Below are 42,177 nucleotides of genomic sequence, written 5' to 3' on the forward strand. Positions count from 1 at the left end.
GTCCTTAACACGACCAATCCCAGCAAGGATCCGGCTAATCCGACATGGGTCGGCCACAACTACGCCTATATGATTGCCGCCAGCCAATATGTTAAAAGCGGTCAGGCAACGGGTGACCTCAACATTTCGGCGGACGTCGAAGACACCATCCATTGGCGAATGCTTTCCCAGTCGGGCAACACCACCTATTCCGCCAACCTGATGAACATAACCTATCTCAACGGTACCAAGGTTACCGCTGACATCGAGGGAAAGCTCGCTCAGCCGCAGACCCCTGTTCCCGGAACAACGCTCGGCAGTATCCCTCTGCCGCCATCAGGCACCAATGCCTATGTCGTAACGCCTCAATATGACTTCTACGTCGCGGCTGACATCGTTTCCGCAGGCACGGAAAACTACAGCGTGCTGTTTGAAGTCCTTTATTACCACGCCGGTGCCCTGACCGTGCTTGGCTACTTCGCCTGGGATCCAACGATCACCGCATCCTGATTGTCACGTCCTGTTTGACGCCAATCGCGTTTCGCCTGCCGTTTGCGAGAACAGCATGTTCAAATGGACATGGCTCGCGACGGCAGGCGTTTCAGCCTGAAGCGCGCAGTCCGAGAGATCTTGCAATAGTAACAAGTGTCGAAAGTGACCTAGCGACAGCGGAGATGGACTACGGTCCATGAGCCCGTTGGGTCAATTGGCCCTTGTTCTCAGAAAAGCTGACCAATCTGCCGGGAGCCGGGGAGGGTGGAAGGCGGCGCTGATTACAAACTCAGGCCCCAGAAACGCAAAAGCGCCTCTCCATGGGAAAGGCGCTGCAAAGCGTCGGGCTTTAAAAAGCCGGTCAAGGCATGGCCTTGAGGCATTTCAATCAGCGTTCGCGGAAATCCGCAAAAACTGCCGAGGGCCGTGTGGTGCGAACCTGCTGTGTGGACGCGCGAGCGGTCAGCTGTTCGTTCGTAACACCAAAACGGTGGTAACCCTGGCTGGAGCGCGGGCCGAGGCCTGCAAGCCGGAGTGTTTCGAAGCCGGAATGTACCGGACGGAAGCGAGTGGTCATTGCCTTGGTTCCTTAAACCTTTTCCTCCCAAGACGAGATGACTTATTGCAGTGCAGCAGGGATTCGGCAAGAAAGGCAAATGCGCCGCTGTTATGCGCCATTTGCATGGCTATTTTCATAAATCATTTACATTGATCAAAAAGGAAGCATTCACAGTTGCCGAATACGGCTCTGGAATGCTAATAAATCCTGCCATGCCAACGACTTACTGGCCGGAGCGTTCAAAAGCTCCTGCGGGTGCAAGGTGGCAATTGCGGGCACGGTTTCGTTGCCAGATGCGACATCACGCCACTGTCCGCGCAGCGTATGTATGGTGCCGGTGCCGCCAAAGAAAAAACGCGCAGTGAAGTTGCCCAAAAGCAACAGTGCTTTCGGCTCTGCTAAAGCGACCTGTCTTTCGATAAAAGGGCGGCAGATTTCCATTTCCGGGGTGGATGGCGGGCGGTTGCCGGGCGGGCGCCATGGCACGACATTCGTGAGCAGCAGGTTGGCGCGGTCAAGACCGATGGCCGCCAGCATACGGTCCAGCAGCAGTCCGGTCTTGCCGACGAAGGGAGAGCCTTCGCGGTCGTCATCGGCATCTGGCATCGGACCGATGACCATGATGCCGGAAGAGGGGTCGCCTTCGGCAAAGATGGTATGGCGCGCACTGTTCTTCAGATTGCAGCCATTGAAGCTTTCCAGTGCAGTCTTGAGTTCGCCAAGCGAGCGGGCAGTTTCTGCGGCAAAGCGGGCAGCGGCAATGGCCTGCTCGTCCGGCATGGCCACATTTGCCTGTACGGGTGCGGGCATGGATGCGGCGGCGCGTGAAGCAGCCGACTGCTGGGCAGGCTGCGAAGGACGCGAGACGCCGCCTTGAGCATTCGCTGCAGCAGAGGACTGGTTTTCCCTTTGCTGCGCCGGGCGAGCGTCCCTTGCTGCCGGGCTTGCTGTGCGCGAGGCTGCAAATTCCGCAAAGCGATCAATGGCCGTGTCTTCCAGCAGCCAGTCGACGCCCGCATCCGCATGAAAATGCAGAAGCGCCGCCAGTTCTGCCGGGGAAAGGTCTTGGGCCGAGATCATGGGCTGAAAACTACCTCAACTGCCGGTCCCGCGAAACCCCTGATATCACGCTGTCCAGCGCTCAATATCGCCGCTTTCGCCAATCATGGCCAAGCCGTGGGCAATCGACAGCAACTCGCCGCCGCTCTCGATCCTGTCCGCATCGAACCGCCGGGTGAAAAGCTCACGCACGGCAGGCACGAAAGAGGTGCCGCCCGTCAGGAACACCTTGTCGATGGCGTCGGGTGCGGTCTGGGTCTTTTCCAGCACTTCATCGAGCGCGCCTTCGATCTTGGCGAGATCGTCGCTGATCCAGCTGTTGAAATCGCTGCGCTTGACGGTCTTTTTGCCAGCCTTGCCGAGCGGAGAGAAGTTGAACTCCGCTTCCTCCTGTGAGGACAGAGCCATCTTGGTTGCCGAAATGGCCTGATAGAGCGGATAGCCTTCGTCATGCTCGACAAGTTCGACAAACATTTCCAGCTTTTCCGGCTCAAGCGCTGAGCGCACCAGCGATTTCAGATCCGAGAACTCCTTGGTGGTCTTGAAGATGGAGAGCTGGTTCCAGCGCCCGAAATTGACGTAGTAGCCTGCGGGTACGTCCAGCACCTTGTCGAAGCTTTTGAACTTGCTGCCCTTGCCGATTTCCGGCGACACGAGGTTGTCGATCATGCGGAAGTCGAAATGGTCGCCCGCAACGCCCACACCCGAATGGCCGATGGGGGTGGCGGTCAGCTTTCCGGCGTGGCTTTCGAAGCGGATCAGCGAGTAGTCGGTGGTGCCGCCGCCGAAATCGGCGACCAGAACATTGGCGTCCTTTTTCAGGCTCTGGGCAAAGTAATAGGCGGCAGCGACCGGCTCATACACATAATGAATTTCAGGAAAGCCCGCACGGGTGAGGGCCTCGTTGTAACGGGCAAGCGCCAGCGCCTCGTCCGGGTTGCCGCCGGCAAAGCGTACGGGACGACCGGCAATGACGGTGGAAATCTCATCGCGCCACTCATCGCCGGCATAGGATTTCAGCTTGCGCAGGAAGACTTCCATCAGGTCCTCGAAGCTCTGACGCTTGGCAAAGACCAGCGTGCCCTGAAACAGCGGCGATGCGGCAAATGTCTTGATGGACTGCAGGAAGCGACAGTCGCCGGGATTATCGATGAACTGCTGGATGGCGGCGTGGCCCGCCTCAACATGAAGGGCGGCGGCACCAAGGCTGCTGTCTTTCATGAAGGAGAGCGCCGTGCGCATACTGTCTGCGGTTCCGGCGCTGCTGGTAAAGCGCATGGAGTGGCTGTCGGTCCCGCTGTCGGAGAGTGCCATGACCGTATTGGTCGTGCCGAAATCGAGGCCGAGTGTCCGTGACATTGCAATGGTCCTTGGTTCCTGGGCAGGTGGAATCGCGCCCGGGGCGCGCTCTGCCCTTCAGTCTGGATGCCTGTGGCATCGGTTATTTTTGAAGAGCGCGGGTCATTGCATGATGACCGGTCCATGGCAAGCCGGGTGGCTCAGTTTTTTGTCGCTTGCCCGGCCCGCATCTGCGCCGCTTCTTCCTGCAGCCACTGCGAAAACGTCGCCATTGCCGGGGTTACCGTCCGGGATTTGAGACGGGTCAGCCAGTAGCACCCTTTGGACACATAGACTGGAAAGGGCTGCTCCAACGCGCCGGACGAAAGCTGGCGGCTGAACATCAGCGGTGGCGCGAGCGCAATGCCTGCCCCCTGCAAGGCGGCCTCAGTCATCAGCACGGAGGAATCGAAGACGATGCCCTTGATCTTGGGAGGCGTCACACCGGCAGCCTCGAACCATTCCTGCCACTCATCCATACGGTAGGAGCGCAGAAGCGGCCGTGCCGCCACGTCCTGCGGGGAATGAAGCTGGCTGGCAATCGCAGGCACGCAGAGCGCCGAATGCGGAGCCTCGAACAATTCTTCCGCTTCCGTATCGTGCCAGGCGCCGTTGCCGAAACGTATGGCGTAATCCAGACCTTCGGCGGCAATATCGACCCTGTTGTTGTTCGTGGAAAGCCGCACCTCGATGAAGGGATATCGCTCCTGAAAGGCGCTGAGACGCGGCAGCAGCCAGCCCACCGCAAAGGTGCCGACGGAGCCGAGGGTCAGAACATCACGCACATGCCCGTCCTCGAAACGCTGCAACATATCGGCCATGCGGTCGAAGGAGTCCTGCAGGGTGGGCAACAGCGCTAGGCCGTCTTCCGTAATCATCAGGCCGCGCGGCAGGCGACGGAAAAGCTCGACGCCAAGCCGCTGCTCCAGCAGTTTGACCTGATGGCTGATCGCAGTCTGCGTGACGCACAGCTCAATCGCGGCGCGGGTGAAGCTCAGATGGCGTGCAGCCGCTTCAAAAGCGCGCAGGGCGTTGAGCGGGAGATGTGGGCGGACCATGCTATGACCAAGTTTAATTCATGTCAGCAGCCAGATATCATCATTTGTACCCGTGTAACAGCGCGGACTAGAAGTAAGCCATCACAATCGGATGGAGACATGTCCATGGCAAACAAGCGGCGTATTGGTGTCGTTCTTTTATCATTCATTACAACGGCTTGTGTCGGAGGCTTGCAGGCAGTTGCCGCGCAGACGGTGCAATGCACGGTCGTTCTCGATGTCAAGAGCGGTGACGTCCTGCATCGGCAGGGCAGCTGCGACAAGGCCTTTGCGCCCCAGTCCACCTTCAAGCTGCCTTTGGCCATCATCGGTTATGATGCGGGTATTCTTACCAACGAGACCACGCCGCGCTGGGACTACAGGCCCGAGTGGAAAAGACCGAAACGCGAGCAGATGTCTGTCGATCCGACGATTTGGGAAAAGGAATCTATCGTCTGGTATTCGCAGGAAATTACCCGAAGGCTGGGCAAGGAAAAGTTTGCCGATTATGTGCGCCGGTTCGATTATGGCAACGCCGATGTGCGCGGCATAAAAGGGCGCTCGGACGGGCTGACGGAATCCTGGCTGATGTCGTCATTGAAGATTTCCGGCGATCAACAGGTCGCGTTTCTGCGCCGTTTCCTCACCGGCAAACTTCCCGTCTCCCAGTCCGCCTCTGATAAAACCATGGCGATCATGCCGAAGTTCACCGCAGCCGAGGGCTGGCAGGTGCAGGGCAAGACCGGGTCCGGGCGTATGCGGACCAAGGATGGAAAATATGACGGCGACGTCTGGCTTGGCTGGTTTTTCGGTTGGGCGCAGAAGGGCGATCGTCAGGTGGTTTTCGCCAAGCTGAACATCAACGACTGGAAGAGCGAAGAGCCGATCAGCTTTGCCACGCGCGATGCGTTGATTGCCGAACTGCCGCAGCTGGTAAAATAGCCTAGCGAATGAGGCGTCGGCCGGCAAAGATCATGGCAAGCCCGACGAGCGCGACGAAGGCTCCTCGGATGATCCATGGGCTTTGGTCGATCATGAAACTGGACGCGGGGTAGGGGAAATATCCGCTTCCCTGACCCATCCACAACAGGCCGACAAGGGCCAGAAGTGCGCCGAAGAAGGTAAGCAACAGACGAACTATCCGCATGATAAGCCTCAATGGAGAACCGATGCGTCACTCTACGCCTTGGCGCGGGAAGTGAAAGCACTTTCGGATGCTCGTCTGTTTTACCGGTGCAGAAGCACGCCTGCGCAGCTGTGGGCGTGCTCATTGACGTTCTGGCGCCTTTACGATGCCAGATGTGCGATCAGATCGACTTCGATGCTCCGCCATCCACCCGCAGCATGGTGCCGGTGATGTAGCTGGCGGGTTGCGAGCACAGGAATGCGCCAGCGGCCGCAAACTCTTCCACCGTGCCAAGGCGTCCGGCCGGAATGTTTTTCAGCGATGCATCGCGGATTTCCTCGACGCTCTTGCCCAGCCTTTTGGCATTTGCACCATCCAGCTCATCGATACGGTCGGTGTGGATGCGCCCGGGCAGAAGAAGGTTGGCGGTGACGCCATTGCTGGCAACTTCTGCGGCAAGGGTCTTGTTCCAGCCCACAAGTGCGCCCCGCAGCGTGTTGGAAAGCGCAAGGTTCGTAATGGGCTCGAATACGCCTGAAGACGCGACGGTCAGAATGCGCCCCCAACCCTGTTCCTTCATCTGCGGCAGAAAAGCGCCCGTCAATGTAATGACGCGCAGCACCATGGACTGAAAGAAGGTTTCGAGCGTCTCGGCGGTGATATCCTGCGCGCTGCCGGGCGTAGGCCCGCCCGTGTTATTGACGAGAATGTCGATGCCGCCGAGCTTTTCCTTCACGGCCTCAACCATCTTCGGCACGAAATCATTCTGTGCGAGATCGGCCTCGACCCAGTCGGCCTTGCCTTTTCCAAGCGCGTTGATGGCTTGCGCATTGGCAGCCAGCCTATCGGCGGTGCGACCAACCAGAAGCACGTTTGCGCCTTCTTTGGCCAGCGCCGTTGCAATGCCGAGACCAAGGCCGCGCGACGATGCCAGAACAAGGGCGCGTTTGCCGGAAATGCCGAAATCCATAAGTGCTGTCCTCCTGAAACATGTTGCCGAGGTTATAGGGGTGGTCTTGCCGATTTTGAAGGCGTCTGCGGTTTATTTCGTTTGAGTGCCGTTGTTGTCACGGGACGTGTGGGAGCGCTTGACCCTAAGGGCCATTCCGCATTAAATTACGTGCACGTAAAAGTAAGCTATTACAATTGCGTCAGAGAATGTAATGGGTTTGTGGCCGATTTGCCTGACTTCAACCTCGACAACGGCTTTGCGCTTTGCGAAGAAAGTTATCGAGATGGCGGTCTTTAAAGGCATGCTGGTATGGCGCGTGCAATGAACCCTGCAGGCGCAGGCGCGTTAGAAAAACAATGCCGGAAGGGACCGGTAAGCGGAGAGGATGGATATGACCGAAGCAATGGAATTGCCGGAACGCGAATCGATGGAATTCGACGTTGTCATCGTTGGCGCAGGTCCGGCGGGGCTTTCGGCTGCGATACGGCTTAAGCAGGTCAATCCTGATCTCTCTGTTGTCGTTCTCGAAAAAGGCTCAGAAGTTGGCGCGCATATCGTTTCGGGCGCCGTGGTCGATCCGATCGGCATCGACCGGTTGCTGCCCGGCTGGCGCGAGGACGAGGTGCATCCCTTCAAGACCGAAGTCAAGGATGACCAGTTCCTGCTGCTGGGGCCTGCCGGATCGATCCGCCTGCCCAACTTTGCCATGCCGCCGTTGATGAACAATCACGGCAACTACATCGTCTCGCTTGGTCTCGTCTGTCGCTGGCTTGCCGAAAAGGCAGAGGCACTTGGTGTGGAGATCTACCCCGGCTTTGCGGCCACGGAGGTTCTTTATAACGAGGCGGGCGCTGTCATCGGCGTTGCTACCGGCGATATGGGTGTGGAGCGCAATGGCGAACCCGGCCCGGCATTTACACGCGGCATGGCGCTGATGGGCAAATATGTGCTGATCGGCGAGGGCGTGCGCGGATCGCTTGCCAAACAGCTCATCAAGAAATTCGATCTTTCCAGGGATAGCGACGTCCAGAAGTTCGGCATCGGCATCAAGGAACTCTGGCAGGTCAAGCCTGAGAAGCACCGCCCGGGTCTGGTCCAGCACTCCTTTGGCTGGCCGTTGGGCATGAAGACCGGTGGCGGCTCGTTCCTCTACCACCTCGAAGACAACCTTGTGGCTGTCGGCTTCGTCGTGCACCTGAACTACAAGAACCCCTATCTCTATCCCTTCGAGGAATTCCAGCGCTACAAGACGCACCCTGCCATCCGCGACACGTTCGAGGGGGGCAAGCGCCTGTCCTATGGCGCACGTGCCATCACCGAAGGCGGGTATCAGTCGGTTCCGAAGCTGACTTTCCCGGGCGGCGCGCTGATCGGCTGTTCCGCCGGTTTCGTCAACGTGCCGCGCATCAAGGGCAGCCATAACGCCGTGCTGTCGGGCATGATGGCCGCTGAAAAGCTGGCCGAAGCCATTGCTGCAGGCCGCGCCAATGATGAAGTGATCGAAATCGAAAACGAATGGCGCGACAGCGACATCGGCAAGGATTTGAAGCGCGTCCGGAACGTCAAACCGCTGTGGTCGAAGTTCGGCACGGCGCTTGGCGTAGCACTGGGCGGGCTGGATATGTGGACCAACCAGTTGCTCGGCATCTCCCTGTTCGGCACGTTGAAGCACGGCAAGACGGATGCGGAAAGCCTGGAACCTGCCAAGCTTCACAAGCCGATTGCCTATCCAAAGCCCGATGGCGTGCTGACCTTCGACCGCCTGTCATCCGTCTTCATTTCCTCGACCAACCATGAGGAAGACCAGCCGGTGCACCTGCAGGTCAAGGACATGGACCTGCAGAAGCGCTCCGAGCATGACGTCTATGCCGGTCCCTCCACACGCTACTGTCCCGCCGGTGTCTACGAATGGGTGGAGACAGACGGCGAGCCGACCTACGTCATCAACGCCCAAAACTGCGTTCACTGCAAAACCTGCGATATCAAGGACCCCAACCAGAACATCAACTGGGTACCACCGCAGGGCGGTGAGGGGCCGGTTTACGCGAATATGTGATCCTAGCGTTGACGATGCGAAATCCCATAGTGACCATTCGTGCAGCGCGGACTGAGGAGTTTGCGCGGTTGGCGGAAATAGAGCTCAATGCCTTTGCCGTATGGGCAAAGGCATGCTTCGTGTCGTCGCAGCCATCGTCTTCTCCGCAATTCGTCCTTCAGCAAAGCCTCGACCAAGGTTTTCTGCTGGTAGCAGAAGAATTGGGTTCGGGCCGTGTAACTGGTTTTGCCGCCGCTCACGTGGTGGGGCGATATCTCCACATTGTAGAAGTCGATGTCGAACCGGATTTGCACGGCAAGGGCATTGGGAAAGCGCTGATGCTGTCACTGCTTGAAAAGGGTCGCCACGAAGGGTTGGGCGGTGCGGTTTTGACGACGGATCGGTTTGCACCCTTCAATGCGCCGTTTTACGCGAAGCTGGGATTCGAAATCCTGACCGCAGCAGATGTCCCGGGGTTTATCCAGGAACGGTTGGACAGCCAAGTAGCATCAGGTCTTGATCCGCAACGGCGTGTCGCGATGCAAATGGAATTGGATGGGACAAATTCCCGATTCTCTTCCAGTGGCAACTAGGGTGGAACCCGGCGATGGTTTCAGTCGAAAAAATATTCGTGGTGGGACGTGCTGAAAGCCGAGCTTCTTAGTTTGGTATTTGCAGGTTGGCGGCGAATGCCATATTTGTAGGCACGGAACCTGACAGATGTAAGTGACTATGCTGGCAGAGATCAGGTTTGGGAGTAGATGATGAATATGGCAACAGGCAAAGTTTATTCTCACGGTGGACCACGGCTCCTTTGTGGAGTGGTTTTCACCGTGTTTGCCATGGTCGCATTCCCCGCAAAACAAAGCCTAGCCGCAAGCTGCCGGGCTGAGGCGAGTGCGGGGTTGGATTGGAGCGCTTGCAACAAGCGGCTTCTGATGCTGGGTGGCAGCGTGCTTGATGGTGCCGATCTTCGTGGCACGGATTTTACCTTTACCGATCTTCGCGGCTCGTCTTTCAAGAAAGCCAATCTGGAGAAGGCCAAGCTCATTCGCACATCGCTTGCATCATCCCAGTTGCAGGAAGGCAATTTCGTCAAGGTCGAGGCCTATCGCGGTGACTTCAGCGATGCTGATGCGGAAAATGCCAAGTTCAACAATGCTGAAATGCAGCGCGCCAGTTTCGAGAATGCAAAGCTGGTCGGAACGGATTTCAGCAAGGCGGAGCTTGGCCGTGCCGATTTCGAAGGCGCAACGCTGACGGGCGCGAAATTCACGATGGCCAATCTCTCCCGCGCCCGGTTCGAAGGTGCGAACTTGACCGGGCCTATCGATTTCGAAAACGCGTTTCTTCTGCTTACCCGTATCGAAGGGCTGGACCTTTCGGCGGCGACGGGGCTGGAGCAGAAGCAAATCGACATTGCCTGCGGCGACGCCAAGACGAAGCTTCCACAGGGGTTGACGACGCCGACCTCATGGCCTTGCCCGGAAGATCCAGACGAGGATTGAGGCGCTCGACGGCGCACGCAGTTTACTGTTTTTGATGAAAGAGGGAGCCCCGGCCTGTCGCTGGAGCTCCCTCAGTGCTTTCAGGCTTAGAAACCGGACAGGACGATCTTGCCCTTCGCCGTTCCGGTTTCGATCAAGGCATGGGCCTTTAGCAGATTGGCCGCGTTGATGGTGCTATAGACATCCGTCATCGTGGTCTTGATCTGGCCTGCATCAACCATCTCGGCAACATGGTTGAGAAGCTTGTGCTGCTCCAGAATATCGGCGGTCTGGTACAGCGGCCGCGCAAACATGAACTCCCAGTGTACCGAGATGGCCTTTCGCTTGAAGGGCATGATATCGAAGCCGCCTTTGGGATCATCGATCAGGCAGTAGCGGCCCTGTGGGGCAAGAAGCGCAACACTGTCTGCCGCATGAATATCGCTCTGCGTCGTGGAGAAAACGAAGCCGGGCGCACCGAGACCCAGTGCCTCCACCTGAGGGGCAAGCGGCTGGCTATGGTCGATAACGTGATGGGCGCCAAGCTTGGTTGCCCATTCCTTCGTCTCAGGACGAGAGGCGGTGGCGATGACGACGAGATCCGTCAATTGCCGGGCAAGCTGGATGGCGATGGAGCCCACGCCGCCTGCGCCGCCGATGATGACGATGGCATTGGCAGCGCCCGGGACGGATTGCCTGACATTCAGCCGATCGAACAGCGCCTCGTAAGCGGTGATCGCGGTCAGGGGAAGGGCGGCTGCCTCTTCGAAACTCAAGCTCTTCGGCTTTTTGCCGACGATACGCTCATCCACGAGATGATATTCACTGTTGGAGCCGGGCCTGTCGATGGCGCCTGCGTAAAACACCTCGTCGCCCGGCTTGAACAGGCTGACCCCTTCACCCACCGATTTGACGACGCCTGCGGCGTCGAACCCGAGGATGCGCGCCTCGCCATTTTCCGGTGCCTGGTTGCGGCGCACCTTTGTATCGACCGGATTGACGGAGACCGCTTTTACCTCAACCAGAAGGTCAAGCCCCTTGGCCTGCGGCATTGGCACCTCCAGATCGAGAAGCGCATCCGCTTCCGTGACGGGCTTTGCACTTTTGTAACCGATAGCACGCATGGCGTGATCTCCTTTGCTTGTTGCGTCGGATCCTATTTGGTAGAGATGGGCATGGAGCGCAAGAATGCACATATTGTGTATATACGCACAAAAAGGATACTGTGATGTCCCGTCCACGTGCCAAGCTAACAGGCAATTTTCCCGGATGTCCGGTGGAATCGACGCTGAGTTTCATTGATGGAAAATGGAAGGGCGTCATCCTTTATCACCTCATGAATGAAGGTACGCTTCGCTTCAACGCGCTGCGCCGACACATTCCCAGCGTCACCCAGCGGATGCTGACGAAGCAATTGCGGGAACTGGAGGAGGCGGGGCTGATTTCCCGGAAGGTCTTTGCCGTTGTGCCGCCGCGCGTGGATTATGACCTGACGCCGCTCGGCCACTCCATGCAGCCGGTGATCGCTGCCCTCAAAACATGGGGCGACGCGCATGTGGTCTGCGAACAGGGCGAGAGGCGTGTTGTTCCGCCACACGCTCCGACAACCTCACTGGAAGCAGCCGAATGAGCGACGCTGCCACCACATTGCTACAGCAGCGCGATGCATTTCTGCGCGACGGCCCGCCCACGCTCGAAGCGCGCAAAGCCGATCTGAAGGAACTGCGCCGGACGATCATTGCGCGAAGGCGCGATATCGAGCAGGCGGTCGATGCGGATTTCGGCGGACGATCGCATCGGGAAACGGCGCTGCTGGATATTTTAGGCGCGGTACAGGCCATCGACTACCTGTCGCGCAATCTGAAACGCTTCATGAAGCCGGAGCGCCGTCATGTCGCGCCGACGTTCCAGCTGGGGCGCGCATATGTGGAATATCAGCCGCTGGGCGTCATCGGCATTATGTCGCCGTGGAATTATCCCTTTCTGCTGGCCATGGTGCCGGTGGCAACCGCGCTGGCCGCAGGCAACAGGGCCATGCTCAAGCCTTCCGAGCTGACGCCACGCACCAGCCAGTTGATTGAGGAGATGCTGGCGGCGGTTTTCCCGCAAGAGAAGGTCGCTGTTGTCCTGGGCGACGCATCTGTCGGGGCAGCCTTCAGCCTGCTTGCTTTCGACCACCTGTTCTTTACCGGCAGCACCGAGGTGGGCAGGCACGTCATGGCGGCAGCCAGCGCCAACCTCGTGCCGGTGACACTCGAACTGGGTGGCAAAAGCCCGACCATCATCCAGAAGGGTCATGCGACGCAAAACCACGTTGCGTCCATCGCTTTCGGCAAGTTGACCAATGCCGGGCAGACCTGCGTTGCCCCGGACTATGTCTTTGTCCATGAGGACGATTTGGCAGCCTTCACTCAGGCCTTCGAGGCGGCGGTCGCGCAGTCCTATCCCAAGGGCGTGGGCACTGCCGATTTTGCCTCCATCGTCAGCGACCGACACTTTACCCGCCTGAGCGGACTGCTGGAGGATGCCCGGCAAAAGGGCGCGCGTGTGGTACAGCCGGGCACAGTCGGTGATGTCGCATCGAGCCGTATCCGCGTTATGCCGCCCACGCTGGTTTTCGGCGCAACCGACGAGATGACTGTCATGCGCGAGGAAATCTTTGGGCCGGTTTTGCCGGTGCGGACCTATCGGGACACCGGCGAGGTCATCTCCTTCATCAATGCACGGCCAAGGCCGCTGGCGCTCTATTTCTTTGGTGAGGAGCACAGCGAGGACTGTCGCGCGGTGCTGGCCCGCACGACATCCGGCAATGTCGGCATCAACAACACGATGCTGCATGTGGCGCAGGACGACCTGCCCTTCGGGGGAGTGGGGGCAAGCGGCATGGGCGCTTACCACGGCATTGAAGGCTTTCGCCGCATGAGCCATGCCAAAGGTGTTTTCGTGCAGGGACGCTGGAGTCTGCCAACCCTGTTGCGTGCACCATTCGGTCGGCTTACAGATTGGGCGCTGGCATTTCTGCTGCGCTAATTCTGCGAATATTATTTTCCGCATTGCAACATGGATCTGCCCGTTTTGCTTCATAGCGTCGCGGCAGTGATTCTCAGTCAGGGATGACAAGCATGACAATTGGTTGGATCGAGGCGGCAATTCTCGGTTTTATTCAGGGGCTTACGGAGTTCCTGCCCATTTCTTCCAGCGCACATTTGCGCATTGCGGGTGAGTTTCTTCCGTCCGGTATCGATCCGGGTGCTGCCTTCACCGCCATCACCCAGATTGGAACGGAGCTGGCCGTCCTCGTCTATTTCTGGTCCGATATCATGCGCATTGCCAATGCCTGGCTTCGCCAGAACCTGCGCATCGGTGGCGAATATGATCCGACCGACGCCCGCATGGGCTGGATGATCATCGTCGGTTCGGTGCCAATCGTGCTGCTGGGTCTGCTGTTCAAGGACGCCATCGAACACTCGCTGCGCAATCTCTATATCACCGCCGTCATGCTGATCGTCTTCGGCCTCATTCTCGGTTATGCCGACCGTATCGGCCAGAAGAAATACCCGCTGAAGAAACTGATCTGGCGCGATGCCGTGCTGTTTGGCTTTGCGCAGGCCATGGCGCTCATTCCCGGTGTTTCACGCTCCGGCGGCACCATCACCGCCGGTCTCCTTTTGGGATATACCCGCGAAGCGGCTGCCCGCTATTCCTTCCTGCTGGCCGTTCCTGCCGTCTTCGGTTCCGGTTTCTATCAGCTTTTCAAGAGCATCGGCCAGGATAACCCGGTGGGATGGGGCCCTACGGCGCTGGCCACCGCCATTGCATTCTTCGTGGGTTATGCCGTCATCGTGTTTTTCCTGAAACTGGTTTCGACCAAGAGCTACATGCCCTTCGTCTGGTACCGCGTGGTGGTTGGCGCTCTCTTGCTGGTCCTGCTTGGTACCGGCGTTATCAGCGCCACGGCCTGATGCCTCATCCACGCTCCTGCCGGTGAAGAACCGGCAGGAGCCGATTTTCCTTGAAATCTCTCCTACGGAATGATTTTTCATCCCGGATATGCAATAGAGCCGTTTATTGCGCGGCAAATGCCGTGCGCTTCTTTAAGTATCCATCCGGGAACAGGACAGTCGGGGCCAATTGATGAGCAGTGAAGGCGGCTACGCGCTTGATGTGGAAAACATCCACAAGAGTTTCGGTACCCAGGACGTTCTCACAGGCATTTCACTGAAAGCCCGCAAGGGCGACGTCATCTCGATTATCGGTTCGTCCGGCTCCGGCAAGAGCACCTTTCTGCGCTGCATCAACTTTCTGGAAATGCCCGACCGCGGTCGCGTGACCGTTAATGGCGAAGAGGTGGCGACCAAGATCGGGCGTGATGGCAAGGCGGTGCCGAAAAGCTGGCGACAGGTGGAACGCCTGCGCACCGGGCTTGGCATGGTGTTTCAGAATTTCAATCTCTGGGCTCACCGCACGGTGCTGGAAAACATCATCGAAGCGCCTGTGCATGTGATGGGCGTGAAGCGGCAGGATGCGATCGAGAGGGCCGAAGCGCTGCTCAACAAGGTCGGCCTTTACGACAAGAAGGATGCCTATCCGGCCTTTCTCTCCGGCGGACAGCAGCAGCGGGCCGCGATTGCGCGGGCACTGTGCGTGGAACCCGCCGTGATGCTGTTTGACGAACCGACCTCGGCGCTGGACCCGGAACTGGTGGGTGAGGTGCTGAAGGTTATACGCGATCTTGCCGAAGAGGGCCGCACCATGCTGTTGGTCACGCATGAGATGCGCTTTGCCCGCGATGTTTCCAGCCACGTCATGTTCCTGCATCAGGGCCGCGTGGAAGAAGAGGGCGCGCCCGAGCAGGTCTTCGGCAACCCGGTCAGCGCCCGCACCAGAGATTTTACCGGCGCTATCGCCAACTGATGTTTTCTATATTCCAACAGGAGAAATTTAGAATGAAATTATTCGCCACGCTGCTCGCCGGATCGGCATTTGCGCTTTCCGCCTTCACGGCCAGCGCTGATGTGCGCTTCGGCATCATGAACGAATCCTATCCGCCATTCTTTGCCAAGGATGCGTCCGGCAAGTGGCAGGGCTGGGAAATCGACCTCATGGACGCCGTATGCGCAGAAATGAAGGAAAAATGCTCTATCGTCGAGCTGTCCTGGGATGGCCTCATTCCAGCGCTTGAGGCCAAGAAGTTCGACGTGATCTGGTCGTCCATGTCCAACACGCAGGAGCGCCAGAAGGTCATCACCTTCACCGACAAATACTACAACACGCCAAGCAAGCTGATTGGTGCCAAGGATGGCAAGCCGGGCGCGACAGCCGAAGACGTGAAGGGCAAGACCATCGGCATTCAGGTCTCGACCATCCAGTCCGCCTATTACGCCAAGTATTTCAAGGACGTGGCCGACGAGAAGACCTACCAGACGCTGGACGAAGCTTTCCAGGATCTGGCAGCTGGTCGTATCGATTACGTCTTTGGCGATTCCCTTGTTCTCGATGCCTTCCTGAAAAGCGATGCGGGCAAGGATTGCTGCGCGGATGCCGGCAATGTGGCTGATGACAAGGAAATCCTGGGTCTGGGCGTTTCCGGCGGTCTTCGCAAGGACGATACCGAGCTGAAGCAGAAGCTGAATGCCGCTCTTGCTGCGGTTCGTGCCAGCGGCAAATATGACGAGATCACCAAGAAGTACTTCACCTTCGACATCTACGGCGCGAAGTAAGTCAAAACGGTCGCGTTGATGGCAAGCATTGAAACCATGGTCCAACTCCTGTCGCCTTATCCTCCGGGATGGGGTGGCACGCTGTTGAAAGGTGCCGTTTCCACGCTTGCCATTTCTGCCGGTGCCTATCTCATCGGCATCCTCATCGGCATGGCCGGTGCGCTGGGCAAGCTTTCCGGCAACAGGCCGCTGGGCATGGTGCTTAATTTCTACACGACGATGATCCGGGCCGTGCCGGAACTCATCCTCATTGTCGGGCTCTATTATGCCGGAACGGATGGCCTGAACCGGCTGTTGCAATGGGCTGGAATGCCGTCGCTTGAGATCAACGGGTTTGCTGCTGCCATCGCCGTTCTGGGCTTTGTGCAGGGCGCCTATATGACCGAGGTTCTGCGCGGTGCGATCCTTGCCATTCCGGCGGGGCAGATCGAAGCGGCGCGTGCCTTCGGCATGTCGCCCTTTCTGCGCTTTCGCCGTGTGGTGGTGCCAGCGCTGGTGCCGAATGCTCTGCCGGGACTGTCCAATCTGTGGCTGGCGGTGACCAAGGATAGCGCACTGGTGGCCGTTGTCGGTTATCAGGAACTGGCGCTGGCCACGCGGCTGGCGGGTGCCAGCACCAAGCAATATTTCCTGTTCTTCGCGGCAGCTGCGCTCATGTATCTGGCGATTACGCTCGTTTCCAACCTCGTATTTTCATTGATCGAGCGCCGGGTGCGGCGCGGCCAACCGGCGCTGGCCTGAGGAGACATGATGGAATTCTCCTGGATCGAAAAATACTGGCCGTTGCTGCTGTCTGGCGCGTATCAGACGGTGGCGCTGCTGGTTATTTCCGTCAGCATCGGCTTCATCCTCGCCATCGGGCTGGCCTTCGCGCAGGTCAGTGGTGGCAGGCTGACGCGGCTGCTGGCGCGCGGCTACTGCACCTTCTTTCGCGGCACGCCGCTGCTCATTCAGCTCTGGCTGCTCTATTATGGCGTCGGCTCGCTGTTGCCGATGATCCCCGGCTTGCGGCAAAGCTTCATGTGGCCGGTGTTGCGCGAAGGCTTCTTCTTCGCCGCCGTCAGCTTCACGCTCAATTATGCGGCATACGAGGCCGAGGTGTTGCGCGGCGCTTTGCTGGCCGTGCCAAAGGGTGAACTTGAGGCGGGCAGGGCATTCGGCATGGGCCGTTTCACGCTGATCCGCCGCATCTGGCTGCCCCGCGCCATCCGCATAGCCTTGCCAACCATTGCGGGCGAGGTGGTCATGCAGTTGAAAGCCACGCCGCTTGCCTTCACCGTGACAGTCATGGATCTCTACGCCGTGGCTTACAAGGTCCGGCAGGATACGCTGCTCGTCTATGAGCCGCTGCTGGTCGTTACCGTTTTCTACCTCATCCTCACCGCCATCATTGTGCGCTGCTTCGGCTTTGTCGAAGCGCAGGTGCCGCAGCGGCGATAATTGTTTCAAGGAGTTTTTACATGGGTGATATCCGTATTCTCGACGGCGGCATGAGCCGCGAATTGCAACGGCTGGGCGCCCAGCTGAAACAACCGGAATGGTCTGCCCTGGCGCTGATCGACACGCCAGACATCGTGCGACAGGTCCATGCGGAATTCATCGAGGCCGGTGCCGATGTCGTCACCACCAATTCCTACGCGCTGGTGCCGTTTCACATTGGTGAAGAGCGCTTCCAAAAAGAAGGCGCATCGCTGATTGCGCTCTCAGGCAAGCTGGCCCGCGAAGCGGCAGATGCATCGGGCCGCAAGGTCACCGTCGCCGGTGGCCTGCCGCCGATCTTCGGCTCCTACGAACCACAGAATTTCGACCCCGCGCGCGTTCAGGATTACCTCGAGGTGCTCGTCGAAAACCTCGCTCCCCATGTCGATGTGTGGCTTGGCGAAACGCTGAGCCTGATCGCTGAGGGCGAGGCAGTGCGCGAAGCCGTTGCCGAGACGAGCAAGCCCTTATGGGTCTCCTTCACCCTGAACGACGATGCCGCGCAAGTCGGCGGCAACGAACCGCAGCTTCGCTCTGGCGAAACGGTGCGCGCGGCTGCCGAATGGGCCGCGGACTCGGGCGCTGCGGCGCTGCTCTTCAATTGCAGCAAGCCGGAAGTCATGAAAGCCGCTGTCGAGACAGCCGCCTCGGTCTTCAAGGACAAGGGCGCCTCAATCGAAATCGGCGTCTACGCCAATGCCTTCGAAGGCGAACAGGGGGACTCTGCTGCCAATGAAGGCCTGCACGAAACCCGCGCCGACCTGACCGACGACGCCTATTCCCGCTTCGCCTGCACCTGGGCCGACGCCGGTGCGACGATGATCGGCGGCTGCTGCGGAATTGGGGCGGCCCATATTCACACGGTTGCGGGTGCTCTTAGGGCGCGGTGATAGGCGGCTCGGATGGACGATAATTTGCCTTTCGTCATCCTCGGGACAAGCCCGAGGATGACGGCGGAGTGTGTAGCAATGGCTCTGTCTCACCTAAAGCAAAGTCCCACTCAAGATCAGCAGTGCCACCGAGAAGTAGATGACCAGACCTGTGACATCGACCAGCGTTGCCACGAATGGGGCCGAGGCTGAGGCGGGGTCTAGGCGCATACGTTGCAGCAGGAAAGGCAGCATGGAGCCGGTGATGGAGCCGAAGGTGACGATGCCGACGAGGGCTGCAAAGACGGTGAAGCCGACCAGCAGCCAGTGTTCGCCGTAATCGTAAAAGCCAGCCTGTTGCCACACGGTGAGCCGCAGGAAGCCGATTGCGCCGAGGATTGCGCCGAGCGTGAGGCCCGTTGGCAGTTCGCGCAGCAACACCCGCCACCAGTCCGATAGTTTGAGTTCGCCCAGCGCTAGGGCCCGGATGATGAGCGATGTGGCCTGCGAACCGGAATTGCCGCCTGAGGACATGATGAGCGGTATGAACAGGGTCAGCACCACGGCCTTTTCCAGCTCTCCTTCGAAATGCTGCATGGCGCTGGCCGTCAGCATTTCGCCGAGGAACAGGGCGGAAAGCCAGCCGGCGCGTTTGCGGATCATGTCGAGGAAACCCATCGTCATATAGGGTTTGCCCAGCGCTTCCATACCACCGAATTTATGCGCATCTTCGGTGGTATCGGCAATCATCGTGTCGATCACGTCATCGACGGTGACGATGCCGAGAATGTGGTCGTGTTCGTCCACCACGGGGAGGGCCAGCAGGTCGTGCTTGCGGATGAGGCGGGCAACATCCTCCTGCGACATCAGCGGATCGGCATAGGTGATGCCTTCCATGGATGCAACGGAGAGGATGGAGGCCGAGGGTTCGCCGGTCACCAGGCGGCGCAGGGTGACAACATTGGCGAGCGTGCCATTTTCAGCCAGCACATAGATGGCATAAACCGTTTCGCGGGACCGCTCGACGATGCGGATATGCGCAAGGGTTTCCTCCACCGTCCAGCGGTCGGGCACGCTGACGAACTCCGTCGTCATCATGGAACCAGCCGTGCGGGGCGGATAGGTCATCAGGTGCTGGATGGCGGTGGCAGTGGCGCGGTCCAGCCGGGCGAAAAGCTTTGCGCGTGGCTCGTCATCCATATCGGCCATCACGTCTGCCACCCGGTCATCCGACATCAGATTGACGAGGGGAACGGCGCGATCCAGCGGCAGAAGCGCGAGGATGTTGGCCGCCCGGTGTAGTTCGGGACGGTCCAGAACGGCGACGGCCTTTGCCTGCGGCATCTTCAGCAGAGCGACGACGGCGTCGTCCAAGTCGAGCGTGTTCAGCTGATCGACGCGTTCTGCTGTTGTCGTGGGGCCAGTACCGCTGCGAAGAATCCGTGCAGCCTTGCTGGCCCTCTGGGAGAGATTGTGAAAGTTCATGTTTGCTCACCTTCCAGTCGATCCGCCGATCACGGCGGAACGTGGTGAGCCGACAGGTGTCAGATCAGTGCACGTTTCGCCGTGTTCGGCAAAGGCAATCGACTACTACTGTCGCTAGACATCGAATGATGCTCCGTGGAAATCTGCGCCAGACCCTTGGTTTGACCTGCGCATATCAAAGCAAATGCGCCCGAAAACAGGTTGAGTCAAGCAGGCCGAATATGAAATTTTCGCAAGGTAAATCGGCGGTTCACATGCCCGTCACGGGTCTTGTCCGGGTGCTGCGAAATCAGGCTGTGAGAGCCGCCTTCTCGCGCTTTTCCAGCGCCACGGCAAAGCCGAATACGATGAGACCGGCAAAGGACAGGATTGCACCGATATAGCCTGTGGATGCATATCCATAACCCAGCGCAATGGCGAGGCCGCCGAGCCATGCGCCGAGAGCATTGGCAATATTGAAGGCCGAGTGGTTGGAGGCGGCGGCGAGTGTTTGCGCATCGGCTGCCACATCCATGAGGCGGGTCTGCACGGCCGGGCAGGCGGCAAATCCGCAGCCGATGAGGAAGACGCAGATGCACAGCATATAAGGGTTGTGGGCGGTGAGCCCGAACAGCGCCATCAGCACCACATTGAAGGCCAGCATTCCACCAATCGTGCCGTTGAGCGAGAGATCGGCCAGACGGGAACCGACGACGTTGCCGACATTCATGCCGATGCCGAAAAGCGCAAGCACGACCGGCACGGTGGCAACGGGCATCATGGCGACATCGGTCGTGGTTTTGGCGATATAGCTGAAGACGGCGAACATGCCGCCAAAACCGACCGAGGCGACGGCCAGCGACAGCCAAACCTGGGCACGACGGAACGCGCCGAGTTCCCGCCAGATGCTGGCACCTTCCTGTACCTTGTCCCTTGGCTGAAACAGCCAGAGCAGAACCACCGTCAGCAGCGCGATACCGCCGACCATGAGGAAGGCGGCGCGCCATGAGAACATCTGGCCGAAAAAAGTTGCCAGCGGTGTGCCGAGCAGCGTGGCGATGGTTAGCCCCAGCATGACGCGGCCAACGGCACGCGCGCGCTTGTGGATCGGGGCCATGGATGCGGCAACGAGGGCGGCAACGCCGAAATAGGCGCCATGCGGCAAGCCGGTGATGAAGCGCAGCACGGTAAAGCTGGTAAAGTCCGGTGCGATTGCGCTGAGAATATTGCCCGCTGCAAACAGGCTCATCAGCGCCAGCAACAGGACGCGGCGCGTCATGCGCGCTGCCAGCACCGCGATGATGGGCGCGCCGATGACCACGCCGATCGCATAGGCTGCAATCACATAGCCAGCCTGCGGGACGGTAACGCCATAGGTGGTGGCCACATCCGGCAAGAGGCCCATGATGGCGAACTCGCCTGTGCCGATGCCGAAACCGCCAGCGGCAAGAGCGAGCTCAATGAGGGCAATGGAAAAGGGTGTGAGCGTTGTTGCAGGAGAAGGCGCAGCCTTTTCGGCTTCCGCATCGGGGCGGTTCTCGGATGGGCGTATCTGGGTCATGGCTTCTGCAGGGTGCGAAGAAAAAAAGGGCAAGACCGAAGATTTCGGCCTGCCCTGACTGGAAGTGGTGGTCACTAAAATGACCCTATCACAGGCATAACATCAAATTGTGCGTCGCGGTAGTATGTGATTCTGCAAAATCCATGACTCACGCGAAGGTGTACGGAACGTAACCCTTCGTGCTGCATTTAGGATCGCGCTTTGCGTGTAACAAAGGCTGGATAAACATATGAAGCTGGTGGCGATCTTTAACCGCGATGGCGGAACCTTCAAAACCACCGACATGGACGCCTATTGCGAACATGCCCAGACGGTTTTCAGCAAGGCAGGGCACGAAATCGAATGCCGCCTCGTTTCCGGCAAAGACATCGTCAAGGAGATGGAACGCACCGCCGATGACAAAGGGCTGGACGGCCTGATTGCCGGTGGTGGAGATGGCACCATCTCCGCCGCTGCCGGTATTGCCTGGAAACACAAGATTACCCTTGGCGTCGTTCCCGCCGGTACGATGAACCTCTTTGCCCGCTCGCTGAAACTGCCGCTTGATATCTGGCAGGCAGTCGATACGTTGGCGCAGGGCCATGTCGAAAATGTCGATATTGCAACGGCCAACGGCCAGCCATTCGTGCATCAGTTCTCCGCAGGCCTCCATGCGCGCATGGTGCGCTACCGCGACAAGATGGAATATGCATCGCGGCTGGGCAAGATGCGCGCCAATGTCCGCGCAGCGCTGGGCGTCGTGCTCAACCCGCCCGTCTTCGACATGGAATTTACGGTGGACGGCAAGACCCAGCATCGCAGGGTCTGTGCGATCTCCGCATCCAACAACGAGTTCGGGCCCAGCCCGCTGCTGGTCGCCGACGATATCACGCGGGGGCACCTTGGCCTCTATATCGCCGATGCGCTGACGCCTTCAGGGGTGGCAGGGCTTGCCATCGATATCATGCGCGGCAAGCTGAAGGAAAACGCCGCCGTGACGGCCATGGCCGTTACCGATGCGGAACTGCATTTTCCAAAGCGCAGACACGACGTCAAATGCGTGATCGACGGCGAGTTGCTGCCAATGAAGCGTGACGTCTCGTTGAAGATGCACGCTGGCGAGCTGAAGGTCATCGTCCCCAAGGACTTTGCGACAGCATGAGGTCGCGCCTGCATGCCATGTAGGAACATGGCTGCGTTGTTCCTTTGCGGCTTGCAAAAAGCATTGGCCGACGCCATGCTCGCCTGTGCAAGGGCATGGGCATGGGAGTGCGTCGCGACATGAATAACCACACGGCAACGTTGTCAAACCTCGCAGCCATAGATGCCGCCCACCATCTGCATCCCTTTTCCGACATGGGAAAGCTGAACGCTTCCGGCACCCGCATCATTGAACGGGGCGAGGGCGTTTTCATCTATGACAGCGCCGGCAAGAAGTATCTGGATGCCTTTGCCGGTTTATGGTGCGTCAATATCGGTTATGGACGCCCGGAAATGGCCGCAGCCGTCGCAAGGCAGATGACCGAGCTTCCCTATTACAACGCCTTCTTCGGCACGACGACGCCACCGGCAACACTTCTGGCACAAAAGATGACCGCCCATGCCGGACCAAACATGAACCATGTGTTCTTCACCAATTCCGGCTCCGAGGCCACCGACACGTGGTTTCGAATGGCGCGTGTCTACTGGAAGGCACAGGGCCACCCGACGAAAACGCACGTCATCGCGCGCCGCAACGGCTATCACGGATCGACTGTGGCCGGTGCCTCGCTGGGCGGCATGACGTGGATGCATGAGCAGGGCAATCTTCCCATCGACGGTATTTCCCACATCGGCCAGCCCTATTGGTATGCCGAGGGTGGTGATCTTTCTCCGGAAGAATTCGGCCTGAAGGCGGCCCGAGAACTGGAAGCCAGGATCGATGAACTGGGCGAAGAGAACGTCGCCGCCTTTGTGGCTGAGCCGATCCAGGGGGCGGGCGGCGTCATCGTGCCACCGCAGACCTACTGGCCGGAGATTGCCCGTATCTGCAAGGCGCGAAACATTCTTCTGATCTCGGATGAAGTCATTAGCGGCTTCGGGCGGCTTGGCTCCTGGTTCGGCTATCAGCATTTCGGCTTCGAGCCGGATATGGCCCCGGTCGCCAAGGGGCTTTCATCCGGTTACCTGCCGATTGGCGGCGTACTGGTTTCCGACAGGGTGGCGCAGGTCATGATATCCGAGGTGGGCGATTTCAACCATGGCTTCACCTATTCCGGCCACCCGGTATGCGCCGCCGCCGCTCTCGAAAACCTGCGTATCATCGAAGACGAGGGGTTGGTCGAACGCGTCAGGGACGATATCGGCCCCTATTTCCGCAAGGGCTGGGAGAGCCTTTTGTCTCACGAACTGGTCGGCGAGGCCGTCAGTGTCGGTCTTATGGGCGGATTGCAGATTGCAGCCGACAAGACGATCCGCAAACGTTTCGACCAACCCGACGATGTGGGAATGCTGGTGCGCAATCACTGCCTGGAAAACGGTCTGGTTATGCGCGCAACGGGCGACCGTATGCTGGCATCACCACCGCTGACCATCAGCCGTGGCGAGGTGGACCAGATCATAGAGACACTGCGCAAGGGGCTGGATCACCTGCGCGACACCAGGGGGGTGTAATATCCGTGGCAGAGCATGAGCATCACTATAAGATCAAGGTCACGTGGACAGGCAACCGCGGCACCGGCACTTCCGGCTACCGGGAATATGACCGGACGCATGTGATTTCCGCTGAAGGCAAGCCAGATATCGATGGCTCGGCCGATCCGGCCTTTCGCGGCGATGTGACGCGCTGGAACCCGGAGGACCTTTTGCTCGCCTCTGTCTCTGCCTGCCACAAGCTCTGGTACCTGCATTTTTGTGCGGTTTCCGGCGTTGTCGTTGCCGACTACGTGGATGAGCCCGAGGGTACTATGGTGCTGTCGCGCGACGGGGCAGGCCACTTTACCGAAGTGGTGCTGAAACCGGTTGTTACCCTTTCCAAGGGCGATCCGCAGACCGCGCTTGAGTTGCATGAGGAGGCTCACGAAAAATGCTTCATCGCCAATTCGGTGAAGTTCCCCATCCGTATCGAGCCGGTGATCAAACCGGCCTGATCGCTATTTCGCTGCGGTGACAGTCCACGCATAGTAGAAGGCGTGTCTCTTCTCAGTCTTGTTTCCATAATAGGGCACTTCGAGGTGACGTATATCCGCAGGCGCAGGAAGCGCTGCGCGTGCGGCCATGGCGGCGAGTTCCGCGCCGGGATTGGCTGGCATATTGCCCTCCAGATCCGTGCCCGCCAGAAGAACGGTTGCGCCCGCGGGCCAGTTGGACGGCGCGTCATCCGTTGCCGGATTGCCGATGAAGACCGTGGCCTTCGGGAACTGTATCTTCAGATTGCCGCCGACAATCCCACTTGATGCGATGATGCATTGCGGCTCGGGAAAACCGTCCCGCCGCACGGCCTGCGCAAAGCCGTCATAGGGAATGTGCACAAGTGAGGTGCGGCCAAAATAGGGTGCTACGAGCCCCCGGAACAGCAGAAGAATGAGAACGCCGATCGTCAGCGCCGAGGTGATCGCGACCATTCCAGGAAGCTTCGGTGCGACCTCCACACCGGCCGCGTGGATTTTAAGACAGAGGTAGAGCGGCAGAAGGACGAGATAGACGATCAGCCATTTCTGCCTGACATTGGTGACATCGAGCGCAAAGACGATAACCAGAACGATCAGCAGGCTGAGCAGTAGGATGCGTCCGGTGATGCGGGTCCATTGATTGCTGGCGGGTAGAATGCGGCGGATATCCTTGAAAAACACCAGGGCAAACACGGCAAGCGTGGTTGCGGAGCCTTTCAACGCCGCCCCGATGAGATCAAGCGCGCCATAGAGCCCATGAAAGGACACGCCGTCATGGCCCTCTGTCATTTCTCCCATCGTCTGGCCGGTGGCCAGTCCGATATGGTTGAGCACCCACAGACCGTGCGGCAGGACGATGAGCGCCGACACCGCAACCGCCGCCAACATGCGCCAATCTAGCACCCGCGCCCGCAGGTCTTTTTCCGGCAGGACAGCCAGAATGGCGGCGAGAGGCACCAGAACGAAATTATACTTCGATAGGGTGCCAAGGCCGACAGCTACCCCCGCCAGCAGATAGGCGCCAAGGCTTGGGCGCTGCAGCGTGCGGAAAAACGTATAGAGGAACAGCGCAACCGCCAGAATGGCTAGCAGCGAATGGGTCAGGTCCCTTTGCGCCATGAGAAAAACGGGCGGCAGCGTCAAAACACCGAGCGCCGCTGCACCGCTGAGAAAACGATCGCCTGTCAAAAGCCGCGTCGTCAGCCAGATGAAGAGGCAACAGAGAAACAGGATGGTGTTTTTCAGAATGCTGAGCGTAGCGATGGACATGCCGAATATTCTGGCCAGTCCAAGCTGAAGCCAGTCATAAATGGGTGGCTGCGAGCCGTATCCCCACTGGAAGAATTGCGAGAGCGCGGCCTGCGACTCGTCGATTTCCAGGCCCGGAGAACGGACGAGACGGACGATGATTGCCAGCAGGTAATAGCCCGCAATCAGGGTGATGATCAGCTCCGGATTGCGGGAAAGATACCTGCGCATGGATCGTCACTCCGACTTGTAGATCTTGCCGATGATGTAATTCGGGTTCTGCTCATCGCGGTAATAGAGGCGGGCAATCATTTCCGCGAGAATGCCGGTGGTGATGAGTTGCACCGAAGACAGAAGCAGAGCCACGCCGACCATCAACATCGGACGGGCACCGATATCATTGCCAAGGATGAACTTGTCGATGAAGAGATAGGTCATGATGACGGCCGAAAGCGCGCCGAGCCCAAGGCCGAGCGAACCGAAAAAGTGGCCGGGCCGCGCCTTGTAGCGCATGAAGAACATGACCGACAGAAGATCGAGAATGACGCGGAACGTGCGGGAAATACCGTATTTCGATGCGCCATACTGGCGCGCGTGGTGCGTGACCGGCATTTCACCGATGCTTGTGCTGGGCACCACACCGGCAACCCAGGCCGGGATGAAGCGGTGCATCTCACCCATCAGCTTGACCTGCTTGATGATGGAAGCGCGGTAGATCTTCAGGCTGCATCCATAGTCATGCAGGCGCACGCCGGTGATCTTGCCGATCAACCGGTTGGCAATCCACGAGGGAACCTTTCGCAGGAAAAGCCCGTCCTGACGGTTCTTGCGCCAGCCGACCAGAAGATCGAGTTCGCGGCGCTCAAGCTCGGCCACCAGCATGGGAATGTCCTTGGGATCATTCTGCAGGTCGCCATCCAGCGTGGCAATCAGGCGGCCTTTGGCGGCATCGATGCCTGCCTGCATGGCTGCAGTCTGGCCGAAATTGCGCTGGAGAGCCACGATCTTGAGATCAAGACCGGCACGACCAATGTAAGCCCTCGCATTGGCAATGGTGGCATCCGTGCTGCCATCGTCAACGAGGATGAGCTCCCAAGGCGCACCGAAGGCGGCCAGGGCCTCCACGATTCGTTCGATCAACGGCGCAACGCTTTCCTGCTCGTTGAAGATGGGAACGACAAGAGAGAGCTCCAGCGCCTCTGCCGAGGGCAAGATGTTTTCGGTTACGGCAGTTGTGGACACAGGCGCTTTCTCCTAAGAAGACGGCAGATATATATGCAAGCAAGCCCGGATAGACCCCGGGGCTATGTTTGTCCAGACGAGGCAACTGAGCCACATGAACGGACCCGATGTCACTGCCGCTTCGTGGCTTTCGCGCAACAGAATGACTGTCTTTACCGGATTTATTCTGTTTGCCTACGCCATTTTCATTCAGGCTGTCTGGGGCTGGGGCTCGGTGCTTGCGGTTTGGGAAGGAGCGGGCCTCAAGGCCATGGCGGCCGCAGTCTCGCTGCTTTTAGGCACCTACGTGCTGAGAACCTGGCGGATCTACGACTATTTCCCACGCGAAACGCGCGGCCACTTCATGCCGTTGTTTCGGGTGGTGCAGATCCACAACCTGCTCAATGTCATGCTGCCATTCCGCTCTGGCGAGACCAGCTTTCCACTGTTGATGAAGAAGGAATTCGACGTTCGCCTTGCGCGCGGCACATCGGCGCTGCTCGTCATGCGGCTGTTTGATCTCCACGCCCTGCTGGCTGCAGCCGGGCTTGGACTGGTGCTGGAAAAGAGTGCAGTCGTCATGTGGCTGCTGTGGCTTTCATTCCTGCTTCTGCCGGTGTTTGCCTTTGCCGCAAGACATCCGGTCTTTCGCCTCGCTGAACGAATGGCGCCCGCCAAGGCAAAGAGCATCATCCATGATGTGCAAGCCGGTTTGCCGCTGGATATCAGCGCCTTTGCTCGCGCCTGGGGCGTGACCATCATTAACTGGTTCGTCAAGATTGCCGTTCTGGCCTGGGTGCTGGTGCTGATGGCTGGTATCGACCTGCCTGCGGGCTTTGGTGGTGCCTTGGGCGGGGAATTGTCATCCGTCCTGCCGATCCACGCGCCGGGAGGCGTCGGAACCTATCCCGCCGGCATCACGGCAGGCGCCATCGGCTTCGGTGCGGCGGCGGATCAAGCCGCATTGTCATCGCTGGGGCAGGCGGCGGTAAACGTCCACTTGCTTGTCATCGTCTCGTCCCTGATAGGAACCGCCATGGCGCTGTTCGTGCGTGTGCGCAAATAGCGCCATGGTGACGTGTTATTGGAAGGCCGTTTCGTAGAAGCTGCGCAGCTTGCGGGAATGCAGCGTTTCCTTCTGCATGGCCGCCAGCTTCTGAACGGCACGGATGCCGATCTGAAGATGCTGGGCCACCTGGGTGCGATAGAACTCTGTCGCCATGCCAGGCAGTTTGAGTTCGCCATGCAGCGGCTTGTCCGACACGCAGAGCAGGGTGCCGTAAGGCACGCGGAAGCGGAAGCCGTTGGCCGCAATAGTGGCCGATTCCATATCGAGCGCGATGGCACGAGCCTGTGACAGCCGCTTAACCGGTCCCGCCTGGTCGCGAAGCTCCCAGTTGCGGTTATCGATGGTGGCGACGGTACCGGTGCGCATGATGCGCTTCAGCTCGAAGCCTTCATAACCCGTGACTTCCGCGACAGCGCCTTCGAGCGCCATCTGGACTTCGGCCAGAGCCGGGATCGGCACCCAGACGGGCAGATCGTCATCCAGAACATGGTCCTCGCGCATATAGGCGTGAGCCAGAACATAATCGCCCAGCCGCTGGCTGTTGCGCAGACCGGCGCAGTGGCCCACCATCAACCATGCGTGAGGGCGAAGAACCGCAATGTGGTCGGTAATCGTCTTGGCGTTGGAAGGGCCGACGCCGATATTGACCAAGGTGATGCCCGCGTGCCCCTTTTTCTTCAGGTGGTAGGCTGGCATTTGCGGCATACGGCCCAGGGTCATGTCCGTTTCAGGTCTGTCGGACCCGGCCAGCGTGACGATATTTCCCGGCTCCACAAACTCCGTGTAACCCTCTCCGCCATCCGCCATCATCTTGCGGGCCCAGGCCGCAAATTCATCGATGTAGAACTGGTAGTTCGTAAACAGCACGAAGTTCTGGAAATGGTTGGCGCTGGTGGCCGTATAATGGCTGAGGCGCGCCAGAGAATAGTCGATGCGTTGCGCGGTAAAGGGCGCCAGGGGCGCAGGCTCACCGGGCACCTGATCATATTCGCCATTGGCGATCAGGTCGTCCGTATTGTTGAGGTCAGGCGTATCGAACAGATCGCGCAGCGGCACATCCGTCATGGCGGAGGCCGCCGCCGCTTCCACATACGCGCCTTCGCCAAAGGCGAAATGCAACGGAATGGGCGTTGCCGATTCCGATACGGTCACGTGGACATTGTGGTTCTTCATGAGCAGACCGAGCTGCTCTGTCAGATAGTGCTTGAACAGCTGGGGTCGTGTGACCGTCGTGGTGTAGACGCCGGGCGAGGTGACATGGCCGTAGGACAAGCGGGAATCGACATGGCCGAAGCTCGATGTTTCGATGCTGACCTGCGGATAGCAGGCGCGGTAACGACCGGAAATGGGTGTTCCTTGCGCCAGATCGGTAAATGATTTGATGAGGAAATTCGTGTTGCGTTCATAAAGCGCCGTCAATGCACTCACGGCCTCTTTCGGATCCATGAAGGTCCGTGGCGCGAATGGCTCGGGCGTGATGAAGGCGAGGGGCGGAATCGTGTGCTTTGCTATTGTCATGGCCTATTATAGAGAGCCAATTTCGACAGGCAAGCGACAGAAATATGAGCGTTTGAAAAACTTGCAGCGCCGAACCTAGCTCGGCGCTGTTCGCCTACAGCATCACGTGGCAGCCATTCGAAAAGCCTTGCTGGCAGGTGTAGGCAGCACCGACGTTAATGCGCTGGAAACTGCGGTTGGGATTGACCACCAATGCTGCAAAAGACATGGCGAAGATCGCCATCAGAAGCACGATGATGCTGAAACGACGTATCATGATTGCCATGTCCATTCCCCGCTGCGTTGATGTGTCCCTTAATCTGGACACCACACTGCCACGATTGGACTGAACCAACCCTGAGGGACGGGTTCATGTGAGGTTCAGGGAGGTTAACGGGTAGACGTTGGCCAACGGAAGAATAAGTGTTGTCAAAATTCCGCCAGGTTTGACGTCGGCGCTGATAGGGAAAACACCAGCCCGTCGGGGTTGAAATCGACACGGCTTGTTCCGCCAACGTAGGATGACAAAGCTTTTTCGATCATTCGAGAGCCGAAGCCACGTCTCGAAGGCAGGCTAACATCCGGCCCTCCGCTTTCTGCCCACACGAGATCAAGTGTGGGCTGCGCCCACTCCGAGCGGATTTTCCAGGTGAGGGAAACCATCCCTGTGTCGTTGGAAAGAGCCCCGTATTTTAACGCGTTTGTCGCCAGTTCATGAAACGCCAGGGTCAAGGCAAGCGCGCATTTGGCAGACAGGTTTATGTCCGGCCCGTCGAAGACAACGCGTCCGGCTGCCTGTTCTGCTGCGACAGCCACCGCGAGTTCTCTGAGTTGGGTCGAATTGTGCTGTGAGTTGATGAGAATGTCATGGCCGCGGCTGAGTGCGGCCAGACGCGAAAGAAATGCCGGTTTCGCAACGGCCATATCCGCGCCATCCTTTAGCGTCTGGGAAGCCACGGCTTGCACCAGTGCCAGGATATTCTTGATTCTGTGCGCAAGCTCATTGCGCAGCAGCATCTGTTCGTCTTCGAAAGCTTTGAGCGCGGTGATGTCTCTGGAAATCGACAGGATGCTGTCGATCTGGCCGTCATCATTGACAATCGGCGAGACCTTCACGTCCCAATATCGCTTGTTGCCTTTGGCGGTATTGGCAAAGCCGGTAAAACGTGCCGAGCGACCTGCACGTGCCTCATCAAGCGCCGCTATGGCATCGGCGTTGCCCTGGCCTTGCCAGAAGTCGGGCCACGGACAACCTTTAAAGCGGGAAAAGTCGTCCACTTCCATGACCCGCTGCCCACCCTCGTTCATGAACTGCAACGATCCGTCGAGCCCGATAACTTTGATGCAGTCGTCGGAGGCTGCAAGGGCAGCGGCAATGAATCGCGGATTATTTTGAGCGTCGAGCAATCGTCATTACCTTAATAAAATAGCCGATCCGGTAGCTTGCCAAGAAAGAAAACATTGGCCGAAGTTATCAAATAGGAACCGCAGCTTTCAAATCCAAATTTCACATCAAATCTATGGTTAGGGCCAGTCGCGCGCTTTTTGAGAGAACGCCGTTATACCTGTTTTTCGTTCCACTCTGTCGACAATAATCTCACAGTGATGCTGCCGGGCCACCAATGCGTTGTTTTAAGCATCCGCCTCATCCCTTGCGTGACGCGGCGGATGCTTTCTCAGCTGCTACTTCCTGAAAACCTTCTGCAAATACGCCTCGAAGGATGGTCGCCAGACGTCCATTTCGTGGCCTAGATCCTTGTATTCCACGTAATCGTGGACGATCTTCTTTTCGTCCAGGATCGTCTTGAGGCCGGCGATGTCCTTGCCGGTAACGACATCCTTGGTGCCGACGGTGACGGTGAGGTCACGCAGGGTTTTGTTGAGCTTGTCGGGATCGGCGAGCGCTGCGTCGACGGCCTTGTTGGGAACCGTTGTGGTGGTGACGCCGCTGAAGGTTGCGACCCAGCCGAAGGTGCCGAGATGGGTCAGGCCTGAGACGAGTGACTGGTAGCCCCCTTGCGACAGGCCAACCACGGCGCGGCCATCTGCATCATCGCGCACCTTGTAGTGTTCCTTCATGTAGGGGATGAGGTCTTCCACCAGCTCGCGGTCGATGGCATCGGCGTTGATGGGGTAGAAGTTCTTGCGACGCTCCGCGCCGGGAAAGTTTTCGGCAATCGCCTCCGGGATATCGGCTTCCGTATCGGGAATGACGACGATCATCGGCTCGATCTTCTTTTCAGCCAGCAGATTGTCGAGGATTTGCGGGGCGCGGCCCTGTGCCACCCACGAGGCCACCGTATCGCCAAAGCCGTGGTAGAGGTACATCACGGGCAGGGGTTCGGAGGCATCGGTGTAGCCCGGCGGCGTATAGACATAGGTTGCGCGCTGGGACTTCAACGCCTTGGAGGGGATGGTCACGAGGCGCAGTTCGCCATGCGGCACATCGCGCACATCGAGAATGCTGCCGGGCACCAGAATGAGGCTGGTATTCACCTGCCGCTGCGGCTTGGGGTAATTCGTGCCGGTATCGATGCTGCGGAAGCCATCGATGTTGAAGTAATATTCGTAGAGGTTGGGCTTGAGGGCATCGGTCCTTGCGCTCCAGACGCCGCTTTCGGCACGCTTCATCTCAACCGGTGCGTTGGCGCCCAAAACAACCGATACGGCCTTTGCCGAGGGTGCAAAAAGCCGGAAGGTGATCGATCCATCCTTCTCGACGGACGTGACGAATTCGTTGAGTGGCCGGTCTGCGGGTGGCTGGGCAGGCAGATCGATGGCAAAGGCGGGCGCGGTCATGAAGCAACTGGCCAAAAGCGCATAAGGCAGAAACAAACGCATGTAAAACTCCTCCAAATCAACACTAGTCCCCCGGGGCGAGGGTGACAGATGGTCGATGCCTTTTCAACCGCACACTGGCCGAGCCTTCCCGACAGACATCCGATCAAGCCATGGGCGTGAGTTGCTGAAACGGGTTTTCAAGGCTAGGAACGCTCCTGGCCCACATCAAAGCGGCCTTCATTCATGCGCGGCGGGAGGCGTGACGCGGATGGACATTCATATGATGCGTTAGGAAATACTGTGAAAATCATAAAAGTGCTGACGATGATTCTGGTCTTCGTCGTGGTGATCGTCGGATACCGCTGGTACGGTTACGTCACCAACACGGACAGCCCCTATAATGAAGTCGGCATCGAACTGAACAGCCGTATGCCGGGGCCGATCAACAAATGGGGCTGCGACAAGCTTCACCAGACATTCGGCAATGTCTTGCCGCCCTATGGCTGCCAGGCCGGTGACGGCACGCAGTGGCTCTGAAGGGTCATTGAGGGTTTTTTAGCAGACACAAAAAAGGCGCCGCGTGAACGGCGCCTTTTCCGATTTGAGAGGCTCGATCAGCCGATCATGGCGTTGTCGTTCCGCTTGATGGCAACGACGGTCGAGCGCGGCAGCTTGCCTTCGCCATCCGGGAAGGGGGCGTCGGGATGCTGGATGCCGACGAAGTGGGTGCGCTTGTCGGCAGACCATGTCTGGCCGGTGACTTCTGCGCCCTTCGGTGCCGTCAGGAAGCGCTCGATGCGACCGGAGACGGGGTCGCCCGCCAGCATCTGGTTGTTGCCCTGTCCGGCATACTGGCCTTCATTGGTGTCTTCGCCGTCTGTCTGGATCCAGAGCAGGCCGGTCGAATCGAACATCATGCCATCGGGCGAATTGAACATGTTGCCCGAATTGATGTTGGACGAGCCCGCATAGGCATCCTTGTGAACATCAGGGTTGCCGGCCATGCAGAACAGGTCCCACTTGAACTTGCCATCGGCATGGTCGTCATTTGCGGGATACCAGCGCACGATCTGGCCGTATTCGTTCTTTTCGCGCGGGTTTGCGGCGTTGAGAGCCATGGCATCGCCGCCGCCATTGGCGCGCAACTTGCCGTCCTTGGTAACGCCGCGGTTGCTGTTGTTGGTCAGCGCGCAATAGGCTTCAATGGCGACAGGGTTGATGGCGACCCATTCCGGACGGTCCATGGTGGTTGCGCCCACCTTTGAAGCGGCCTGACGGGTGAAGACGCAGATTTCATCCATCTTCATGCCGGTGGATTCGGGCGTCAGCGCCACCCATTCGCCATTGCCATCATCGTTGAACTTGGCGACGTAGAGCGTGCCTTCGTCCAGCAGTTTCGATGTATCGCCACCCGGCACGTAGATGCCGTTGGATACGAATTTGTAGAGGAACTCGCCACGCTCATCGTCGCCCATGTAGACAACGACACGGCCATCGCGCGCCACGACGACTGCGGCGTTCTCGTGCTTGATGCGACCAAGCGCGGTACGCTTGATTGGCGTCGACGATGCGTTGGACGGATCGATTTCCACGACATAACCAGCGCGACGCGGCTCGTTCGGGTTCTTGGAAACGTCGAAACGCTCATCGAACTTCTCATAGCCGTAGCGGGTCTCGGCGGCGATGCCGTAACGCTTGTAGTCGTCGGGCATCTTGAAATCGGCCACGGTGGAGCCGAAGTAGCCGTTGAAGTTTTCTTCGCAGGTGAGGTAGGTGCCCCAAGGTGTGCGGCCCGCGCCGCAATTGTTGAAAGTGCCAAGACAGTCGATACCCTTCGGGTCGGCTGCCGTCTTGACGAGCTCGGAGCCGGCGGCAGGGCCGGACAGCTTCATCGGTGTGTTGTGGTGAATGCGGCGGTTGAACGGGCTGCCGACGACGATCTCCCAGCCGTCCTTGTCTTCAGTCACTTCCATGACGGTAACACCCTGCATATGCTGCAGGATCTTCACCTCGTCCAGATTGGCTGGCATTCCCTTTTCGCGATGGGGCAGGTTGGTTTCGTTGTTGACATATTCGTGGTTGACCGCGATCAGCTGGTGGCTGCCAACAACGAAAAGCTCCATGCCATCGGTGTTTTCACCAAAAACCTTGTCCGAGTTTTCAAGGCTTACACCCTTGACCGGATCGATATCCGGCACGTTGGGGAACAGCGGCTGGCCCCATTTTGCAAGCGGCTTCCAGCTGTAGCCTTCCGGCACATGGATGGTGTTGTCGGTGGCAGCCGGCACAGGCTTGAACGGAAAACGCGAGGCTTCCTGTGCCTGGGCAGAGGTGGAGCTGGCGAGATTGCCAAGTGTGCCAAGAGCGGCAGCGGCAGAACCAAAGGCCAGAACGCCACCCAGAAAACCGCGGCGTGAAATGGCCGATTCGACAACGCGGTCGAAATCGGTAACGGCAGGCGGTGGGTTCTGAAGTTCGTCCCACTCATCCCAGCTTAGCTTGCTTGTGTCGATGTTGGTCATGGCGCTCTCCGTTGGCTTGCAGTTTGGAACAATTCCAGACGGGGCAACTAAAGAGAGTTTATTACATCGATATGACGGAAAAATAACGCGAATATACCCTTGGGTTGTACATTCGCCAGCTAGGACGGCAGGTTTTGAAACGATGCCCAGATCATGAATCCCAAAAGTACAATCATGATAAAGATATAGAACGGGCGAAACAGAAAAAACCGCTCCCAGTTGGTCAGGTTCAGGTTGTAGACGGTAATCTTCTCATCGATCTTCAGCCTGTCCAAATTGCTGTCGATGGAAAAATCCCAGCCGTTCTGCTTATAGAAATAGTACTCTCTCACCTGCGTCGCGATCTGGTGCAGGATCAACAGGGAGAGCGCGCCGAGTGCTGCCGCTTTGATGAGGATTTCAAAAACTACCATCATCTTGGATATGAAGACCGTCCAGATCGCTCATTGTGTTTACGGCATTGCTGCCTCATTCAAACAATGTGGACGAAGCCTCGCCCCGTCCACATCGTCCACGGATTACAGACGCGACCACGTCTGCGACTTGCACAGAACTTTCAGCACGCAGCCCTTCATGCTCAGCGAGCCGCCGGAAACGGTGCCGGTGCCGGCATAGGTCTTGTCATTGGCGGGATCGGTGATCTCGCCGGAATAGCTGTTGCCCTTGCCGCTCATCTTGCCAATCTGTTTTCCGGCGTGCTTGCCGGTTTTCAGCGTTACGCAGAAAGCTGAACCGCAAGGGGCGATCACGGCGGTTTCGCCGCTGGCCGTTTTCCAGTTGCCCTCGATAGCCTCCGCTGCAAAGGCACTGCTGCCCATCAAAAACGCGGCAGCGGCAAGTATCGTCATTCTCTTCATAGGGACCTCCCAATCCTGCTGTGGCCAAACCTTCACGTCGCGCCAGATCTGGCATCCGCATCTCCTCACGCGGACGCCGCAATTTATAGTTTACGTGAACGTAAAAGGAAATATGGATCTTCGCAAAAACCTCGGCTTTTCGCGGTCCGGACCTCGTAAAAACGATCATCGCAAAAACGCCTGTTTGAGACGTGGTTACAAAAGGGTTGAATTCCATCCGTAAACTTTTTGTAAAATTGTCGGCAAAGTCCTTAATTTCCGGGGGCTGTGATATTTAACAAAAACCCAACTTTACCAATCGTTTGGACTTTGTTTGGCTCCCATTAATCATGGATTTTAAGCGCCCGTTGAAGCCCGTTTGGCATAGTGGGGACATCGAAAGAGCAGAGCAAATCTGCCGACGGAAAAGGCCAGAACAAGCCGCAGAAGACGGCAAGGCCGGAACCGAAAAAGCCTCCGAAGAGGGGCGCTGACACGACGCTAACGGGCAAACAGGGATTAGAAAAAAATGGCACGCTTTGAAGTTCGCGATATCGAAATGGCAGTCGCCGGTGGCCAAAGCCGCGCGGACGTCTTCTGCAACCTCGGCCTGATCTATGCGACAGGCCGCGGCTGCCCGGTGGACCTCATCGCTGCCCATAAATGGCTCAACATCGCCGCTATCAAGGGTTCGGAACGGGCAGCTTCGCTGCGCGCCGATCTGGCCCGCAACATGACCAAGGCAGACCTCGCAACGGCACTTCGCGCCGCCCGCGACTGGATGACCGCACACTGAAAATACCGCGCCGGGGCAACTGACGCGCAACAAAAAGACAGAGCGATCGACAGATCGCCATTCCTTCCGGCTGGTTCCTCCAGTCCTGGCCGGACCATAAAAAGAATAACCCCGTACAGGGAACAGCCAGATCCACGCTGAACATCAAACCGCGACCGGCAGAAACAAGGCCGGCGCGGTTTCTCTATTTTTGTTGGCAAGATGCTTGGCTTGAGCGCTTGGGGTTCATCAACCCAATGTCTTCAAAACCTTTGGCAGCGCCTCGGCAAAAAGATCGAGCTTGCTATCCGGCGCTGCGCTGACGCGGATGCAGCGGTTGAGTGGTTCCACACCGGGCATTCGGATGAAGACACCGTGTTCCATCAGCCCATCAACGATAGCCCTGGCGTAGACCCCATCACGCCCACAGTCGATCGCCACAAAATTTGTTGCCGAGGGAAGGGGGCGCAGCCCGTTCTGCCGGGCTATGGTGGCGATACGCTCACGTGCATTAGCGATGCGTTTGACGACATCGCGCAAGTAAGCCTGATCCTTCAGGGCCGCGAGTGCGGCGGCCACGGAAACGCGGGACATTCCGAAGTGATTGCGGATCTTGTCGAAAGCCTGCGCATTGCCCAGTGTGCCGATTGCGTAACCGACGCGGGCGCCCGCCAGCCCATAGGCCTTGGAGAAGGTGCGCATACGCAGAACATTCGGCATCCCGATCATGGCGCGCACACTGGGGATGGCGCTTTCCGGTGCTGTCTCGCAATAGGCTTCGTCCAGCACCAGCAGACAGGTTTCAGGCAGAGCCTTGGCGAAGGTCAGGACTTCGCTTGCTTCCCACCAGCTGCCCATCGGATTATCCGGATTGGCGAAATAGACCAGCGGCGCGTTCTCTTTCTTGACGAGATCAAGCAGCCCGTCGAGATTTTCATGGTCATCGAAATAGGGTGTCGTCACCAGACGCCCGCCATATCCGTTCACATGATAATTGAATGTGGGGTAGCCGCCAAAGGAGCTGACGACGGGCGTTCCCGGCTCCACCACCAGCCGGACGATTTCGCCAAGAAGGCCATCCACGCCACTGCCAACGGCAATATTATCGCGGGACACACCGTGATAGATGGCCAGCGCCTCACGCAGTTCGAAGTTTTCCGGATCGGCATACATCCAGGTCTCAGACGCCGCCTGCTTCATGGCCTCAAGGACCGAAGGAGCGGGGCCGAAACCGCTCTCATTGGCGCCGATTCGCGCCTTTACAGCCAGCTTGCGATTACGCTCAATTGCTTCCGGACCAACGAAAGGCACGGAAGAAGGAAGCGAAGCGGCGAGAGACGTAAAGCGCGAAAATGCGGACATTTCAGAGAGTTCCGTTATCCGTTGAAACAACGGCCACACAATAGAATCAAAATTGGCCCGCGCAAGGCGGGCCGTAGATATTGCAGGGGTTATGAAGTCTTTTAGCGTTTACGCTGCGTGGAGCGGCGGTTTGCTTCAGAGAGCCGTTTCGAAGCTCAGCCGACGCACGTGATGCAGGAACTCCGCATCGATTAGCATGTTGAAGCCAACGGTGGCCTGTTCTTCCTCGCGCCGGATGAGCGTACAGCCGATTTCGTCCCTTATGCCGAGAACCTCAAGGTAGAAGTTGTTCGGCAGATCAAGATGCGGGCTAACCTCGATATCCGCGCCATAAAGGGAGATATTGCGGATTAAGCAGCGCATCGTATTCTTCGTGCTGAGGTGATGGCCGATAAATGTTATCTTGCCAGGACGATCGACGCTGTATTTCTCATACATTGCATCCTGAGGAACGGCGTCGTGCGAATTGATGTGTACGTTGAGCGCCATGACAACCTCCCGATTGCCTTTTTGTTCTGGATTTGATCATACACCCGCTTCATTGCCAAAGGCTGAATCAAAACGTTAGGATTGAAGCGTTTCTGGCCTGTTTTGCCACAGCACCCTTCGCAACCGAACCGGATTTCAGTGCAGAAACGTGTTTACTCCCAAAAGGTTGCGCCAAGCTGGCGCAATTGGGCCCCGTGGTGCCGGATGATGCACCACCCCTGCAGTTGACGCGGGGCGTACTTAGCGTTACGCCTTTGGCATGACAGACCTATGGAGCAGTACATGGCAGGCAGACTCGTCATCGTCGGAGCGGGGCAGGCCGCCTTTTCCCTTGGCGCAAAGCTTCGTGCCTTAAAAGACGAAAGACCGATCACGATGATCGGATCGGAAGACGTCTTGCCGTATCAAAGGCCACCTTTGTCCAAGAAATACCTGATGGGCGAGATGACTTTCGAACGGCTGGAGTTTCGTCCTGCCGAATGGTTTGCCGAGAATGATGTCGATATCCGCCTGTCCACATGGGTCGAGGAAATCGAGCGCGCGGCCAAGACCGTGCGGATGCAGGATGGCAGCAAGCTGTCTTATGAAAAGCTGGTTCTGGCCACAGGCGCAACGCCACGCACTTTGCCAGCGGGAATCGGCGGAGATCTGGATGGCGTCCTGACCGTTCGCGACAAGCGTGACGCAGACCGCCTGATGGGCGAAATGAAGCCGGGCCGCAAATTGCTGGTGATCGGTGGCGGCTATATCGGGCTGGAAGCGGCAGCAGTTGCCCGGAAAGCCGGCCTGGACGTTACGCTGATCGAAATGGCAGACCGCATTCTTCAACGCGTCGCCTCTGCTGATACGGCAGCCATCATGCGCGATGTTCACCGGGCAAATGGAGTTTCCATCATCGAGAAAACCGGATTGACGCGGCTTCATGGAAAGGATGGCCACGTCACCTCTGCCGAGCTTTCCGACGGTACGGTACTTGATGTCGATTTCGTCATCGTCGGCATCGGCGTTACCCCCAATGACCGGCTGGCACGCGATTCTGGTCTTGATAGCGGCAATGGCATCCTCGTTGATTCCTACACGCGCACTTCAGACCCCGACATTCATGCAGTTGGTGATTGCGCATCGCTGCCGTGGGAGGGCGGGCGCGTCAGGCTGGAATCCGTGCAGAACGCAGTCGATCAGGCCGAGGCTGCGGCCGTGGTTCTGACCGGCGACGAGAAGCCCTATGCGCCGAAGCCGTGGTTCTGGTCCGATCAGTATGATGTGAAGCTGCAAATCGCCGGTTACAATGCGGGCTATGACGAAACAGTGCTTCGCCCGGGACAGCGCGAGGGAAGCTACTCCATCTGGTACTTCCGGCAGGGCAAGTTCCTCGCCGTCGACGCGATCAACGACGCTAAGGCCTATGTCAGCGGCAAGAAACTGCTGGATACGGGGAGGGAGCCTGACCGTACGGTTCTTGCCGACGCTTCCGCCGATCTGAAACTTCTTCTGGCGTAAAGGACCGCTCCATGCCCGCTTCTCCCAACCACTTCAAATACGCCATTCAGCAGGGAAAGCCGCAAATCGGTCTCTGGCTGGATATGGGTGAGGCCATTACCGCGGAAATTGCCGGGACCGCCGGTTTCGACTGGCTGGTCATCGACGGCGAACATGGCCCTAACGACCTGCGCAGCATCATTGATCAATTGCGCGCGCTCGCCACTTCCACTGCAGAACCTGTGGTGCGTGTGCCGACCGGCGAAAGCTGGATCATCAAACAGCTTCTCGACGCTGGAGCCCGTACGCTCCTCATCCCAATGGTCGATACCGTTGCCCAAGCGGAGGCTCTAGTCGCTGCCATGCATTATCCGCCGCGCGGCATACGTGGAATGGGTGCCGTGGTTGCGAGGGCATCTGGTTTCAACACGATCGAAAATTACGCTGAAACTGCCTCGGACGGTCTTTGTCTTCTGGTGCAGGCGGAAACGAAAGCTGCGCTTTCGAACCTTGACGAAATACTCAAGGTGGAGGGTATCGATGGAGTCTTCATCGGCCCCGCTGATCTGGCCGCAGATATGGGCTATCTCGGCAAAATCGATGAGGAGGAAGTCCAGCAAGCCATAGAAGGAGCGATTACGAGAATCGTTGCGGCCGGAAAGGCAGCGGGAATATTGACCTTTAACGAGGCATATAACCGTCGTTATCTGGAACTCGGCGCGACCTTCGTTGCCGTTGGCGCCGATGTTACGGAGTTTTCAAGCGCAATCCGGGCGCTTTGCGCACGATATAAAGGTGGCGATGTCAAAAAGGCTTCCAGCTACTAGGATCAGCCGTCGTTGCTGGCATTCAACTTTGCTGGATGGATGCCTTCCTGACCGGAAAACAGAAACCCTTCGCGGATAAGATATTCGCGGACGATTCTCTTGATCGCATCTTCCCGCGCCATATGACTCTCATTGGAGAATGCGGCGAGCGCTGTTTCGACTTCATCTTCAAACTGCAATTGATCTCTCCCTACGTTCAAAAACGGAAAAAGGGTGAAAAGGCATGACCTCCTCACCCTCTAAATTCTCAGGCACTCTTAGCGCCAGCGATAGAAGCTGCTGCTCTTCTGGTCCTGGGCTGCATTTGCCACAAAATATCCGAGCGCGAAGCCGAGCGCGCCGACCACCGTCAGCAGCGATGTTGCCGTGCCTGGATTTTCGCGGGCTGCTTCAACAACGTTATGGCCTTGAGCCTTGACTGTCTGCGCCGCGGTCTGAGCAACGCGCTGAACGCGGCCACGGGCTTCATCGACAAATTCGGATGCATCGTCGGACAGTGTGCCCGCACGCGCCGATACCGACTTGGAAAGAGATGCAATCTGCGAGCGGAGCTCGGCAATCTGATTCTCGACTGTGTCTTCCACAACGTTCAATTTGGTCTGAGCCATTTGAAATCACCCTTTGCTGTTGGTCGAGGTGGTAACGCAGTGGGCAAAACAAATGTTCCGCGCCGCAACAACAAAGAAGCAAAGGTATGTGGGGATTTTGATGATGGCGGAGAGGATGGGATTCGAACCCACGATACGCTTTTGACGTATACTCCCTTAGCAGGGGAGCGCCTTCGACCACTCGGCCACCTCTCCGGTGCCGCCTGATTATTGCGTAAAAAATGCGAATGCAAGGGCTTTTCTCCAAAAGATGAAAAAGACCCGCTATCACTCCCCATTTTGACTGGTGCTGACGGCTCTAACGCGATCGCGGACGAAAAACTAACGCAGGGCAAGATTCGAATCGAATTGACGCACCGACTGCAAGCGAGTCGGAGTTCCTGAGCTCACAGTGTCGGCTCCGCACCCCGACAGCGAAAGATGCTCATGAGTCAAGAATCGTTGCGGAGTGTCATATTTTTGAAATATTAGAGCGCCGATTTCAGGCTTTAACCTACGGAATCGACTGGGCTTTTTAAAGATTTGTAAATTTTGAACGATAGCGATCACTAAAATGTGTTTTTTCAGCAACATCGAAAAATGAAGCGGTCCAGCAAACTCGGTCCTGCGGTGTTTGCCGATTGCAAGCATTTAATCCTTTAGTATTTTCACAAACGGAAGCGCGGCGGTGGATCGTCCGTTTTCAATACATGGGAATGGGGCAGGGAATGCTGTCCTTCAGCAAAAGAACCCAAACCCTTTTTGAAACTTGACTGGAGGTCAACATGAACATCAAGAGCCTTTTGATCGGCTCCGCTGCGGCTCTCGCAGCAGTATCCGGCGCACAGGCCGCTGACGCTATCGTCGCTGCAGAGCCTGAGCCCCTCGAATACGTCCGCGTTTGCGACGCTTTCGGCACTGGCTTCTTCTACATCCCAGGCACCGAAACCTGCCTGAAGTTCGGCGGCTACGTTCGTTTCCAGACCAACTTCGGTCGTGACGCTGCTGGTACCTCTGACTGGGATTCGTTCACACGCGCTCAGTTCGAAGTTGATACGAAGACTGACACCGAGCTCGGCGCTCTGCGTGGCTTCATCGGCTTCCGCGGCAATGCCGACTCTGGCATTGGCAGTTCCACGGCTGGCACGTCCGGCAACCAGGGTTCTGGCGTATTCGTTGACCAGGCCTTCATCGAACTC

Annotated in this window: 44 protein-coding genes and 1 tRNA gene (1 of these 45 cut by a window edge); 22 read left to right on the plus strand and 23 right to left on the minus strand. The window is 58.1% G+C overall.

Going from position 1 to position 42,177, the window contains the following annotated elements; all coding sequences use genetic code 11:
• Nucleotides 1-489: the 3' portion of an AidA/PixA family protein gene (locus ASF69_RS08710; RefSeq protein WP_062586891.1), read on the plus strand. It extends 48 nt beyond the left edge of the window; 489 of the gene's 537 nt are visible here — the last part of the coding sequence; its start codon lies off the left edge, out of view; its stop codon occupies nucleotides 487-489.
• 370 nt (nucleotides 490-859) lie between these two features.
• On the opposite strand, the gene ASF69_RS08715 is transcribed toward ASF69_RS08710, so the two are convergent.
• The 4 genes from ASF69_RS08715 to ASF69_RS08730 all read right to left on the minus strand — a co-directional run bounded on the left by ASF69_RS08715 (nucleotide 860) and on the right by ASF69_RS08730 (nucleotide 4,485).
• On the minus strand, nucleotides 860-1,048 hold the full coding sequence (locus tag ASF69_RS08715) for a hypothetical protein (protein WP_062586892.1): 189 nt from the start codon (nucleotides 1,046-1,048) through the stop codon (nucleotides 860-862).
• 150 nt (nucleotides 1,049-1,198) lie between these two features.
• A complete protein-coding gene (locus ASF69_RS08720; RefSeq protein WP_062586893.1) occupies nucleotides 1,199-2,110 on the minus strand; it encodes a uracil-DNA glycosylase in 912 nt (303 codons plus the stop codon).
• Nucleotides 2,111-2,155: 45 nt separating this feature from the next.
• A complete protein-coding gene (locus ASF69_RS08725; protein WP_062586894.1) occupies nucleotides 2,156-3,448 on the minus strand; it encodes an Hsp70 family protein in 1,293 nt (430 codons plus the stop codon).
• Between the two features lie 140 nt (nucleotides 3,449-3,588).
• Nucleotides 3,589-4,485, minus strand: coding sequence for a LysR family transcriptional regulator (locus ASF69_RS08730; protein ID WP_062586895.1), 897 nt, complete (start codon nucleotides 4,483-4,485; stop codon nucleotides 3,589-3,591).
• A 105-nt stretch (nucleotides 4,486-4,590) separates the two neighbouring features.
• Between ASF69_RS08730 and blaOXA the strand changes: the two genes are divergently transcribed.
• Entirely contained in the window at nucleotides 4,591-5,406 is an 816-nt protein-coding gene (blaOXA, locus tag ASF69_RS08735; RefSeq protein WP_062586896.1) for a class D beta-lactamase, read from the plus strand.
• 1 nt (nucleotide 5,407) lies between these two features.
• On the opposite strand, the gene ASF69_RS08740 is transcribed toward blaOXA, so the two are convergent.
• Both ASF69_RS08740 and ASF69_RS08745 read right to left on the minus strand, forming a co-directional pair.
• Nucleotides 5,408-5,611 (minus strand): hypothetical protein, encoded by a 204-nt coding sequence (locus tag ASF69_RS08740; RefSeq protein WP_062586897.1) that lies wholly within the window; start codon nucleotides 5,609-5,611, stop codon nucleotides 5,408-5,410.
• A gap of 160 nt (nucleotides 5,612-5,771) precedes the next feature.
• A complete protein-coding gene (locus ASF69_RS08745) occupies nucleotides 5,772-6,560 on the minus strand; it encodes an SDR family oxidoreductase (RefSeq protein WP_062586898.1) in 789 nt (262 codons plus the stop codon).
• 373 nt (nucleotides 6,561-6,933) lie between these two features.
• On the opposite strand from ASF69_RS08745, the gene ASF69_RS08750 reads away from it, so the two are divergent.
• The 3 genes from ASF69_RS08750 to ASF69_RS08760 all read left to right on the plus strand — a co-directional run bounded on the left by ASF69_RS08750 (nucleotide 6,934) and on the right by ASF69_RS08760 (nucleotide 10,085).
• Nucleotides 6,934-8,598 carry an electron transfer flavoprotein-ubiquinone oxidoreductase gene (locus tag ASF69_RS08750; protein ID WP_062587244.1) on the plus strand — a complete coding sequence of 555 codons (1,665 nt, stop codon included), beginning with the start codon at nucleotides 6,934-6,936 and terminating at the stop codon, nucleotides 8,596-8,598.
• A 29-nt stretch (nucleotides 8,599-8,627) separates the two neighbouring features.
• Entirely contained in the window at nucleotides 8,628-9,170 is a 543-nt protein-coding gene (locus tag ASF69_RS08755; protein WP_162238068.1) for a GNAT family N-acetyltransferase, read from the plus strand.
• Nucleotides 9,171-9,419: 249 nt separating this feature from the next.
• The gene (locus ASF69_RS08760; RefSeq protein ID WP_244475441.1) at nucleotides 9,420-10,085 is read left to right on the plus strand and encodes a pentapeptide repeat-containing protein; all 666 of its coding nucleotides are present in this window, start codon (nucleotides 9,420-9,422) and stop codon (nucleotides 10,083-10,085) included.
• Between the two features lie 86 nt (nucleotides 10,086-10,171).
• Here ASF69_RS08760 and ASF69_RS08765 read toward each other — a convergent pair whose 3' ends face one another.
• The gene (locus ASF69_RS08765; RefSeq protein ID WP_062586900.1) at nucleotides 10,172-11,188 is read right to left on the minus strand and encodes a zinc-binding alcohol dehydrogenase family protein; all 1,017 of its coding nucleotides are present in this window, start codon (nucleotides 11,186-11,188) and stop codon (nucleotides 10,172-10,174) included.
• A gap of 104 nt (nucleotides 11,189-11,292) precedes the next feature.
• Here ASF69_RS08765 and ASF69_RS08770 point away from each other — a divergent pair, with 104 nt between their 5' ends.
• The 8 genes from ASF69_RS08770 (at nucleotide 11,293) to ASF69_RS08805 (ending at nucleotide 18,153) form a co-directional block, all read left to right on the plus strand.
• Complete coding sequence (locus tag ASF69_RS08770) at nucleotides 11,293-11,694, plus strand: helix-turn-helix domain-containing protein (RefSeq protein ID WP_062586901.1); 402 nt, start codon at nucleotides 11,293-11,295, stop codon at nucleotides 11,692-11,694.
• A complete protein-coding gene (locus tag ASF69_RS08775; RefSeq protein ID WP_062586902.1) occupies nucleotides 11,691-13,094 on the plus strand; it encodes a coniferyl aldehyde dehydrogenase in 1,404 nt (467 codons plus the stop codon). Before ASF69_RS08770 ends, ASF69_RS08775 begins: the two co-directional genes overlap by 4 nt.
• A gap of 92 nt (nucleotides 13,095-13,186) precedes the next feature.
• On the plus strand, nucleotides 13,187-14,026 hold the full coding sequence (locus tag ASF69_RS08780; protein WP_062586903.1) for an undecaprenyl-diphosphate phosphatase: 840 nt from the start codon (nucleotides 13,187-13,189) through the stop codon (nucleotides 14,024-14,026).
• Nucleotides 14,027-14,198: 172 nt separating this feature from the next.
• Complete coding sequence (locus ASF69_RS08785; RefSeq protein ID WP_062586904.1) at nucleotides 14,199-14,978, plus strand: ATP-binding cassette domain-containing protein; 780 nt, start codon at nucleotides 14,199-14,201, stop codon at nucleotides 14,976-14,978.
• A 32-nt stretch (nucleotides 14,979-15,010) separates the two neighbouring features.
• Nucleotides 15,011-15,784, plus strand: coding sequence for a transporter substrate-binding domain-containing protein (locus ASF69_RS08790; RefSeq protein ID WP_062586905.1), 774 nt, complete (start codon nucleotides 15,011-15,013; stop codon nucleotides 15,782-15,784).
• 18 nt (nucleotides 15,785-15,802) lie between these two features.
• The gene (locus tag ASF69_RS08795; RefSeq protein ID WP_062586906.1) at nucleotides 15,803-16,525 is read left to right on the plus strand and encodes an ABC transporter permease; all 723 of its coding nucleotides are present in this window, start codon (nucleotides 15,803-15,805) and stop codon (nucleotides 16,523-16,525) included.
• 9 nt (nucleotides 16,526-16,534) lie between these two features.
• Nucleotides 16,535-17,224 carry an ABC transporter permease gene (locus tag ASF69_RS08800; RefSeq protein ID WP_062587246.1) on the plus strand — a complete coding sequence of 230 codons (690 nt, stop codon included), beginning with the start codon at nucleotides 16,535-16,537 and terminating at the stop codon, nucleotides 17,222-17,224.
• A gap of 20 nt (nucleotides 17,225-17,244) precedes the next feature.
• Entirely contained in the window at nucleotides 17,245-18,153 is a 909-nt protein-coding gene (locus ASF69_RS08805) for a homocysteine S-methyltransferase family protein (protein WP_062586907.1), read from the plus strand.
• 93 nt (nucleotides 18,154-18,246) lie between these two features.
• Here the strand turns inward: ASF69_RS08805 and mgtE are convergent, their stop codons facing one another.
• Nucleotides 18,247-19,617 (minus strand): magnesium transporter, encoded by a 1,371-nt coding sequence (gene mgtE, locus ASF69_RS08810; protein ID WP_062586908.1) that lies wholly within the window; start codon nucleotides 19,615-19,617, stop codon nucleotides 18,247-18,249.
• Nucleotides 19,618-19,906: 289 nt separating this feature from the next.
• Nucleotides 19,907-21,157, minus strand: coding sequence for an MFS transporter (locus ASF69_RS08815; RefSeq protein ID WP_062586909.1), 1,251 nt, complete (start codon nucleotides 21,155-21,157; stop codon nucleotides 19,907-19,909).
• A 229-nt stretch (nucleotides 21,158-21,386) separates the two neighbouring features.
• Between ASF69_RS08815 and ASF69_RS08820 the strand changes: the two genes are divergently transcribed.
• From ASF69_RS08820 to ASF69_RS08830, 3 genes are all read left to right on the plus strand, one after another.
• Entirely contained in the window at nucleotides 21,387-22,298 is a 912-nt protein-coding gene (locus tag ASF69_RS08820; RefSeq protein WP_062586910.1) for a diacylglycerol kinase family protein, read from the plus strand.
• 119 nt (nucleotides 22,299-22,417) lie between these two features.
• On the plus strand, nucleotides 22,418-23,788 hold the full coding sequence (locus ASF69_RS08825) for an aspartate aminotransferase family protein (RefSeq protein ID WP_062587247.1): 1,371 nt from the start codon (nucleotides 22,418-22,420) through the stop codon (nucleotides 23,786-23,788).
• A gap of 5 nt (nucleotides 23,789-23,793) precedes the next feature.
• Nucleotides 23,794-24,264: an OsmC family protein gene (locus ASF69_RS08830; RefSeq protein ID WP_062586911.1), complete on the plus strand. Its 471-nt coding sequence runs from the start codon at nucleotides 23,794-23,796 to the stop codon at nucleotides 24,262-24,264.
• A 3-nt stretch (nucleotides 24,265-24,267) separates the two neighbouring features.
• On the opposite strand, the gene ASF69_RS08835 is transcribed toward ASF69_RS08830, so the two are convergent.
• Together ASF69_RS08835 and ASF69_RS08840 are read right to left on the minus strand one after the other, a co-directional pair.
• Nucleotides 24,268-25,764, minus strand: coding sequence for a glycosyltransferase family 39 protein (locus tag ASF69_RS08835; protein ID WP_062586912.1), 1,497 nt, complete (start codon nucleotides 25,762-25,764; stop codon nucleotides 24,268-24,270).
• 6 nt (nucleotides 25,765-25,770) lie between these two features.
• Nucleotides 25,771-26,775 carry a glycosyltransferase family 2 protein gene (locus ASF69_RS08840; protein WP_062586913.1) on the minus strand — a complete coding sequence of 335 codons (1,005 nt, stop codon included), beginning with the start codon at nucleotides 26,773-26,775 and terminating at the stop codon, nucleotides 25,771-25,773.
• A gap of 94 nt (nucleotides 26,776-26,869) precedes the next feature.
• Here ASF69_RS08840 and ASF69_RS08845 point away from each other — a divergent pair, with 94 nt between their 5' ends.
• On the plus strand, nucleotides 26,870-27,820 hold the full coding sequence (locus tag ASF69_RS08845) for a lysylphosphatidylglycerol synthase domain-containing protein (RefSeq protein ID WP_062586914.1): 951 nt from the start codon (nucleotides 26,870-26,872) through the stop codon (nucleotides 27,818-27,820).
• A 15-nt stretch (nucleotides 27,821-27,835) separates the two neighbouring features.
• On the opposite strand, the gene amn is transcribed toward ASF69_RS08845, so the two are convergent.
• The 4 genes from amn to ASF69_RS08860 form a co-directional block, all read right to left on the minus strand.
• The gene (gene amn, locus ASF69_RS08850; protein ID WP_062586915.1) at nucleotides 27,836-29,341 is read right to left on the minus strand and encodes an AMP nucleosidase; all 1,506 of its coding nucleotides are present in this window, start codon (nucleotides 29,339-29,341) and stop codon (nucleotides 27,836-27,838) included.
• Between the two features lie 94 nt (nucleotides 29,342-29,435).
• A complete protein-coding gene (locus tag ASF69_RS23245; RefSeq protein ID WP_162238063.1) occupies nucleotides 29,436-29,606 on the minus strand; it encodes a hypothetical protein in 171 nt (56 codons plus the stop codon).
• Between the two features lie 143 nt (nucleotides 29,607-29,749).
• Complete coding sequence (locus ASF69_RS08855; protein ID WP_062586916.1) at nucleotides 29,750-30,727, minus strand: HWE histidine kinase domain-containing protein; 978 nt, start codon at nucleotides 30,725-30,727, stop codon at nucleotides 29,750-29,752.
• Between the two features lie 276 nt (nucleotides 30,728-31,003).
• A complete protein-coding gene (locus ASF69_RS08860) occupies nucleotides 31,004-32,161 on the minus strand; it encodes an alpha/beta hydrolase-fold protein (protein WP_062586917.1) in 1,158 nt (385 codons plus the stop codon).
• Nucleotides 32,162-32,344: 183 nt separating this feature from the next.
• Between ASF69_RS08860 and ASF69_RS08865 the strand changes: the two genes are divergently transcribed.
• Complete coding sequence (locus ASF69_RS08865; protein ID WP_062586918.1) at nucleotides 32,345-32,638, plus strand: hypothetical protein; 294 nt, start codon at nucleotides 32,345-32,347, stop codon at nucleotides 32,636-32,638.
• 77 nt (nucleotides 32,639-32,715) lie between these two features.
• Here ASF69_RS08865 and ASF69_RS08870 read toward each other — a convergent pair whose 3' ends face one another.
• The 3 genes from ASF69_RS08870 to ASF69_RS08880 form a co-directional block, all read right to left on the minus strand.
• Nucleotides 32,716-34,623 (minus strand): PhoX family phosphatase, encoded by a 1,908-nt coding sequence (locus tag ASF69_RS08870; protein ID WP_062586919.1) that lies wholly within the window; start codon nucleotides 34,621-34,623, stop codon nucleotides 32,716-32,718.
• Between the two features lie 119 nt (nucleotides 34,624-34,742).
• Complete coding sequence (locus tag ASF69_RS08875; RefSeq protein ID WP_244475426.1) at nucleotides 34,743-35,039, minus strand: hypothetical protein; 297 nt, start codon at nucleotides 35,037-35,039, stop codon at nucleotides 34,743-34,745.
• A 102-nt stretch (nucleotides 35,040-35,141) separates the two neighbouring features.
• On the minus strand, nucleotides 35,142-35,480 hold the full coding sequence (locus ASF69_RS08880) for a DUF2147 domain-containing protein (RefSeq protein WP_062586920.1): 339 nt from the start codon (nucleotides 35,478-35,480) through the stop codon (nucleotides 35,142-35,144).
• A gap of 508 nt (nucleotides 35,481-35,988) precedes the next feature.
• Here ASF69_RS08880 and ASF69_RS08885 point away from each other — a divergent pair.
• Complete coding sequence (locus tag ASF69_RS08885) at nucleotides 35,989-36,255, plus strand: sel1 repeat family protein (protein ID WP_062586921.1); 267 nt, start codon at nucleotides 35,989-35,991, stop codon at nucleotides 36,253-36,255.
• A 228-nt stretch (nucleotides 36,256-36,483) separates the two neighbouring features.
• On the opposite strand, the gene ASF69_RS08890 is transcribed toward ASF69_RS08885, so the two are convergent.
• The gene (locus tag ASF69_RS08890; protein ID WP_062586922.1) at nucleotides 36,484-37,596 is read right to left on the minus strand and encodes a pyridoxal phosphate-dependent aminotransferase; all 1,113 of its coding nucleotides are present in this window, start codon (nucleotides 37,594-37,596) and stop codon (nucleotides 36,484-36,486) included.
• A gap of 135 nt (nucleotides 37,597-37,731) precedes the next feature.
• Complete coding sequence (locus ASF69_RS08895; protein ID WP_062586923.1) at nucleotides 37,732-38,085, minus strand: hypothetical protein; 354 nt, start codon at nucleotides 38,083-38,085, stop codon at nucleotides 37,732-37,734.
• Nucleotides 38,086-38,367: 282 nt separating this feature from the next.
• On the opposite strand from ASF69_RS08895, the gene ASF69_RS08900 reads away from it, so the two are divergent.
• Together ASF69_RS08900 and ASF69_RS08905 are read left to right on the plus strand one after the other, a co-directional pair.
• The gene (locus tag ASF69_RS08900) at nucleotides 38,368-39,585 is read left to right on the plus strand and encodes an FAD-dependent oxidoreductase (RefSeq protein ID WP_062586924.1); all 1,218 of its coding nucleotides are present in this window, start codon (nucleotides 38,368-38,370) and stop codon (nucleotides 39,583-39,585) included.
• An 11-nt stretch (nucleotides 39,586-39,596) separates the two neighbouring features.
• Nucleotides 39,597-40,391 carry an HpcH/HpaI aldolase/citrate lyase family protein gene (locus tag ASF69_RS08905; RefSeq protein ID WP_062586925.1) on the plus strand — a complete coding sequence of 265 codons (795 nt, stop codon included), beginning with the start codon at nucleotides 39,597-39,599 and terminating at the stop codon, nucleotides 40,389-40,391.
• A gap of 2 nt (nucleotides 40,392-40,393) precedes the next feature.
• On the opposite strand, the gene ASF69_RS23350 is transcribed toward ASF69_RS08905, so the two are convergent.
• From ASF69_RS23350 to ASF69_RS08915, 3 genes are all read right to left on the minus strand, one after another.
• A complete protein-coding gene (locus tag ASF69_RS23350; RefSeq protein ID WP_200939053.1) occupies nucleotides 40,394-40,570 on the minus strand; it encodes a hypothetical protein in 177 nt (58 codons plus the stop codon).
• Between the two features lie 78 nt (nucleotides 40,571-40,648).
• Nucleotides 40,649-40,999, minus strand: a complete 351-nt coding sequence (locus tag ASF69_RS08910; protein ID WP_062586926.1) for a hypothetical protein — start codon at nucleotides 40,997-40,999, stop codon at nucleotides 40,649-40,651.
• 104 nt (nucleotides 41,000-41,103) lie between these two features.
• Nucleotides 41,104-41,194 (minus strand) — tRNA-Ser (locus tag ASF69_RS08915).
• Nucleotides 41,195-41,763: 569 nt separating this feature from the next.
• Here ASF69_RS08915 and ASF69_RS23565 point away from each other — a divergent pair.
• Nucleotides 41,764-42,177 (plus strand): porin (locus ASF69_RS23565; RefSeq protein ID WP_244475427.1); only part of this gene is annotated, 414 nt, incomplete at its 3' end.

Source organism: Rhizobium sp. Leaf311 (assembly GCF_001423445.1).
Classification (GTDB): Bacteria; Pseudomonadota; Alphaproteobacteria; order Rhizobiales; family Rhizobiaceae; genus Agrobacterium.

Excerpts from the sequence above, each read along its gene's own strand:
- ASF69_RS08720 (WP_062586893.1), bottom strand. The coding sequence starts at position 2,110 with ATGATCTCGGCCCAAGACCTTTCCCCGGCAGAACTGGCGGCGCTTCTG.
- ASF69_RS08860 (WP_062586917.1), bottom strand. The coding sequence starts at position 32,161 with ATGCGTTTGTTTCTGCCTTATGCGCTTTTGGCCAGTTGCTTCATGACC.
- ASF69_RS08870 (WP_062586919.1), bottom strand. The coding sequence starts at position 34,623 with ATGACCAACATCGACACAAGCAAGCTAAGCTGGGATGAGTGGGACGAA.
- ASF69_RS23245 (WP_162238063.1), bottom strand. The coding sequence starts at position 29,606 with ATGGCAATCATGATACGTCGTTTCAGCATCATCGTGCTTCTGATGGCG.
- ASF69_RS08835 (WP_062586912.1), bottom strand. The coding sequence starts at position 25,764 with ATGCGCAGGTATCTTTCCCGCAATCCGGAGCTGATCATCACCCTGATT.
- ASF69_RS08740 (WP_062586897.1), bottom strand. The coding sequence starts at position 5,611 with ATGCGGATAGTTCGTCTGTTGCTTACCTTCTTCGGCGCACTTCTGGCC.
- blaOXA (WP_062586896.1), top strand. The coding sequence starts at position 4,591 with ATGGCAAACAAGCGGCGTATTGGTGTCGTTCTTTTATCATTCATTACA.
- ASF69_RS08845 (WP_062586914.1), top strand. The coding sequence starts at position 26,870 with ATGAACGGACCCGATGTCACTGCCGCTTCGTGGCTTTCGCGCAACAGA.
- ASF69_RS08745 (WP_062586898.1), bottom strand. The coding sequence starts at position 6,560 with ATGGATTTCGGCATTTCCGGCAAACGCGCCCTTGTTCTGGCATCGTCG.
- ASF69_RS08820 (WP_062586910.1), top strand. The coding sequence starts at position 21,387 with ATGAAGCTGGTGGCGATCTTTAACCGCGATGGCGGAACCTTCAAAACC.
- ASF69_RS08785 (WP_062586904.1), top strand. The coding sequence starts at position 14,199 with ATGAGCAGTGAAGGCGGCTACGCGCTTGATGTGGAAAACATCCACAAG.
- mgtE (WP_062586908.1), bottom strand. The coding sequence starts at position 19,617 with ATGAACTTTCACAATCTCTCCCAGAGGGCCAGCAAGGCTGCACGGATT.
- ASF69_RS08765 (WP_062586900.1), bottom strand. The coding sequence starts at position 11,188 with ATGCGTGCTATCGGTTACAAAAGTGCAAAGCCCGTCACGGAAGCGGAT.
- ASF69_RS08800 (WP_062587246.1), top strand. The coding sequence starts at position 16,535 with ATGGAATTCTCCTGGATCGAAAAATACTGGCCGTTGCTGCTGTCTGGC.
- ASF69_RS08790 (WP_062586905.1), top strand. The coding sequence starts at position 15,011 with ATGAAATTATTCGCCACGCTGCTCGCCGGATCGGCATTTGCGCTTTCC.
- ASF69_RS08780 (WP_062586903.1), top strand. The coding sequence starts at position 13,187 with ATGACAATTGGTTGGATCGAGGCGGCAATTCTCGGTTTTATTCAGGGG.
- ASF69_RS08895 (WP_062586923.1), bottom strand. The coding sequence starts at position 38,085 with ATGGCGCTCAACGTACACATCAATTCGCACGACGCCGTTCCTCAGGAT.
- ASF69_RS08905 (WP_062586925.1), top strand. The coding sequence starts at position 39,597 with ATGCCCGCTTCTCCCAACCACTTCAAATACGCCATTCAGCAGGGAAAG.
- ASF69_RS08880 (WP_062586920.1), bottom strand. The coding sequence starts at position 35,480 with ATGAAGAGAATGACGATACTTGCCGCTGCCGCGTTTTTGATGGGCAGC.
- ASF69_RS08865 (WP_062586918.1), top strand. The coding sequence starts at position 32,345 with ATGCGCGGCGGGAGGCGTGACGCGGATGGACATTCATATGATGCGTTA.
- ASF69_RS08775 (WP_062586902.1), top strand. The coding sequence starts at position 11,691 with ATGAGCGACGCTGCCACCACATTGCTACAGCAGCGCGATGCATTTCTG.
- ASF69_RS08795 (WP_062586906.1), top strand. The coding sequence starts at position 15,803 with ATGGCAAGCATTGAAACCATGGTCCAACTCCTGTCGCCTTATCCTCCG.
- ASF69_RS08805 (WP_062586907.1), top strand. The coding sequence starts at position 17,245 with ATGGGTGATATCCGTATTCTCGACGGCGGCATGAGCCGCGAATTGCAA.
- ASF69_RS08890 (WP_062586922.1), bottom strand. The coding sequence starts at position 37,596 with ATGTCCGCATTTTCGCGCTTTACGTCTCTCGCCGCTTCGCTTCCTTCT.
- amn (WP_062586915.1), bottom strand. The coding sequence starts at position 29,341 with ATGACAATAGCAAAGCACACGATTCCGCCCCTCGCCTTCATCACGCCC.
- ASF69_RS08730 (WP_062586895.1), bottom strand. The coding sequence starts at position 4,485 with ATGGTCCGCCCACATCTCCCGCTCAACGCCCTGCGCGCTTTTGAAGCG.
- ASF69_RS08900 (WP_062586924.1), top strand. The coding sequence starts at position 38,368 with ATGGCAGGCAGACTCGTCATCGTCGGAGCGGGGCAGGCCGCCTTTTCC.
- ASF69_RS08760 (WP_244475441.1), top strand. The coding sequence starts at position 9,420 with ATGGTCGCATTCCCCGCAAAACAAAGCCTAGCCGCAAGCTGCCGGGCT.
- ASF69_RS08770 (WP_062586901.1), top strand. The coding sequence starts at position 11,293 with ATGTCCCGTCCACGTGCCAAGCTAACAGGCAATTTTCCCGGATGTCCG.
- ASF69_RS08825 (WP_062587247.1), top strand. The coding sequence starts at position 22,418 with ATGAATAACCACACGGCAACGTTGTCAAACCTCGCAGCCATAGATGCC.
- ASF69_RS08750 (WP_062587244.1), top strand. The coding sequence starts at position 6,934 with ATGACCGAAGCAATGGAATTGCCGGAACGCGAATCGATGGAATTCGAC.
- ASF69_RS08815 (WP_062586909.1), bottom strand. The coding sequence starts at position 21,157 with ATGACCCAGATACGCCCATCCGAGAACCGCCCCGATGCGGAAGCCGAA.
- ASF69_RS08715 (WP_062586892.1), bottom strand. The coding sequence starts at position 1,048 with ATGACCACTCGCTTCCGTCCGGTACATTCCGGCTTCGAAACACTCCGG.
- ASF69_RS08885 (WP_062586921.1), top strand. The coding sequence starts at position 35,989 with ATGGCACGCTTTGAAGTTCGCGATATCGAAATGGCAGTCGCCGGTGGC.
- ASF69_RS08875 (WP_244475426.1), bottom strand. The coding sequence starts at position 35,039 with ATGATGGTAGTTTTTGAAATCCTCATCAAAGCGGCAGCACTCGGCGCG.
- ASF69_RS08725 (WP_062586894.1), bottom strand. The coding sequence starts at position 3,448 with ATGTCACGGACACTCGGCCTCGATTTCGGCACGACCAATACGGTCATG.
- ASF69_RS08910 (WP_062586926.1), bottom strand. The coding sequence starts at position 40,999 with ATGGCTCAGACCAAATTGAACGTTGTGGAAGACACAGTCGAGAATCAG.